Annotated in this window: 55 protein-coding genes, 1 tRNA gene and 1 riboswitch (1 of these 57 running past the window's edge); of the genes, 49 read left to right on the top strand and 7 right to left on the bottom strand. The window is 38.8% G+C overall.

Going from position 1 to position 57,671, the window contains the following annotated elements; all coding sequences use genetic code 11:
• The 21 genes from JZO83_RS05255 to JZO83_RS05160 form a co-directional block, all read left to right on the top strand.
• Positions 1–901, top strand: the 3' portion of a protein-coding gene (locus tag JZO83_RS05255; RefSeq protein WP_206855239.1) for a serine hydrolase domain-containing protein. 119 nt of this gene lie to the left of the window's left edge; only the last 901 of its 1,020 coding nucleotides appear in the window; the start codon falls outside the window, past its left edge; the stop codon is at positions 899–901.
• Positions 902–945: 44 nt separating this feature from the next.
• A complete protein-coding gene (gene manA / locus JZO83_RS05250; protein ID WP_207115148.1) occupies positions 946–1,902 on the top strand; it encodes a mannose-6-phosphate isomerase, class I in 957 nt (318 codons plus the stop codon).
• 226 nt (positions 1,903–2,128) lie between these two features.
• Positions 2,129–3,037 carry a ribokinase gene (rbsK, locus tag JZO83_RS05245; RefSeq protein ID WP_207115147.1) on the top strand — a complete coding sequence of 303 codons (909 nt, stop codon included), beginning with the start codon at positions 2,129–2,131 and terminating at the stop codon, positions 3,035–3,037.
• A 22-nt stretch (positions 3,038–3,059) separates the two neighbouring features.
• Positions 3,060–3,455, top strand: a complete 396-nt coding sequence (gene rbsD / locus JZO83_RS05240) for a D-ribose pyranase (protein WP_206855244.1) — start codon at positions 3,060–3,062, stop codon at positions 3,453–3,455.
• A gap of 17 nt (positions 3,456–3,472) precedes the next feature.
• On the top strand, positions 3,473–4,360 hold the full coding sequence (locus JZO83_RS05235; protein ID WP_206855246.1) for a GRP family sugar transporter: 888 nt from the start codon (positions 3,473–3,475) through the stop codon (positions 4,358–4,360).
• A gap of 367 nt (positions 4,361–4,727) precedes the next feature.
• Positions 4,728–6,389 carry a PTS transporter subunit EIIC gene (locus JZO83_RS05230; RefSeq protein ID WP_207115153.1) on the top strand — a complete coding sequence of 554 codons (1,662 nt, stop codon included), beginning with the start codon at positions 4,728–4,730 and terminating at the stop codon, positions 6,387–6,389.
• A complete protein-coding gene (locus JZO83_RS05225) occupies positions 6,340–8,370 on the top strand; it encodes a PRD domain-containing protein (protein ID WP_207115146.1) in 2,031 nt (676 codons plus the stop codon). Before JZO83_RS05230 ends, JZO83_RS05225 begins: the two co-directional genes overlap by 50 nt.
• Before the next feature lie 13 nt (positions 8,371–8,383).
• On the top strand, positions 8,384–8,827 hold the full coding sequence (locus JZO83_RS05220) for a PTS sugar transporter subunit IIA (RefSeq protein WP_207115145.1): 444 nt from the start codon (positions 8,384–8,386) through the stop codon (positions 8,825–8,827).
• A gap of 215 nt (positions 8,828–9,042) precedes the next feature.
• Positions 9,043–12,153 (top strand): SpaA isopeptide-forming pilin-related protein, encoded by a 3,111-nt coding sequence (locus JZO83_RS05215; protein WP_207115144.1) that lies wholly within the window; start codon positions 9,043–9,045, stop codon positions 12,151–12,153.
• 5 nt (positions 12,154–12,158) lie between these two features.
• Entirely contained in the window at positions 12,159–13,427 is a 1,269-nt protein-coding gene (locus tag JZO83_RS05210) for an immunoglobulin-like domain-containing protein (protein ID WP_242542432.1), read from the top strand.
• A 183-nt stretch (positions 13,428–13,610) separates the two neighbouring features.
• The gene (locus JZO83_RS14375) at positions 13,611–13,796 is read left to right on the top strand and encodes a hypothetical protein (RefSeq protein WP_242542430.1); all 186 of its coding nucleotides are present in this window, start codon (positions 13,611–13,613) and stop codon (positions 13,794–13,796) included.
• A 10-nt stretch (positions 13,797–13,806) separates the two neighbouring features.
• Complete coding sequence (locus JZO83_RS05205) at positions 13,807–14,010, top strand: hypothetical protein (RefSeq protein ID WP_206855256.1); 204 nt, start codon at positions 13,807–13,809, stop codon at positions 14,008–14,010.
• Between the two features lie 14 nt (positions 14,011–14,024).
• On the top strand, positions 14,025–14,858 hold the full coding sequence (locus tag JZO83_RS05200; RefSeq protein ID WP_207115143.1) for a hypothetical protein: 834 nt from the start codon (positions 14,025–14,027) through the stop codon (positions 14,856–14,858).
• 20 nt (positions 14,859–14,878) lie between these two features.
• Positions 14,879–15,262: a PrgI family protein gene (locus tag JZO83_RS05195; protein ID WP_207115142.1), complete on the top strand. Its 384-nt coding sequence runs from the start codon at positions 14,879–14,881 to the stop codon at positions 15,260–15,262.
• Entirely contained in the window at positions 15,198–17,648 is a 2,451-nt protein-coding gene (locus tag JZO83_RS05190; RefSeq protein WP_207115141.1) for a VirB4-like conjugal transfer ATPase, CD1110 family, read from the top strand. The genes JZO83_RS05195 and JZO83_RS05190 overlap by 65 nt, the downstream gene beginning before the upstream one ends.
• On the top strand, positions 17,645–19,570 hold the full coding sequence (locus JZO83_RS05185) for a peptidoglycan amidohydrolase family protein (protein ID WP_207115140.1): 1,926 nt from the start codon (positions 17,645–17,647) through the stop codon (positions 19,568–19,570). Before JZO83_RS05190 ends, JZO83_RS05185 begins: the two co-directional genes overlap by 4 nt.
• Positions 19,567–20,103, top strand: a complete 537-nt coding sequence (locus JZO83_RS05180) for a hypothetical protein (RefSeq protein ID WP_207115139.1) — start codon at positions 19,567–19,569, stop codon at positions 20,101–20,103. Before JZO83_RS05185 ends, JZO83_RS05180 begins: the two co-directional genes overlap by 4 nt.
• A 50-nt stretch (positions 20,104–20,153) precedes the next feature.
• The gene (locus JZO83_RS05175; RefSeq protein WP_207115138.1) at positions 20,154–21,176 is read left to right on the top strand and encodes a hypothetical protein; all 1,023 of its coding nucleotides are present in this window, start codon (positions 20,154–20,156) and stop codon (positions 21,174–21,176) included.
• Positions 21,177–21,417: 241 nt separating this feature from the next.
• Positions 21,418–23,187: a PTS mannitol transporter subunit IICBA gene (locus JZO83_RS05170; RefSeq protein WP_207115137.1), complete on the top strand. Its 1,770-nt coding sequence runs from the start codon at positions 21,418–21,420 to the stop codon at positions 23,185–23,187.
• 13 nt (positions 23,188–23,200) lie between these two features.
• The gene (locus JZO83_RS05165) at positions 23,201–23,638 is read left to right on the top strand and encodes a PTS sugar transporter subunit IIA (RefSeq protein WP_206855271.1); all 438 of its coding nucleotides are present in this window, start codon (positions 23,201–23,203) and stop codon (positions 23,636–23,638) included.
• A 13-nt stretch (positions 23,639–23,651) separates the two neighbouring features.
• The gene (locus JZO83_RS05160; protein WP_206855274.1) at positions 23,652–24,803 is read left to right on the top strand and encodes a mannitol-1-phosphate 5-dehydrogenase; all 1,152 of its coding nucleotides are present in this window, start codon (positions 23,652–23,654) and stop codon (positions 24,801–24,803) included.
• Positions 24,804–24,922: 119 nt separating this feature from the next.
• On the opposite strand, the gene JZO83_RS05155 is transcribed toward JZO83_RS05160, so the two are convergent.
• The 3 genes from JZO83_RS05155 to JZO83_RS05145 form a co-directional block, all read right to left on the bottom strand.
• Positions 24,923–25,624: a type 1 glutamine amidotransferase gene (locus tag JZO83_RS05155; protein WP_206855277.1), complete on the bottom strand. Its 702-nt coding sequence runs from the start codon at positions 25,622–25,624 to the stop codon at positions 24,923–24,925.
• Positions 25,617–26,969 carry a Mur ligase family protein gene (locus tag JZO83_RS05150; protein ID WP_207115136.1) on the bottom strand — a complete coding sequence of 451 codons (1,353 nt, stop codon included), beginning with the start codon at positions 26,967–26,969 and terminating at the stop codon, positions 25,617–25,619. Before JZO83_RS05150 ends, JZO83_RS05155 begins: the two co-directional genes overlap by 8 nt.
• Before the next feature lie 199 nt (positions 26,970–27,168).
• Positions 27,169–28,569, bottom strand: coding sequence for a TrkH family potassium uptake protein (locus tag JZO83_RS05145; protein WP_206855281.1), 1,401 nt, complete (start codon positions 28,567–28,569; stop codon positions 27,169–27,171).
• A gap of 360 nt (positions 28,570–28,929) precedes the next feature.
• Between JZO83_RS05145 and JZO83_RS05140 the strand changes: the two genes are divergently transcribed.
• The 4 genes from JZO83_RS05140 (at position 28,930) to JZO83_RS05125 (ending at position 32,095) form a co-directional block, all read left to right on the top strand.
• Positions 28,930–29,397, top strand: a complete 468-nt coding sequence (locus tag JZO83_RS05140; protein ID WP_206855284.1) for a hypothetical protein — start codon at positions 28,930–28,932, stop codon at positions 29,395–29,397.
• Positions 29,394–30,173, top strand: a complete 780-nt coding sequence (locus JZO83_RS05135; RefSeq protein WP_207115135.1) for a DUF6681 family protein — start codon at positions 29,394–29,396, stop codon at positions 30,171–30,173. Before JZO83_RS05140 ends, JZO83_RS05135 begins: the two co-directional genes overlap by 4 nt.
• A gap of 205 nt (positions 30,174–30,378) precedes the next feature.
• Positions 30,379–30,948, top strand: coding sequence for a signal peptidase I (gene lepB / locus JZO83_RS05130; RefSeq protein WP_206855288.1), 570 nt, complete (start codon positions 30,379–30,381; stop codon positions 30,946–30,948).
• Between the two features lie 193 nt (positions 30,949–31,141).
• Positions 31,142–32,095: a peptidylprolyl isomerase gene (locus JZO83_RS05125; RefSeq protein WP_207115134.1), complete on the top strand. Its 954-nt coding sequence runs from the start codon at positions 31,142–31,144 to the stop codon at positions 32,093–32,095.
• Positions 32,096–32,229: 134 nt separating this feature from the next.
• Here the strand turns inward: JZO83_RS05125 and JZO83_RS05120 are convergent, their stop codons facing one another.
• Positions 32,230–32,829: a class I SAM-dependent methyltransferase gene (locus JZO83_RS05120; protein ID WP_207115133.1), complete on the bottom strand. Its 600-nt coding sequence runs from the start codon at positions 32,827–32,829 to the stop codon at positions 32,230–32,232.
• A gap of 178 nt (positions 32,830–33,007) precedes the next feature.
• Here JZO83_RS05120 and JZO83_RS05115 point away from each other — a divergent pair, with 178 nt between their 5' ends.
• From JZO83_RS05115 to upp, 7 genes are all read left to right on the top strand, one after another.
• The gene (locus tag JZO83_RS05115; RefSeq protein ID WP_207115132.1) at positions 33,008–33,592 is read left to right on the top strand and encodes a thymidine kinase; all 585 of its coding nucleotides are present in this window, start codon (positions 33,008–33,010) and stop codon (positions 33,590–33,592) included.
• A 2-nt stretch (positions 33,593–33,594) separates the two neighbouring features.
• Positions 33,595–34,668, top strand: a complete 1,074-nt coding sequence (prfA, locus tag JZO83_RS05110; protein WP_206855294.1) for a peptide chain release factor 1 — start codon at positions 33,595–33,597, stop codon at positions 34,666–34,668.
• The gene (gene prmC / locus JZO83_RS05105) at positions 34,661–35,497 is read left to right on the top strand and encodes a peptide chain release factor N(5)-glutamine methyltransferase (protein ID WP_207115131.1); all 837 of its coding nucleotides are present in this window, start codon (positions 34,661–34,663) and stop codon (positions 35,495–35,497) included. The genes prfA and prmC overlap by 8 nt, the downstream gene beginning before the upstream one ends.
• A gap of 192 nt (positions 35,498–35,689) precedes the next feature.
• On the top strand, positions 35,690–36,715 hold the full coding sequence (locus JZO83_RS05100; RefSeq protein WP_207115130.1) for an L-threonylcarbamoyladenylate synthase: 1,026 nt from the start codon (positions 35,690–35,692) through the stop codon (positions 36,713–36,715).
• A 187-nt stretch (positions 36,716–36,902) separates the two neighbouring features.
• The gene (gene glyA, locus JZO83_RS05095; RefSeq protein WP_206855301.1) at positions 36,903–38,147 is read left to right on the top strand and encodes a serine hydroxymethyltransferase; all 1,245 of its coding nucleotides are present in this window, start codon (positions 36,903–36,905) and stop codon (positions 38,145–38,147) included.
• 215 nt (positions 38,148–38,362) lie between these two features.
• Positions 38,363–39,304, top strand: coding sequence for an alpha/beta hydrolase (locus JZO83_RS05090; RefSeq protein ID WP_207115129.1), 942 nt, complete (start codon positions 38,363–38,365; stop codon positions 39,302–39,304).
• 217 nt (positions 39,305–39,521) lie between these two features.
• Positions 39,522–40,151, top strand: a complete 630-nt coding sequence (gene upp / locus JZO83_RS05085) for a uracil phosphoribosyltransferase (RefSeq protein ID WP_010736621.1) — start codon at positions 39,522–39,524, stop codon at positions 40,149–40,151.
• 93 nt (positions 40,152–40,244) lie between these two features.
• On the opposite strand, the gene JZO83_RS05080 is transcribed toward upp, so the two are convergent.
• Positions 40,245–40,487, bottom strand: coding sequence for a hypothetical protein (locus JZO83_RS05080; protein WP_206855304.1), 243 nt, complete (start codon positions 40,485–40,487; stop codon positions 40,245–40,247).
• A gap of 120 nt (positions 40,488–40,607) precedes the next feature.
• Here JZO83_RS05080 and JZO83_RS05075 point away from each other — a divergent pair.
• The 10 genes from JZO83_RS05075 (at position 40,608) to JZO83_RS05030 (ending at position 48,204) form a co-directional block, all read left to right on the top strand.
• Positions 40,608–40,680: transfer RNA gene (locus JZO83_RS05075), tRNA-Thr, on the top strand.
• A 376-nt stretch (positions 40,681–41,056) separates the two neighbouring features.
• Positions 41,057–41,190, top strand: a riboswitch (FMN riboswitch).
• A 109-nt stretch (positions 41,191–41,299) separates the two neighbouring features.
• Positions 41,300–42,373: a bifunctional diaminohydroxyphosphoribosylaminopyrimidine deaminase/5-amino-6-(5-phosphoribosylamino)uracil reductase RibD gene (gene ribD / locus JZO83_RS05070; RefSeq protein WP_207115152.1), complete on the top strand. Its 1,074-nt coding sequence runs from the start codon at positions 41,300–41,302 to the stop codon at positions 42,371–42,373.
• Entirely contained in the window at positions 42,358–42,978 is a 621-nt protein-coding gene (locus JZO83_RS05065; RefSeq protein ID WP_207115128.1) for a riboflavin synthase, read from the top strand. Before ribD ends, JZO83_RS05065 begins: the two co-directional genes overlap by 16 nt.
• The gene (gene ribA / locus JZO83_RS05060; RefSeq protein ID WP_207115127.1) at positions 42,975–44,150 is read left to right on the top strand and encodes a GTP cyclohydrolase II; all 1,176 of its coding nucleotides are present in this window, start codon (positions 42,975–42,977) and stop codon (positions 44,148–44,150) included. Before JZO83_RS05065 ends, ribA begins: the two co-directional genes overlap by 4 nt.
• A 15-nt stretch (positions 44,151–44,165) precedes the next feature.
• Complete coding sequence (gene ribE, locus JZO83_RS05055; protein WP_207115126.1) at positions 44,166–44,627, top strand: 6,7-dimethyl-8-ribityllumazine synthase; 462 nt, start codon at positions 44,166–44,168, stop codon at positions 44,625–44,627.
• A gap of 535 nt (positions 44,628–45,162) precedes the next feature.
• Positions 45,163–46,047, top strand: coding sequence for a LysR family transcriptional regulator (locus JZO83_RS05050; protein WP_207115125.1), 885 nt, complete (start codon positions 45,163–45,165; stop codon positions 46,045–46,047).
• Between the two features lie 93 nt (positions 46,048–46,140).
• Positions 46,141–46,614: a flavodoxin gene (locus JZO83_RS05045; protein WP_207115124.1), complete on the top strand. Its 474-nt coding sequence runs from the start codon at positions 46,141–46,143 to the stop codon at positions 46,612–46,614.
• Complete coding sequence (locus tag JZO83_RS05040) at positions 46,589–46,906, top strand: carboxymuconolactone decarboxylase family protein (RefSeq protein ID WP_207115123.1); 318 nt, start codon at positions 46,589–46,591, stop codon at positions 46,904–46,906. Before JZO83_RS05045 ends, JZO83_RS05040 begins: the two co-directional genes overlap by 26 nt.
• Before the next feature lie 16 nt (positions 46,907–46,922).
• A complete protein-coding gene (locus tag JZO83_RS05035; protein ID WP_207115122.1) occupies positions 46,923–47,330 on the top strand; it encodes a cupin domain-containing protein in 408 nt (135 codons plus the stop codon).
• Between the two features lie 13 nt (positions 47,331–47,343).
• Positions 47,344–48,204, top strand: coding sequence for an aldo/keto reductase (locus JZO83_RS05030; protein ID WP_207115121.1), 861 nt, complete (start codon positions 47,344–47,346; stop codon positions 48,202–48,204).
• A gap of 920 nt (positions 48,205–49,124) precedes the next feature.
• Here the strand turns inward: JZO83_RS05030 and JZO83_RS05025 are convergent.
• On the bottom strand, positions 49,125–49,664 hold the full coding sequence (locus JZO83_RS05025) for a hypothetical protein (RefSeq protein WP_207115154.1): 540 nt from the start codon (positions 49,662–49,664) through the stop codon (positions 49,125–49,127).
• A 501-nt stretch (positions 49,665–50,165) separates the two neighbouring features.
• On the opposite strand from JZO83_RS05025, the gene JZO83_RS05020 reads away from it, so the two are divergent.
• The 6 genes from JZO83_RS05020 (at position 50,166) to JZO83_RS14365 (ending at position 55,741) form a co-directional block, all read left to right on the top strand.
• Positions 50,166–50,876, top strand: a complete 711-nt coding sequence (locus JZO83_RS05020; RefSeq protein WP_207115120.1) for a glucosamine-6-phosphate deaminase — start codon at positions 50,166–50,168, stop codon at positions 50,874–50,876.
• Positions 50,877–51,035: 159 nt separating this feature from the next.
• Positions 51,036–51,827 carry a MurR/RpiR family transcriptional regulator gene (locus JZO83_RS05015; protein ID WP_207115119.1) on the top strand — a complete coding sequence of 264 codons (792 nt, stop codon included), beginning with the start codon at positions 51,036–51,038 and terminating at the stop codon, positions 51,825–51,827.
• Between the two features lie 91 nt (positions 51,828–51,918).
• The gene (gene malX, locus JZO83_RS05010; protein WP_207115118.1) at positions 51,919–53,487 is read left to right on the top strand and encodes a maltose/glucose-specific PTS transporter subunit IIBC; all 1,569 of its coding nucleotides are present in this window, start codon (positions 51,919–51,921) and stop codon (positions 53,485–53,487) included.
• A 19-nt stretch (positions 53,488–53,506) separates the two neighbouring features.
• On the top strand, positions 53,507–54,667 hold the full coding sequence (locus JZO83_RS05005; protein ID WP_207115117.1) for a MalY/PatB family protein: 1,161 nt from the start codon (positions 53,507–53,509) through the stop codon (positions 54,665–54,667).
• A 531-nt stretch (positions 54,668–55,198) separates the two neighbouring features.
• Positions 55,199–55,477, top strand: a complete 279-nt coding sequence (locus tag JZO83_RS14370) for a hypothetical protein (RefSeq protein WP_242542426.1) — start codon at positions 55,199–55,201, stop codon at positions 55,475–55,477.
• A 21-nt stretch (positions 55,478–55,498) separates the two neighbouring features.
• Complete coding sequence (locus JZO83_RS14365; protein WP_242542425.1) at positions 55,499–55,741, top strand: hypothetical protein; 243 nt, start codon at positions 55,499–55,501, stop codon at positions 55,739–55,741.
• A 162-nt stretch (positions 55,742–55,903) separates the two neighbouring features.
• On the opposite strand, the gene JZO83_RS04995 is transcribed toward JZO83_RS14365, so the two are convergent.
• Complete coding sequence (locus tag JZO83_RS04995) at positions 55,904–56,857, bottom strand: glycosyltransferase family 2 protein (RefSeq protein WP_207115116.1); 954 nt, start codon at positions 56,855–56,857, stop codon at positions 55,904–55,906.
• A 218-nt stretch (positions 56,858–57,075) separates the two neighbouring features.
• On the opposite strand from JZO83_RS04995, the gene JZO83_RS04990 reads away from it, so the two are divergent.
• Positions 57,076–57,540, top strand: a complete 465-nt coding sequence (locus JZO83_RS04990) for a methylated-DNA--[protein]-cysteine S-methyltransferase (RefSeq protein WP_207115115.1) — start codon at positions 57,076–57,078, stop codon at positions 57,538–57,540.
• The last annotated feature ends 131 nt before the right edge of the window (positions 57,541–57,671 follow it).

Genomic DNA, 57,671 nt, shown 5'->3' with positions numbered 1-57,671 from the left:
AATCATTCCGACAACTAAACCGATGACAGAAGACTTACTCTTTGATGCGGCTTCACTGACAAAAGTGATAGCAACGACAAGTCTTGTCTTGCGATTGCTCGAAGATGGAAAAATCGAATTAGATGAACCGTTGCATACGTATTTGCCAACTTTTGAGAATCAAACGATCACGATTCGTCATTTGTTGACGCATACCTCAGACATCCAAACATTTATTCCGGATCGAGATCGTCTTTCACAATCCGAGTTGATTGCAGCTTACTTAAAACTTCAACCTGGCGATCAATTAGGGATAGACGTCCGTTATACGGATGCAGGCACGATTTTATTAGGCTTGATGTTAGAGGAGATTTTTCAAGAAGATGCAGTCGTGCTTTTTGAAGAACAAGTATTGGCACCATTAGGCATGATGAACAGCTTGTTCTTACCCCGTCCTTCAGAAAAGATCGTTCCGACTGAACAACTCCCTTCTGGTGAGGTGATCCATGGCTTGACACATGATCCAAAAGCGCGAGTATTGGCAGAACATGCGGGAAATGCAGGTCTATTTATTGATCTGGCGGATTGTCAGAAATTCGTCCAAATGTATCTCCGTTATGGCAAACTTGATGCAGGCCATTTTTTAGAGGAAACAACGATCCGTTCGTTATTAGCGGATCATACCCCGACTGGAAAAGGTGGTCGTTCACTAGGATGGGATCTAAAACAAGATAAAAAAGATGGACATCCACTATTGTTCCATACAGGGTATACAGGAACCTTTTTCCTGATCGATCCGATCGACCAAGAAGCGTTCATCTTTTTATCGAATCGCTTGCATCCAAACGATCATCGTGAAGCATATCTTCAATGTCGCGATGAAATCATTGAAATTTATTTAGAAGAGAAAGCGTTACACTGAAAATAATGCTATAATAGCATTGAAAATCGAGAGGAGTTTGACGTATGCAAGAACCATTATTTTTAAAACCTGTTTTTCAAGAAAAAATCTGGGGAGGCAGTCGATTACGTAGTGTTTTTGGCTTTGATATCCCAAACGATAAAATTGGAGAGGATTGGGCGATCAGCGCACATCCTCATGGCGTCAGTGTCGTTGAAAATGGCCCATTCAAAGGTTGGAAATTAGATGATCTATGGAAAGAACATAAAGAATTGTTCGGTCAACCAACGGAACCTGTTTTTCCTTTATTGATCAAGATCCTAGATGCAGAAGATGATCTATCTGTCCAAGTACATCCTGATGACGCTTATGGTATGAAGCATGAAGGCGAGTTAGGAAAAACAGAATGCTGGTACATCATTGATGCGGAACCAGGAGCAGAAATCATTTATGGTCACCATGCAAAAACTCGAGAAGAGCTAGCTGAAATGATCAAAGACGGTCGCTGGGATGATCTGTTGAAAAAAGTTCCTGTCAAAAAAGGTGATTTTTTCTATGTTCCAAGTGGAACGATCCATGCCATCGGTAAAGGGATCATGATCTTAGAAACACAACAAAGCTCAGATACGACTTATCGTGTATACGATTATGATCGTAAAGATGACCAAGGGAACACACGAGAATTACACATCCAACAATCAATCGATGTGACAACCGTGCCAGCACAAGCCCCTGAATTGCAGATCAAAGAGATCCGTCAAGGAAACTCTTCGATCGTGACTTATTTGGAAACAGAATTTTTCAATGTTTACGAATGGGACATCAAAGGAATCACATCCTTCAAAAAACAAGCGCCTTATACATTGATGACAGTGATCGATGGGGCAGGCGAATTGGTCGTAGACAATCAAACATATCCGTTAGAAAAAGGAACAAGTGCGATTTTACCAAGCGATATCACAGAGTGGAAAGTTCAAGGCGAATTGTCGATCATCGCTTCTGAACCAGGAGAAAAAGAATAGGAAAAAAGTTGTGACAGAAGTGTTCAGCTCCGAGAACCCCGAAAATCGATTTTCAAATTTTCGGGGTCCTCGTTTTTTTTATCAATAAACCAAAGACAGTGAATGAAATTTCATTGGAAAAATATCACTTCTTGAAATCACTTACAAAGTATGTTATATTCTTGTCGTAGAGTTAAAACGTTTTAATAAAACGTTTTAAAGATTTTTCCAAAAGGAGAGGGAAACGATGAATACTGTTACAGTTATCGGAAGTATCAATTTAGATCGGACGATTCGTGTGACCTACATGCCAAAACCGGGTGAAACGATCCACACGAAAGAAACTTTTTCAGCTGGCGGAGGTAAAGGAGCGAATCAGGCTGTTGCTGCCAGACGTTCTGATGCAAAAACTTACTTTATTGGTGGCGTTGGAAGAGACGAAGCAGGAAAAACGATGACAGAATTGCTTGAACAAGAAGAAATCGATATAAGTGGTGTAGCGACATTAGACAATCAAGCGACTGGTCAAGCCTATATCATTGTTGATGATCAAGGCGAAAATAGCATCATGATCCATGCTGGTGCAAACAACGCGTTTACCGTAGCACAAGTTCAAGAAAATAAAGAAATCATCCAAAAAAGCGATTTTATTATTGCACAGTTTGAAAGCGCTATAGAACCAACGGTCGAAGCATTTCGGATTGCCCGGGCTAATGGAGTGAAAACGATTTTGAATCCCGCACCTGCTCTAGAAAACGTTCCTGACGAGTTATTAGCAGTGACAGACATGATCATTCCAAATGAAACAGAAACGGAAATCTTAACAGGTATTACCATTACCGATGAAAAGAGTTTGAAAGAGGCGGCACAAGTCTTTCATGGATTAGGAATTGAAGCCGTGATCATTACGATCGGCAGCAAAGGCGCCTACTACGATATTGCTGATGGTGCAAGTGGGATCGTGCCAGCTTTTAAAGTCCATGCGGTGGATACAACGGCTGCCGGTGATACATTTATCGGAGCGATGAGTAGTGTATTAACGAAAGATTTCAGTAACTTAGAAGAAGCTATCCGCTATGGAAATCAAGCCTCTTCTTTAACGGTTCAACGTTTTGGCGCACAACCTTCGATTCCGTATAAACATGAATTAATTTGATTGACGAAAGGATGAAACAACAATGAAGAAAACAAAAGTAATCAATTCAGATATCTCACGAGTGATTGCTCAAATGGGACATTTTGATAAATTAAGCATTGGGGATGCAGGGATGCCTGTACCGATGACGACTGAAAAAATCGATCTGGCAGTCACACAAGGTGTTCCTAGCTTTATGGAAGTTTTACGCAATGTATTATCAGAATTAGCTGTACAGCGCATTTATTTAGCAGAAGAAATCAAAAAAGAGAATCCTGCTATTCTTTCAGAAATCCAAAAAGAAATGCCGGATACACCGATTACTTTTATCCCACATAGTGAAATGAAAGCAGAGTTAAACAATTGTCACGCGTTTATTCGCACAGGTGAAATGACGCCGTATGCGAATATTTTATTAGAAAGTGGCGTCGTATTCTAAAAAAGGAGATGTAACGAATGAATGCAACAGCATTATTGATCGGTTTAGGGCCATTATTAGGGTGGGGGCTTTATCCAACGATTGCTTCGAAAATCGGCGGCCGTCCTGTAAACCAAATTCTAGGATCAACGATAGGAACTTTGATATTTGCACTTATTTTTGCCATGATCAATGGGATGGCATTGCCATCTGGAATGGATCTAGTGTTTTCTATTCTTTCAGGTGTTGGTTGGGCAACTGCTCAAATCATTACCTTCCAATCCTTCACATTGATTGGTTCGTCTCGCGCGATGCCGATCACGACAGCTTTTCAACTACTAGGAGCTTCCTTATGGGGCGTGTTTGCATTAGGAAATTGGCCCGGAACAACAGCTAAAGTGCTTGGTGGCTTAGCATTGGTGTTGATAATTTTAGGCGCATGGATGACTGTTTGGACCGAGAAAAAAACCAAGGAAAACAGCAGTTTATTGAAGAAAGCTGTTTTATTATTAGCAGTCGGCGAAATTGGTTATTGGGCATATTCAGCCGCACCTCAAGCAACATCGATCGATGGAATGCACGCTTTCTTGCCACAAGCAATCGGTATGGTTTTGGTAGCAGTCATCTATACGGCCGTATTAAGTATGAAAGGACACGAAAAATCAGCTTTCACTGAAATTGTTTCTTACAAACAAATTTTTTCTGGCTTCTTTTTCGCTTTTGCCGCTTTGACTTATTTGATCTCAGCACAACCTAATATGAATGGTTTAGCTACTGGCTTTATCTTGTCTCAAACTTCGGTCGTTCTAGCAACATTGACCGGTATCTGGTTCTTAGGACAAAAGAAAACGAAAAAAGAAATGACCGTCACGATCATTGGTTTGGTCCTTATTTTAGTAGCAGCCACAATGACTGTTCTTATTTAAGAAAAAATCAGTGTCATCAAGTAGTGATTATTTTCTAGAATCGAATAAAAGCTTTATTACAATTTAGACAAATACCTCGATAAACGGTGATCAAAAATATACATCTTCGCTAATCACTGCTTATCACCACCTCACAATAGATCCTATTTCAAAGATTGGGCAGTAACAGATGTTACTTGCCCAATTTTTTTTGTGGAAAAAAGATAACAGAAACTGTTAGAATAGAGCTATCTGAAAAAAGCAAAAGCGCAGTCTGCTGAACAAGAAAGGGCAGGTGGTCAACGTGGGGGAGAATTTGAATGCGCTTCCTGCTCATTATGGCTCGAAATTGAAAGGATTTCGCCAGTTATTACATTATTTTAAACAAATGATCATGCCAAATCTTAGTATTTTTATTGCTTGGGGTTTGTTATCGATTCTGACAACGATCACATCAGGGGATTTAAAACAGACACTGGTTCATGTTACTGACTGGTTGATCTATCTGTTACTGCCCATTTTGATCAGTTATTCTGGGGCAAAGCTTTTTGATCAAAAAGCGGCGGTAGCAGGCGGTGTTGCGGTTATTGGGATGGTCGTCGTTTCTGATCTGCCACAAATATTTGGCGCGATGATCATCGGTCTGATTACGGGAGCCATTTTTTATCGGGTGGATCGCTGGTTGGTCCCCAAAGTCAAACCTGGCTATGAGATGTTAGTGAATAACTTGATGATTGGACTAATTGGCGGTGTTGTTTGTCTTTTAGGCATACTAGTGATCCAACCACTTGTGGAAGGAAGCTTATCCTATGTTGGTCGCTTTGTTCATTGGCTTATTGCGCAACATTTATTGCCTGTCGTCAGTTTAGTACTAGAACCGTTAAAAATCTTCTTTTTGAATAATGTCATCAATCATGGGATCTTGACACCTTTAGGGATGGAAATGGCGCAACAGGAAGGACATTCGATTCTATTTTTGATGGAAGCCAATCCTGGTCCTGGAATAGGGATTTTAAGTGCATTTTTATTTGCTGCTGATCGAGAAAAAAGTCTCAAAGCAGGCGGTGCATTGATGATCCAAGCCATTGGAGGAATCCACGAGATTTATTTTCCTTTTGTCTTGATGCAACCCGCTCTTTTTTTTGCAGTCATGGTCGGTGGGGCAACAGGAACGTTTGTGTTCCAACTATTTGACAGTGGTTTGAATGCACCCGTTTCCCCAGGATCATTGGTGATTATTTTAGCAAATACGTCACCTTCACAATTCGCAGGTGTCATTTTGGGGATTGTTCTTAGTGCGCTTGCTACATTTATATGTGCCCTACTATTCATGAAAAAAAGAAAACCTGGGGAGTCAGTCATTCCGGAAAGGAGCCAACCGATGAATCAAGAGCCAATCAATCAAATCATCTTTGCTTGTGATGCTGGGATGGGTTCTAGCGCAATGGGCGCAGCTATTTTGAAGAAAAAGCTGATGGCACAAGGGATAAACATGCCTATTGATTATCGATCGATTTACGATTTAAGGAATCATGAAAAACAATTGGTGATCGTCCAAAAAGCACTTCTCCCCACAGCAAAAGAAAAAGCGAAAGAGAGCCAGCTCATTGCTGTTGAGCATTTTTTAGAAGTTGAATCGTATCTACCATTGATCAAACAACAACTCCATCAAACGATCGCTGAAGAACAGATCAAAGAGAAACGAGAAATCAAAAAACAAGAGGGAATCACAGTTGTTTTTCTGTATCAAGAAAAGCGGCGAGGCTCACAAACGATGGGGATGACGATTTTAATGGATCTAGCAAAAGAATATCAAATCGATCTAACCGTGAAAAAAACAGCTGTTGAAGATTTGGTACCTGAGGAAGAAGCCATCTATCTTGCGAGTGAAAGCTTGGCAAAAGCGTATCAGCTTGAACAATTCGTGGATCATTTGTTGATCATTGATCATTTTGTCAGTACTAAATCGTATCTATCATTAGTAAAGGAAGTGGATAAGGATGTATTTGTCACCAAGAGAAAAACAACTATTGACAGAACTCATCAATAGTCCGACGCCCGTTTCCATCCAAAAAATGGTCAATGTTTTACGTGTCAGCAAACGTACCGTGTATCGTGAATTGGAGCAGCTAGAGCAATCTTTACACGAAGCAGATGCTTCATTGAAAAAAATAGCGCGTGGCTCATTTGCGATTGAAGCAACACCAGAAACAATGGCACAACTGCGTCAACTAGTAAATGAAACAGAGTTGGAATTATCGACAACTGAAAGACAACATGCGATTTTATTGGAAATATTACTCACCAAGGAACCTTTATCTTTAGGTTATTTTTTAGAAAAGTATTTGATTAGTAACACGACTTTTTATGCTGATATCAAGCAACTGGAAACAAGTATGCAACAACTTCCATTAACGATCACGCGCAACCGTGGCTATGAAATCACTGGACCGGAAAAATATCGAAGATTATTGATTGCAAATATCTTAGAGTTGGAAATCAATGCGTATGAAGTGTTTCATTTGCTGCAATTTGAGCAGACAACCAATTTCTTTTTTCAATTCATCACGACAGAGAGTTTACTCCTTGCGCGTCAAGTAGTACGTGAAGAATTGGTTCAGCAAAAGAAAGAGCTAAGTGACCGTAAATTGGAACATTTAGTTTTGATCCTCAGTATCACGATCGATCGTGTCAAACAAAATCAAGTATTAACGAATGAAACCTACACAGGGCTAGTAAATAAAGAGTTATTACGTATTGCAAAAGCTTTATTTTCCAAAATTGCAAAGGAGACCCAACAACTCTATCCAGTAAATGAAATCGTCTTTTTTGCTAGTATGTTAAATGATTTCTCCAATTCGTTTGATCAGAATTTCTTTGAAGAAACCTTTGATACGCAACTCGCTTATCTTGTGAAGCAATTGATCCAAGTCGTGAGTGAAGCAACGAATAATCCATTTTATCAAGATGAAACACTATACAAAATGTTGTTGACGCATTTATCAGGCGTATTTTCTCGAGCAGTCCTTCAAGAAGAGCAGTTGACTAACCCAATCTTAGAAAAAATCATGGTCCAGTATCAAGACATTGCACAAGCAATCCGTCAAGGAATCGAACGGATCTTCCAAGAAAAGAAACTATCTGAAGAAGAAATTGCTTATATGGTTCTTCACTTTGCCAACTCATTGGAAAAAACGCCAAAGGACAGTACGATCAAAATCGCAGGTTTTTCCCCTAGTGGCTTAGCTTCGACAAGCATGCTTGAATTAAAACTAAAAAGATATTTCCCATTTATTCAACACATCCATTTTTATCGAATCGCTGATTTAAAGAAAATCAATTTAGAAGAAGAATATGACCTGGTCATTTCTACTTCGATTTTAAGTGGCTATGACGGGAAATATCTGTTGGTTTCACCATTGCTTCTTGAAGAAGAAATCAAGCAATTAAAAGCAGAATTTGCACGTTTGACCGAACACCGAACGGCAAACGTCCGGTTAGGCGATCAGCCTACGGTTATCGAAGATACGTATGAAGAGACGGTATCGATGATGAGTAAAATCAATCGATTACTCCAGCATTTCTTCATTCAAGAGCTAGACAATCCAGCAACAGTCGAAGCGACTTTAAACAGTATTTTTGACTATTTACCTACAGGATTGGTGCAAGATAAGGACAAAGTTTTTCATCGTTTAATAAAAAGATATCAACAAGCGCCAATTGGATTACCTCATACCAACATGGGACTGTTCCATACGTCTAGTTCTGAGATCACGGCACCATTATTTTGTATCTTTCAATTGAAACAGGTATTAGAAATTGAAGGAATGGATAAAACAAAAGTCGATTTATCAAGAATGCTTGTGATGTTAGCACCGTCCCCGATTGACGAAGCCACAGGGAAATTACTTGGAAAAATCAGCGGTGCATTGATCATGAACGATTTGAATACAGAGATTTTTCGTTCAGGTAATGAAGCAATCATTTATCAGTTATTATCTAAAATTTTGATCGACGAAATTAAAAAATAAAGGGGGGATAGAGATGCTTGAAATTCCAACGGAACACATTTGGCTGAACCAACAGTTTAGTAGTTGGGAAGACGCGCTCCAGACGATTGGCGAGCAGTTACTGGAAAAAGGAGTCATCCAAAAGGAATATATCGATGCGATGATTGCCCGTCAAGAAGCAACAAGTGTCTATATCGGCAATTTTGTGGCACTCCCTCATGGAAAAGTACAAGATGAACAGATTGTTAAAGAAGGTATTTTTTTGTTCCAAGTGCCTGATGGCGTTGATTTCGGGATAAATGGTGAAAAAAAGATCGCAACGATTTTGTTTGCTGTGATCATGAGAGAAAACCAACAATTAACAAGTTTACAAGAACTTGCATTCTTTTGTTCCGATGTCGATCAAGTAATGGCATTGAGTGATGCACAAACAGTAGAGGAAATCCAACAGATTTTAAAACAAGCTGAGGAATTTTGACGTAAAATACGCGACGACCAATCATTTGATTGGTCATTTTTTTTCGATTTTTTTGGGAGAATCTCGCCAAAATCGTAATTATATAGTGAAGGAGGTGCTCCGAAACGAGGTGAGATTTCTTACTTGATTTCAATAAGCAACAGCTGGGTGATTGAATCAACTTTCTCACTTTACAAGATCAAGCGACCACTTTATCAAATGAAAGGAGTTAAAAAATGAGGAGATACTCTAACTTGCTATTCTTGATTTTACCACTCATCATTTTATTTTCTATGATGACTCAAGTAAAAGGCATACCAGTCTCAGCAGAAACGTTGACTGGTGTCCCCGCCTATCAACCAATCACTGCATCTTTCCCCAACTATATGACACGCACGAGCTTACAACCAACCGCACAAGAAGACACTTGGGAAAACTTCAAGAAAGACCACCAACTGATCCAAGGACCGAACGGAAAATTGATCACCATAAGCTCTACGAATTATATCGAAGAGGCGATTCATAAACGCTCGCCAAGATTGCTTGACCCATTTGCCAATGAAAGTGTCGTTGTTGATCCAGCGATCCATATCCCTAATATTGATATCCAGCTATCAAACGGTGGCAGAGAATACGGGTGGTATGGAAAACGAGTGAATGGTGAGATTGCTCTATGTTTGGAGCAGGGTGTGGCTCTCAATATCGGTGAAAATAATGGCTACACTTCAAGTATCCAGAATACAGAATTATTAAAGAAAATCTCTTTGATCAAGTACTATGGCGTCATTGCGACAACTTACACGATGGAAAAAGAGTTGATGACTCAACTACTTGCTTGGGAGCAACAAGGGATCACACCTATCAATATCTCCGGCGTTTTGACCATGAGTGATTATCAAACATTCAAACGAACAGTGATGGAACAAGTGGAACGGTTCTATACCCAACCTAGTTTTCATGGACATATTATGAATATAAAAGTCGGCGAAAGCCAAACATTCACCGATACGTCTGGAGCATTTTCAAATTATGCTTCATCTCCCGTGCAATCAGTCAATGGAGTCACCATTGAAAAGCAAGGGAATCAAGTAACCGTTACTGCGACTAAAGAGGCATCAGAAGCAAGCGAGATCGCATTTGATTATCATATCCCTAGTAGTTATCAAGGCGCGATCGTCGTGTACCAACACCCTTATACACAAAATATGGTGGTAGGCAGAGTGCCACAGCTCACAAGAACTTCCTTTCAGCTTCGCGTACAAAAATATGGCCATGCAGCTATCCGAAAAGTCGATCAACAAACGAAACAACCATTAGCTGGAGCTGTTTTTCGTTTCACGACTTCAGAAGGACAGCAAAAAGAATTGACGACAGATGTCGAGGGAATTGCTATTTGGCATGATTTGTTGGTCGATACGATCGTTACGATCCAAGAAATCAAAGCGCCAGACGGCTATGTTTTAAATCCAGCCCCCCAGACAGTCACTGTAAAAGTGAATGAATTGACCAGTGTCACGTTAGACAATCAGGAACAGACCGCCAATTTGATTGTTATTAAAGAAGACGAAGAAACCGGTGATCTGCCTCAAGGAGGTGCTCAGTTGATTGGAGCAGTTTATAAATTAACGGATGAAGATGGTCGAACCGTGGCTGAATTGACGATGGAAGAGATGGATGGGCAGGCATCAGCTGAGCTCAAAGGATTGAAACTAGGAACCTATCATTTACAAGAAATCATTCCACCAAAAGGCTATAACTTAGATCCGACGATCTACCCGATCCATTTGACTTATGCAGGACAAAATGAAACAGTAGCTATCCATCGAAAAACAGTCACAGACCGTGTCATCAAAGGTCATATTGAAGGGTATAAATTTGGATCAAAACCACTTATTCCTACTTCTATCTTCGAGGCATTACAAGCATTGACAACTAGTCAAACGAACCAGAAACCACCACTTGAAGGCATTGAGCTGACAGCCTCCGCACATGCGACAGGAAAAGAATATGTCCAAATCACTGAAAAAAATGGCTACTTCAAATTTACAGATTTACCCTATGATACGTATACGATTGCCGAAACAAAAGGAACAGATGGCTATTTGATCATCGAACCTTTTGAAGTGACGATCAGTGAGGAAGGTTATACCCATTTCTTTTTGTTAGAAGATGAAATCATCGAATCACGCGTACATCTCATCAAGATTGATCAAGAAACAGGTGAACAAATCCCATATGCAGGTGCACAGTTCAAGATTTTTGATACTTGGGCAAATGAGGGTCAAGGAGCATTTGTATTCATGACCCGTCCGAATGATACAGAAAAAACTGAGATTTTTGAAACCAATCAAAAAGGAGAACTAGTCACAACCGAGAGTCTACCCTGGGGCGTCGATCGCTATGAGCTTCATGAGATCAAAGCACCAGCAGGTTATCTGCCAATAGAAGAACCATTGATTTTCAGTGTAACGGCAGAGCACCATCACGCGTTGATTCGTATAGAAGTTCCGAATCGTTTAGCAAGGCAATCGATTGCGTTGATCAAGCGGGATCGGTTGAATGAATCTCCTTTGGCGCATGTACCATTTGGTTTATATCAGTTAGGAAAAGCAGAAAATGGCGAGCAAACACTTCAATTCATTGAGGAATATTTAACGGATGAAGAAGGCCGAATCGACGTAATAGATTTGCCTTATGGAGAGTATCAATTGATCGAAGGAAAGCCCTTAGAAGGGTACTTACCATTAGAAGAACCGGTTGATTTTTCAGTGACTGTTGAGAAAGATGGGGAGTTGATCGTATTAGAAGCTTATAACGAACGAGAAAAATTAGCCTTAACGAGTTTGTTCACCTCCATTGATGGAACCAAGGAACTTGATCCGACAAAAGACAATCGCTTGAAAGATGTGGTTTGGGTCGAAGGACCAGCCATCGAAATCGGTCATGTATATACCGTAGTGACGCAGTATCGCAAAGTGGACACAGAAGAACTCATCGCCGAAGCAATCTCAACGTATACATCAAAGAGTAAAGAAGATCAGTTTGAAGTGTTTTTTGAACTGAAAGCCAATACGCTAAAAGACAAGGACCAATTGATTGCCACGCATATTTTATACTATGAGCCTGAGCAAGAAAACGAAGTTGCCAGAGAAGATGACTTAACCAATAAGGAACAAACGGTTCACTTCAAAACACCAAAAGAAGAGAAAAAAGAAGAGACTAAAAAGCAGGAAAACACTCGAGAACTACCGAAAACAAACAGCAGTAGCTCTTCGTTTCTTGTAGGGATAGGTACCCTATTTCTAGGAATAGGTGGCGTTGTATTCTATAAACAAAAAAAGGAGTGAAATGAATGGCTAGGAAAAACACACATATGAGGTTCGGATTATTCCTATTGAGTTGTTCAATTGTATTGCTGATCAGCGGCTGCAAACCAAGAGAAACAGAAGTCCCGCAAACGGCTGACTCCACAGTAAGCAGAAAGAATCAAGAAATCAGAGTGAAAGGATCAGAATCAAGTGACCTAAAAAAAGAGGATCACACTGCTCATTTGTTTGAGTTTGCTGCTCAATTGAGGAGGCCAATGAATCAACCCTCTGAAGCCACGATCAGAGATGAAACAAAGCGGCTAAGAATCGCGTATCTTGAAGCAACAACAGTACCTCAGATCGTCGAAAGCACAGTTGTAAGAAGCAACCAAACGCATCAGCCAAGAGAATTCGAGCAAACAATGACTCCTAATATACCTGTTACTCCAGAGGCATTAGATCAGTGGCAAGGGCCTATCGTTCATGTCAATGACCCATTGCACATTTTACCTAGAGGAACAGCGATTGATCCACTTGCATATTTTACTTTCATTCAAGGGAGCGATCCCAATCCGCTGATCCATTATACGCCCATCGATCCGAACCAAACGGGTTATCAAACCATGCAGATTTCAGCAATTGATTCAAAAGGAAACGTGAGTGTTGCGACTGTGACTTTTCTTTTTAATCACTCGCCAATCATTCAACAGGAAAAGAAAAGTCAACACGTAGCGATCGGTTCGAGTATTGATTTATTGGCAGGGGTTTTTGCTTACGATGAAGAAGATGGTGAATTGACCGCAGAAATCCAAGTAGAAACGACACTCCAAACAGAAAAAGAAGGAAGTTATGAAGTCATTTATTCTGTAACAGATCAATTTGGTGCAAGTACCAGTTTGATAACCAATGTGACGATCACGAATGAAGCACCAATGATTGTTGGCCCCAATCAGCTCGTCTTTCCTGTCAATCAGTCATTCTCTTTATTGGATTATTTCTCAGCAAGTGATCAAGAAGATGGCGTGATCAATCTTACTTCGGAAAATATCTTGGCATCTGATTTTGATCCCCAGGTACCGGGAAACTACTCTGTAAGAATCGGAAATGTGATGGATCGTTATGGCAAGCGAGCAATTGAGCGCACCGTCCATATTCATTTGACGAACGAAGCGCCCACAGTCACAAATACGCATATGACGCTCCCTGTTTTTAGTGAATGGAATAAAGAAAGCTATTTGGCAACACTGATTCTGGGAGATCGTGAAGATTCGGTGGATCAACTACAAGTGATGATCGATGTGCCACTTTGGTAGAAAGTCGACACTTCACGATTAGGTATCTATCGTTTTCCTCTTCAGATCCAAGATACACATGGAAAAATCACTCGAACTTTTGGGAGCGTCCACGTAGTCAATGAGCCTCCTGTATTTTCTGGAATTGAGGATAAGAGAATCGTTGTAGGTGAAGAGAAGCTGGATCTACTAGCAGGCATCTCCGTGACCGATCGTGAAGAGTACTTGAGCATAGCAGATGTTGAAGTCATAGAAGAAATCGCTTGGGACACACCTGGAAGCTATCCTGTTTATTTGTCGATCAAAGATTCGTTTACAAAAACGCGAGTGTCTTTTCATGTCATCGTGTTAGAAAAGAATCTAGAAATGCCAGAGATAACAAGCGAATAAGGAGAAACGAATGGAATATTTCAATCAAGCAATGTCACTATTTTCCAATGGAATCATTACCGCAGGCAGTTTACTGACTGTCTGGGGCATCATCCAATTAGGCGTTGCAATCAAGGAACACAATGGTCCAGGTATGCAACATGCCATTTTTCAAATCGTTGGTGGAGCAGTGGTTTTAGCTGCCGGTGCGTGGATCACGAATATTTCGATGTGAAAGGACAGAAGTGAATGGACGGTGCGATAGAATTTCTACTACAAACAATGGCAGAACAATTAAGTTTATCGACGAATCATAAAAACAGTCTGTTGCAAAACCTAGAACATTATTTGCCGGAAATCTATCGTTACAGCGTGACGATCATGGAAAGTGTCGTCAAACCTATCGCGTATTCACTGTTAGGTTTCCTACTATTGATCGAATTCCAGCAACTCACGCATCGCTTATACGGGAAACAGTCAGAATTTGGTGGTCTGGATCTATTCTTACCATTGTTTATCAAAATCGGCTTGACCGTATTGCTTTTACGGCATTTGATGGTTTTTCTCAATGCCATTATGGATGTGGGTATCTTTGTTAGCCAAGGCATCAATCAATTGGAAATCCCAGGTGTTACGGATCAAACAATGGATATTGTCGGTGTGATGGAGCAAATTGCTCAGTTAGGTTTTTTCGAGAAAATGACGTTGTTGATGATCTTACTCGTTCCATTAGTCCTATCGATCATTGTCAGCGTCCTTGCGCAAGTGCTGATCTTTTTACGCTTTTTGGAAATGTATCTTTATTTGAGTATTTCACCTTTACCGATCGTTGCTTTAGTAAACACAGAAATCGGACATGTCGGAAAGAATTTTTTAAAGCTTTTTGGCGCGGCATCTTTACAAGGGGTCTTGCTATTTATCGTGTTGAATATCTATCCGCTTCTAGTGAGTACTGTTTTTTCATTTGATGAGAAGCAAGGAATGATTGCCGTGATCAGCGCAATCGTTGGCAATTGCCTGGCACTATCTATGTGTTTGTTCTATACATTGAAATGGTCTAAAGCGATCATCGTTGCAGCATGAGTGAAGAAAGGCGTGGAAATATGGCAGTAGAAGTAGTAATTAGAAAAGAAATCAAAGAATACCAAGAAAAAATCTTTTTTGGTTTCTCACTAAGGCAGATCATCGTAATCGCTTTAACACTAGTAGTGATTTTGCCGATCGGTCTGCTCAATCATTTTGTTTGGGGATATTCTATCGATGATCTGGGCTTTATATTGATGTTTTTTACCAGTCCGATTCTATCTGTTGGTTGGATCAAAAAAAATCAGTTACCTTTGGAAAAATATCTCTTTGTTCGTTGGCGTCATTTTATCGCAACAAAGCACTATCCTTATCAAAATGCTCGTTTGGAGGAAGAACATGAGGGGATTTCAACGAGGAAAAACAGTAAAACAGAGAAACATCGAAGTGAACAAGGGAACTAAGAAATCTTCATTAGCCAAATTATTACACAAGCAAAAGAAAAAAAGAGGAAAAAAAGAGCGGAAATCAGCACCTCCCAAACATGCACAGGGGAAGATCCGTTATGAAAAAATGTATGAAAGTGGGATTTGTGAACTTCCTTCTGGCTACTACTCCAAAAGTATCCAGTTTTCTGATGTCAATTATCAAATTGCACCGAAAGAAGAACAACAAGCTATTTTTCAAAGGTATTGTGCCTTGCTAGATAGCTGTGATGAGCGAACGCACCTAACGATCACCTTGCGAAAGAAGCGCATCGAACAAAAGGACCTGGAAAAGCAATTGTTTTATGAAGAAACAGGGGAAAGACAGGATATCTATCGACAGGAATTGAATGAAATGCTTCGGCAAACAATGACAGAAGGCGGCAGGAATTTTAGTAAACAGAATATAGTAACATTCAGCACACAAGCCACTGATTATGCTCAAGCCAAACGTTCGCTTGAGCGCATCGAACAACAACTCAGCAATAGCCTGTCAGAAATCGAGTCGAGTAGTCAACCTCTTTCTGGAAAAGAACGGTTGCAGCTTCTCCATGAATTGATCAAGCCCAATGAATTATTCCAATTCAATTATATAGATTTGGTTTATAGCCGTTTATCCACAAAAGCAGTTGTGACGCCATCAAGTTTTAACTTTAAAGCAAAAGACTATTTCGAACTCGGTTCAAATTACGCCCAAGTACTTTATTTGAAAGAGTATCCCACTAAGCTGTCTGATAAGCTGATTTTAGAATTGATGGATATTGGTGAAGAGCTATGTTTATCGATCCACATTGATCCAGTGGATTCCGAAAAAGCGAATCAACTGATCCAAATAAAAAAAGCGTACATGGAAGGAGATAAAACGGCTGCGGAAAGAAGAGCAACACAAAAAGGGTATGATCCTTATTCGAGCATTCCCTATGAATTGACCAATAGTATCAAGGAAGCTGAAGCTTTATTAGATGACTTAGTCAAAACAGGACAGAAATTATATTTTGTCACCTTCTTAGTTTATTTTCGCGCTCAGTCAAAAGAACAACTTGCTGATATTGCGGAACAAGTACAACATATCGGACGTAAAAATCGTTGCACTTTCAATGCGTTGGACTATCTACAAGATGAAGGGTTCAATTCAGTTTTACCTTTAGGCAAGAATTGGATCGAGCAGCAACGAACGCTGACGACAGAAAGTACAGCAATCTTTATCCCTTTTTCCGCACAAGATCTCGACCATAGCGATGGGAAATACTATGGGCAAAATCAAACAACCAAGAATAGTGTCAGAATCAATCGTAAATTGCTAAACACGCCGAGTGGCATGATTTTAGGTAGTTCTGGTTCAGGGAAAGGTGTAGCCAAAAAATATGAAGTAATCACGACGTTACTTAAAAATCCAGAAGATGAGGTCATTTCGATTGATCCGGAAGACGAAGATACGGTCATCGGTAATGATTTTGATGCTCAAATCATCAATATCGCCCCAAATACAGATACATTCATCAACTTATTAGATAGTTCAGAAGACTTAAAGGGAGAGGCTGATCCGATCAAATTGAAAGCTGATTTTTTGTTGACTGCTTGTGAAGCATTGATTGGTGGCCCCACTGGGTTAAATTCAGCACAACGTTCAATCATCGATCGAGTCACTCGCTTGACGTATTTCAATTTCCAACCAACCTTAGAAAAGACAGCGCCGACACTCGCGGAAGATTGGTTTCCACTTTTAAAAGAACAACCAGAAGCAGAAGCGCAAACACTAGCGTTAGATCTAGAGTTGTACATCGAAGGTTCACTGTCGATTTTCTCTCAAACAACTAACGTTTCTTTGAATAAACGTTTTGTGATCTACAATACGAAACAACTAGGAAGCCAATTGAAAACATTTGGGATGATGGTTGTTTTGGAACAAGTATGGAATCGAGTTGTTCGTAATCGTGACCGAGGCATCACTACTTGGATCTATATCGATGAAATGCAGCTACTGCTAAATGATCCTTACTGTGAAAATTATTTTTTTGAACTCTGGAGTCGAATCCGAAAATGGGGAGCGATCGCTACCGGGATTACTCAAAATGTTGAAACATTATTATTGTCAGATAAAGCCCGCCGGATGTTAAGTAATACGGAATTTATCATCATGCTCAAACAAGCAAAAAGTGACCTAGATGAGCTGTCTACTTTATTCAGTCTTTCTTATCAGCAACAAAAACAATTGATCAATCCAATTAAAGGAGCCGGACTGATACGTGCGGGGAATGCGATCGTTCCTTTCTCAAATACTGTGGACGCAACAACAAAACTTTATGAATTGATCACCACCGACCCTGTTGAACGCCATAAATTGCGACAGGAAGTATCGCCATGACTCAATCTAAGATAACGACAGAAGCGGACAAGAGAGAAAGAAATCAACGAAGGAATATCAGTCATTTTCTGCGTAGAAAAATTGGCGATCCTATAAGAGGGATGAGTGGTTCCCATCAAAAAAAAGCTGACTTTTCTTTGGTGGAAAATAAAAGCCTACGCATCAATAAAGTCACTCCGTATATATTTATTGGTGCAAGTAGCCTAATATTTTTTCTTTTCTTCAGCATGATCGGGTTTGTTTCGTCTGCCACCGTCAAAACTAATGAGTTTGAATTGACACATGTCTGGAAATACTTAACCGAATTAGACGCTGAATTGACATTGGAATTAAAAACAACAGAGAAACCGATTTTAGTGAATGATCGAGTGGTAACTTCAAATGAAGTTGTGATAAGAACTGATATAGATGAGGTGTTAGTATATTTAGATTTGGCTTATGGGGATTACCGATTGGACACACCAGATGGACTCAAAGAAACGATCAAAGAGCTACATCAACAGTTGTGGCAAATAGATAGCAAGGAGGAACAAGTGAAAGTAATGTCACGACCATTGTCTCAAGTGATCACTTGGACGCCAGAGTGGCAAGAAAGACGGCAGTTGTTAGCGGAAATTGGTCTTTATGCCAGTTTGACTGAATTGAGTAATCCATTGAAAGAGGAAGATTCAGTGCGTATAACACAACGTTTTGGGTATTACGCAACGGATCGGGAAAAGCGACTATTTGAGGGAATAGTTATCCAGACAGAACCAAACGAGATCTTAGTCGCTGCCATTGGAGGAGATATTACAAGAGATCAAGAGAATGTAACAATCACAACAAATCACCAGAAAATTACTTATCACGATGTCGTCATTACAGCAAGTGAGGGACAAACTGTTTCGAAAGGTGAAGAGATCGGTCGCGTGAAACAAGATGAATTGCACTTGTCTTATCATAAAAAAGGTGACACAGTCAATCCTGCGTTTTATTTCCCCAACGTAATCGATAACGATCAGGGGCTGTTCGATTCAAGTGGCATAGGGACTACCTTCAATGAACAGAAATTTCGAGAAGTGATTTTGCTTCATTGTCATGCATTTAGCGATCAGGCAGAGACGATCATCCAAGCAGCTAAAGACAATGAGATTTCACCAATCGTTTTAGCTGCGATCATGATCCACGAAACTGCTTGGGGGACGAGTGAAGGGATTCGTGAAAAGAACAATCCAGGGGGCTTGATGCGAGAAAATGAGTTGCTTTCCTATCACACACTTGAGGAAGGGATCGCGGCCACTGCCCGAACGCTGAATCAATTGATCGTCGTTCAAAGACTGCTGACAGTAGAGCAACTTGGAAGTGTCTACTGTCCTGTAGGTGCAAGCAATGATCCACTTGGCTTAAACCAATATTGGGTACCAACGATCAAAGAATTATTTGTCCAACTAGGCGGCAGTAAAGATATGAGCTTACTCTGGCAAGCAGATCACACGCTTGGTCAACAGGTGTTGGCGCAAGCAAGAACATTGTATCGTAAAAATGTTCAATACTCGCAAGGATTTGAACGCGGAACCTTTCCTTATCATGATTGCTCCTCTTTTGTTTTCTGGGCGATGAGAGGCGTAGGTCTGCCTGTTCAACTTGGGAGCACTGAGACATTATATTCTTTAGAAGGAACGCTCCTAATGCCAATCAGTCGTGAAGATGTAAGAGCGGGTGATTTGTTTGTTTGGGGAAAGAAAGGACACTCTTTAGGCAGTTATGGTCATACAGGCATATTTTTGGATGAAGGAGGCAAAACGATCCTTCATTGTACTCCTGCTACTTCTCGCGGCTATGGTCAAGAAGGAGATATCGTCATCACACCATTTGAAGGATATGCGGGTGACTTCCAATTGGCTCCTGTTTATTTCTATCGATTGATGGGAGAAATCAAATGAACCTAACATCCAGTTTTCGTTCTCTTGTTCTTGTTATTTTACTGATAGGGGGGATTACTTTTAGCATTGGCTGGTCTGTCGGTTCTCGTTCACAAGAAAAAAGGCAAGAATCTGAACAGAAAGCCGGCCAACTTTCAGAAGCACAAGTGAAAGAATTTTTGCAAGCATATTATACGTTTGAAACAGTCGGTGAGAATTACACCACATACGTTGATTTTCTATCGAATAACATGCAGGAAAAGGCAAAAGCAGAACAGCTTAAAAAAGCGCATATCCCGCAACGTTTTGGATTTAGTCGATGGCTGACGAGCGAGCATTATTTCAAAAAAACAAATGATGAAGTGATCGAAGTTCTGTGTCTGGTTGATTTTACGACCTCTTTATTGAATGAAGAAGGGGATGTTGTAAAAAAAGAGATCCGCCATCGTGTGGGCGTAAAACTAACGTATCTTTATGAGACTGACGATCATCGCTTTTTATTAGATGATCTTGAGCAGTTGGTTTTGTTTCAAGATGACGTGACAGTTGGATGATGGACACGATGTACGATGGAAGAAACAAAATGAATAAGGGAGGGCAGCGTATGGCGAAAGAAACTGCAATCATCGACCAGATTCATCACTTACAAGTAGAAGAAACCCAGTTAGATTTGTTTCAGGCTTTGGAATATTTAGAAACTGAAAACCGCCGGGTCTTGATGGCAAACATACAAGGACATTGTCGCCTACGTATTTATGATCGTAAGGGAGTACTTTTGCTGGAGAAGATTCTACAATTTCCATTAACTGAGGAGATTGAAGAAGTATTAGATTCAGACTGGGAGAAAGTCAAAGAAACAAATAAAACAGAAAAGAAGATGCTTTTCACTGATCCAAGCAATAGGTGGAAAAAGTATCAGTTATCACGAATTGATTGGAAAAAGATCATCCAGCGATTACTTCTCAGTGGAGTAATCGTTTTTGTTGTTATACGAGGTGCCAGCATGTTTGTCGGACAAAGTGCAAATAACGAACCAAAAGTAACTGAGGACTCTCAGAACATTTCATGGCAGTCACTAGTCGAAGCAGGAGCATATGACGAAGCTGCTGAAAAATATCCGGATCAGTATCAACAATTGCTCGATCATTTAGTGGAACAACAGGAATTTTCTTGGGTTGAGAAGCTGAACGAGCAAAGACCAACAGGAAATGCGACGTTCGATCTAGCTTTTTATCAGAAAGATTGGGAAACAGTGATTGTGACCCACGTGGAACAATTAACAGAACAACGCCAAGTCAAGTTGGCAATTGCCTATTTGGAACTTGAACAAATCGAAGAAGCAGTTGTGTTGAATCGCCATATAAACCAGCCAGAGATTACTTTGACAATCGATCAGTTTTATTTGCAAGAAAGTCTTGATTGGTTGAAAGAAAAAGAAATAGACAAGGCGAAAGAGCTGTCTCAAAATATCCAGACGGAAGAATTGAAAGCGGTGATGGCGGCTTATATCGAGCAAGCAGCCATTATCTTAGATTTTATTCGCTTCTATGAGGATTCTTCTGATCGTTCTGACAGTGTAAAACTTTGGGAAGAGCGATTGGCTCGTTTGGGGGAATCAGTAGAATGAGAAGAATGCCCGACAGCACAACAATGCTACAGCCTGTTGGATGAGGTTTTTACAATATACCCAAAGATAGAAAAAGAGCTATTGTTTCTATGTCTTTAAGAAATGTCAAATATCTTGCATCACCACAGTCCTTTTCAATCCTCCATATTTTGGCACAAATGATCGTGCCAAAGTCCGACTATTTATCTCGTTCGTAAGCGGATACAATTTGGTTAAAGAAAGAGAAAAAGGAGCGGTTGAAGTGGAAAAGACGATGCCAAAAAATAAAATTTCATTCAAAGCAAAAGTACAAAAGTTAGGAAGTACCTTATCCAGTATGGTGATGCCAAACATTGGAGCATTGATTGCCTGGGGTGTCCTTACGGCATTATTTATTCCAGATGGCTATTTACCAAATGAAGCATTTGCTTCGATGGTAGGCCCGATGTTGACCTATCTGATCCCGCTATTGATCGGCTATACCGGAGGGAAAGTCATCGGTGGTGATCGTGGTTCAGTCGTAGGAGCCATCGCAACGATGGGTGTGATTGTCGGAACAGATATCCCGATGATGCTTGGTGCGATGATCATGGGTCCATTAGGTGGCTATGCCATCAAGAAATTCGATCAAATTTTTCAAAAGCATATCAAATCAGGGTTTGAAATGTTGGTCAATAACTTCTCTGCAGGATTGATCGGTTTTGCGCTAGCATTGCTTGGCTTTTCTGCCATTGGTCCAGTGGTCGATACATTGACGCAAGCGATGGCAACAGGCGTTGAAGCAATTTTAAATGCAAATTTGATTCCATTGACAAGTATTTTTATCGAGCCAGCTAAAATTCTATTTTTGAATAATGCGATCAATCACGGTATTTTGACACCTTTAGGCACAGAACAAGTAGCTTCCGCAGGACAATCGATCCTTTTCTTATTGGAATCAAACCCTGGACCTGGGCTAGGTGTATTGTTAGCTTTCACAATGTTCGGTAAAGGGGCAGCAAAATCTTCTGCACCTGGCGCAATCATCATCCACTTCTTAGGTGGGATCCATGAGATTTACTTCCCATACGTGATGATGAAACCGTTATTATTCTTATCAGTGATTTTCGGTGGGATGACAGGCAGTTTCGTTTTCCAATTGATGGATGCTGGATTACGCGCACCGGCTTCACCGGGTTCGATCATTGCAATTTTAGCAATGGCACCGCTAAGTGCATACCTACCAGTTATTCTAGGGATCGTCGCTGCAACAGCTGTTTCTTTCGGGATCTCTGCGGTCATTCTAAAAGCTGATGCAAAAGAAACCAGTGAAGACTTTGAAAAATCAGTTGAAGCGACTCGCCAAGCAAAACAGCAAGCCAAAGGAACTGGAACAGCAACTCAAGGACAACCCGCGCTTTCAGCAGTCAAAAAAATCATTTTCGCCTGTGATGCTGGTATGGGATCAAGTGCAATGGGCGCTTCCTTATTAAGAAAAAAAGTACAAGAGCATCACTTACCTCAAACAGTGACCAATCAAGCAATCAGTCAACTGTCTGATGAAGCAGACGTATTGATCGTCACACAAGTCGAGTTACAGGAACGGGCAAAACAAAAAGCGCCAAATGCTCATTTCGTTGCAGTTGAAAACTTTTTGAATTCACCAAAATATGATGAAATCATTCAAGCTTTAGGGAGTAAAGAAGAACAACAAGTCACGGAACAAGCCGCGCCTTCACCGGAAGATCTAGATTTAGCTGAACTTAAAAACGTCAAAGAGATTTTACTTGTTCATGATGATCGCTCCGGTTCTGCCACAATGGGACTATCATTACTAAAAGATATCTTGAAGAAAAACCAATTAGAGATTCCTTTGAAAAAAATCAATATCGATGATTTGACGGAACATCCGAACACGTTGATCGTATCAAAAGAATCGTTATCTGAGGAAGCACGTTCAGTGGCTCCGCATTCGCTTCATTTTTCTGTCGCAACAATGGTCAGCCCGCAAAAATATGAAACGATTGCTCATTATTTGAAAAAAGTAGCTTAGAGGAGGAAGTAAAATGTCTGAATTAGCATTTGATATGATCGAGTTGAATAAGTCTTTTGCAACAAAAGAAGAGGCAATCAGATACTGTGGTAGAAAATTAGTCGAAGCAGGTTGTGTCGAGGAACCTTATATTGACGCGATGGTGGAACGTGATGCAATGTTGTCTGTTTATATGGGGAATTTCATTGCGATCCCTCATGGAACAGATGAAGCTAAAACCTTTGTCAAAAAATCAGGGATTTGTGTGATCCAAGTACCAGATGGCGTCAATTTCGGGACAGAGCAAGAAGAAAAAATCGCGACCGTTCTGTTTGGGATCGCCGGAGTAGGAGAAGAGCATTTACAGTTGGTCCAACAAATCGCTCTATACTGTAGCGATATGGATAATGTCGTCCAACTGGCAGATGCGTTGAGTAAAGAAGAAGTCACACAAAATCTAGCAATTGCCTAAGGAGAGAAGAAGAATGAGAGCAGTACACTTTGGGGCCGGTAATATCGGCAGAGGATTTATAGGTGAGATTTTAGCAGAAAATGGCTTTGAGATCACATTTGTTGATGTCAATCAACCACTCATTGATGCTTTGAACAAACAAGGACGTTATAAGATCGAATTAGCCGATGAATCTAAAGAGCAGATCATCGTTGAACAGGTTCGAGGATTGAACAACCAAAAAGAGCCTGAACAAGTAATCAAAGAAATTGCGCAAGCAGATCTTGTCACTACAGCAATTGGTCCAAATATTTTACCATTCATTGCAGAGTTGATCGCAAAAGGTATCGAACAAAGAGAACAAGTGGGCAATGAGCAACCCCTAGACATCATCGCTTGTGAAAACATGATTGGCGGCTCACAGCACCTAAAAACGGAAGTATATAAGTACCTAACTGATAGTGGATTTGCGGATAAATGGATTGGTTTCCCAAATGCAGCAGTGGATCGTATCGTACCGATGCAACACCATGAAGATCCTTTATTCGTGCAAGTGGAACCGTTCAAAGAATGGGTCATTGATGACACTCAAAGAAAAAATAAAGAGATTTCGTTAGATGGCGTACTATACGTCAAAGACTTGGAACCTTACATTGAACGTAAACTATTCAGTGTAAATACAGGACATGCGACAGTGGCTTATACCGGTGCCTTATTAGGATATGCCACGATCGACGAGGCAATGCAAGATTCACTAGTTGTTGCTCAACTAAAATCAGTACTTCAAGAAACAGGAAGTCTACTTGAGGCAAAATGGGGCTTTGATAACAAACAACACGAAGCATATATTGAGAAGATCATCCAACGCTTCCAAAATAAATATATCTCAGATGCGATCACTCGTGTTGCACGAACACCTTTACGTAAATTAGGGTATCAAGAACGCTTTACTCGTCCCGTTCGTGAGTTACAAGAATACAATTTGACTTGTCCGCATTTGACAGCTACGATGGGCATCATTTTTAACTACTATGATCCAGAAGATGAGCAAAGTCGTCAGCTACAAGAGATGAAAGTCCAAGAGAACATGGAGCAGTTGATCCAAGAAGTCACAGGTATCCATGATCCAACGACCATCAGTAACATCAAGCAAAACGTGATGCGTTATGCGAAACAAGTCGCTTGATGATCAAGAAGATCGATAGGCGATAAAAGTAGACAGTGAAGAAACCTCCCAAAATATCTGAGATATTTTGGGAGGTTTTTAGCTGTTTTATTTTTTCCAGTTGATCATTCAGCACCTAATCATTTGATCGGGGCTGCGGCAACGGTTGGTAGATCAAGTTCTTTTCCATAACGATTCTCTAACGCTAAGCGAACCAGACGTTCTGCTAAATGCTCATTGCGGGCTAAGATCGGACCATGGAAATAGGAGCCGAAAACGTTGCGGTAAATGACACCTTCTGATTGATCTTCGCCATTATTGCCTTGACCTTTGACGATTTTTCCAAGTGGGCGTTCGCCTTCACCAAGAAATGTTCGACCATTATGATTTTCAAATCCATAATAAGTTTCGTTGAATTCTTCGTTGTGGATCACGATGTCACCGATAAAGCGATTATTCTCTTGGCTCAACGTATAATGATCCAACGCACTGATTCCTTGGATTTTTTCGCCGTTTGCGCCCATATAATAATGGCCAAGAAGTTGATAACCGCCACAAATGGCAAGGATCACACCATCATTTTCAATATAGTTGATCAATGATTCTTTCTTTTCTTGAATATCTTTTGAGATGATCATTTGCTCAAAGTCTTGACCACCCCCAAAGAACACTAAATCATATTTGTCTGCCTCAAAGGGTTCATGGATGCTGACGATCTCGGTGTGAGAAGTGACGCCCATTTTTTTGGCGATATATTGGAGCATCAATAGATTCCCGTTGTCGCCGTAAGTATTCATCAGATTCCCATAGAGATGGGCAATACGTAATTCATAGTTAGCCACGATTCATGCCTCCTTTGATAAAGCCTTGACTCGCTAATTCTTTTCGTAATTGTAAAACGGCTGTATATGTCGCTAAGATGTAGACATGGTCTGTCGGTAGTTGTTTGATTTTTTCAATGACTTCCGTCAATTCTTTTGATTGTGTCAATCTGTCTTCTGCGATACCAGCTACTTTCAAACGTAGTGCCATATCGGTGTGGCGATCACCACCAGCAATCACAGCAGGAATCTCCATCTCTGCAAAACGTTCGAATTCACCGTCCCAGATCCAGCTCACATCGATCCCATCTGCGTAGTTCGCATTTAGTAGGGCGACTAATGAGAATGGATAAGGCGCATGTCCCATCATATCGATGACTTGGTTGATCCCTACAGGATTTTTGACAAGGACTAATGTGCAAGATTTGCCGCCGATCTGGATCACTTCTTGACGACCAAATACTTTTTCATCGTAGCCTAAGCCTTGTCTGATTTTTTCTGGAACGACCCCATAATATTCAGCAACCGCTGTAGCCGCTAAAGCATTATAGACATTGTACATCCCACCAACTTCGATGCCATATTCGTTGCCGTCGATGACGAAATCAGCTGATTTATTGTCCATGCGTTTCATTTCTGTCAAACGATAATCCAGTTCTGGACGTTTGAAATCACAATTTGGACAGTAGTATTTACCTAAGTTTGCATAAGTGATCATTTTGTAATGCAAGATATGATGACATTTTGGACATAACACGCCATCTGTATTGTAGTGCGCCATCTGTTCGCGGTCTTCTTCGTGATCAAATCCATAATATTTTCTAGGATTGACTGTCTCAACTGAATTGAAGATCGGTGAATCGCCATTACTGATGATCGTCGCCTCTGGTGATTTTGCCGCACCATCAACGATCATTTTATAAGTAGTATAGATTTCACCGTAACGATCCATTTGGTCACGGAAAATGTTTGTGAACAAGAATAGCTCAGGTTTGATGTATTCAGTCACTCTACTTAGACTGGCTTCATCGATCTCTAATACTGCAAATTTCTTTTTCCCTTTTCCAGCTTTTGCTTGTAAAAAAGTTGAAACGATTCCTTGGACCATATTTGCACCAGTAGGATTCGTCAAGACTTCATCAAATTGTTGTCGTAAAATATTGACCGTCAAAGCGGTTGTCAACGTTTTGCCGTTTGTTCCGGTTACGACAACAACTTGATAGTCTTTTGCTAATGTATCTAAAATGTGAGGATCGATCGATAAAGCAAGTTTACCGGGTAAGCTTGATCCTCCCTTGAAGAATGTTTTTAGTCCCCATTGTGCGGTTTTACCAACTGCAATCGCAAACTGACTGCGTATTCCCATTATGTAACCTCCAAAACGTCATAATTACTAATAAATTCAACTAATCATACCATATGTTGAAAAAAAGGTTAAATTGCTTTGTCTTATTTTACAAAACTTTATATTGTTAGCAAAACAAAAAAGAAAGAAGCGAGAAAACGAATAATCATCGCTTCCTTGCTTCTTACCATCGTTTTTTCCGGACGAATCATAGGTTTGCTTAACCGATAATGATTTTCTCGGTCGGATATTCATAACCTAAATCTCGTGTTTCTTTTGGTACAAATAACATTAGTGTGTACAACATACCGATACGCCCAATGAACATCAAAGCACCGATCGTGATTTTACCGAGTGGCGATAGATCACCGGTGATACCTAGTGAAAGTCCAGTTGTTCCAAAAGCAGAAGTGACCTCCACGATAATCGAGATGAGCGGTTGCTTCTCCGTAGCGGAGAGAAAGAGGATACAGAAAAAGCACATCCCTAAGGAAAGCATAAAGACGACCACTGATTTTCGGACATCATCTTCATCGATTCGGCGACCAAAAATATTGATATTGTCTTCACTTTTCAAAAACGAGTAAAGATACAAACCAATGATCGCTACCGTCGTCGTTCGGATACCCCCGCCGACAGAACTCGGACTACAACCAATAAACATCAATAAAGAAAAGACGATCAATGTAGTGATTTGGAAGTCACCGAGATCATGGATCTGTAAACCGGCATTTCGAGTTGTCATGGAATAAAACATGGAATTGATCCACTGGACACTCGGATGCAAATCTTGGAACAGATGATTTTTTTCAAGTAAATAAATCAAGACAGTCCCACTTACGAATAAGATGACAAAAGCCAACACCGCAAGCTTCGTAAATAAGGAAAACCGAAAAGGAATCTTCGCTTTTGTTTTTCGATACAAAAGCCATTCTCTAAATTCCATCAATACTGGAAAACCGATCCCACCAATAAAAATCAGAAACATGATCATAAATAAAAAAGGGTAGTCATGTTCAAAGGGTTTGATCGAATCGCCAGTGATGTCAAAACCGGAATTGGTGACTGCAGAAATGGCTTGATAAAATCCATGGAAAACAGCCTCATGCCAATGATCAAAATAACCTCGCAGATAAAAATAGACTGAGAACAAGGCACCAAATAGTAACTGGAACCAAAGCAGTATGACAAAAGTGATCCGAATCAAACGAACGATACCAGACAAGCGTGGTTGGTTCATATCTGTCATGATCAATTGTCTCTGACGTAACGTGATCCGACGTTTAGAAAAGATAATAAATGCTGTTGAGATCATCATGATCCCGAGACCGCCTACCTGAAACAAGACCTCAAGTAAAATAATACCGTTATTGTTAAAAATCGCATGGATGTCAAATGTTGAAAGCCCCGTTACACTGATCGTACTGATCGCCATAAAAAGCATATCGATAAATGGAACGTGACTATCTGGGTTTCGAAAAAATGGGACGTAAAACAAGCCCAAAGAAATCAATGTCATTAAAATATAATAAAATACGATGATTTGGATAGAAGAAAAGTGACTAGAAGCGTATCTTTCGCTCCGCCTTCGCCATTTTCGAAAAAAAAGATTCAATTGCACAAATTCGATCCTCCTTGTTAAGTGTTTCTTCCAGTATACCGACATTAAAATAAATACACAAAGAAATAATAAAACTAAAATTTACCAGAATGTTAGTTATTGGAAAAGTCGCTTGTAATGAAGAGGATTTTGCTAGAAAACTTCGAAGGCAATCAGTGATATAATGAGAGTTATCAACAAATAAAAAGTGGTCTAATCACTTTTAAAAAGCTCAGCGAGTAAATCTACACAAAAGTTTCATGAAAAAATAAGAAAAAAATAAGAAATTTATGGTAAAACTAAAGAAGAACTGTGAGAAAAAATAAACTTTTGCCAGAAAATCAGGACTTTAAGGGCAACAAGAAAAAAGGATGAGAGAATATGCGGAAAGTAGCACCTATATTAAAGCCGATCGCTGTATTGACGATTTCGACGATTGTTGCTACCACGACAGGCATCGTTAATAGTTCTAGCTATCGTGCGCCAAGCCGTTCGACGACAGAGACTACCACGACTTCCACAAATGAAGGAGTAGGACAAACGACTGATACGGTGGAAACAACACCGACGACGGTCGAACAAGAAACAACTAATTCAACATATAATCAACACTCAATACCGGAAAGTTCGGTCAACGAGGGTGATTCAAGCTATACAACCGACTCGATACCTCAAAGCCAAGAAGAAAATGATATCGATTCACAGACGACACCAAGTGAAACAACACCAAGTAGCACAACGCCAAGCTCTTCTACACCAAGTGAAGGCAACATGAATGAAAATAATACACCTACAGAAAATTCAGCTGAAACACAGATGTATAATCAACAGGCAGGTGACGAAGAATGACGTTTATATTAGATATCATCAATGGGATACACAAGTTTTTAGGCTATTTAGATATCAGTCCTAAATATTTGAACCGAGGCTATACTGTATTAAGTGTGATTCCAACCGTCTATCTTTTACGAATTGTTTACGGGTTATGGCAAAAGCAAAACTATTTGCAATTCTTTTTATATGGATTAGGCTTTTTAGCACTTTTATACTTCACCGTTTTAAATGTGTTTTATTACTTTTTTGATAAAAACTCAAAAGCCGATGTGACCCAAGTGATCGTGAAGTATCTACCCGATGAAGCGTTCAATATCGAAGGGGAAACCGTTCGTGGGAATAACGGAAGCATCGACAAAGTCAACACGGAAAAAGCAAATGTTCTATTTGATGAAGACTACCAATTGAAGTTAGCAGAGAATATGCACTATTTGATTGAAAAAGGGGAAATCAGTGTCAATGAACTTGGACGGATGGACGGATTTTTGATCGATAGAAATACACTTTATCCGTATTATTACGTGAAAAAAGTCTCTGACAAAACCTATCAGTTAAGTATCGGTCGTAATTATTCCAGCATGGAAAAAGTCGGAACGATCAAGGTCGACTCTCCAGAAGATCATATTGAGCCAGTTGGCTTGTTCATTGCGGGTGGTGATTTCGTCAAAGATGGTCTTAGATACCACGAGCCTTATCGTTTGAAGTTGATCATCAAGAAAAATCAACCACAAGAACAAGAAGGTGAAGTCACTTATAGTCGAAGCCAACGAAGAAAAAAAGCTAAGATATAGTTTGGGATTCGCCCCATGAACGTTTATTCAGCTCTTGTACGGAGAATACAGGGTAAAGCACACTGCTTTCACAATACTAGGCTCATTATCGATACATGAGCTGATACTTATTCTTTCTTTTAATTGATAAAAACTGTAAAATAGAGAATAGTTAACAAGTAAATAAAAATAACATATGAATCTTTGATTAAATAGGAGGTACAGAGTGAAAAACTTTTTGAAAAATTGGGGCATCCTCATCGTTGTGTTAGCAGCCATCATCTTGGCAAGAGTCTATGTCTTTACACCAGTCACAGTCAGTGGTCACTCAATGGATCCCACATTACATGACGGACAACGTTTGATTTCATCAAAAATTTCAGATCTTGATCGTTGGGATATCATTACAACAAAAGAACCTGGGGACGAAGAACGGATGATCGTGAAACGAATCATTGGTATGCCAGGCGATACGGTAAAAATGGAAAATGATCAGCTATACATCAATGGGGAAAAGCAAGATGAACCTTATTTAGATGAGTACAAAAAAGAATTTTCAGAAGATAAACTGCAAGATGAATATTCGTATAATTCAGCCTTTCAATCTCAAGCTGAAAATTCTGAAACATTCACTAGTGATTTCGAATTCACTGTTCCTGAAGGACAATACTTGGTACTTGGGGACAATCGCTTGATTTCAAAAGATAGCCGTATGTTTGGGTTAGTCGATGAAGACTTGATCCAAGGAAAAGTCGTTTTCCGTTATTGGCCATTGAATAGAATCAACATTATTTAAAAAAATTTAGAAGAGCGTGGAACGAACGACTAGGGCATTGATAACCCTCAGATGTTTGTCCACGCTCTTTTTAGTATGCACACTGATTTTAAAATTTCGATAAGATTGACTCATCTTCAAATTTTGTTCAAAAATTACATATAAAGTAATAAAAGAATCAATGTAATTATAAATAGTTAATAGGAGTGACCGCATGAAAAAATTTATTTCAGTATTAGCCGTATCATCAGGATTAGTTTTATTTTCTGCATGTACACCAAATTCGACAAATCAAGCCGCAGTGACCTATAAAGGGGGTACGATCTCAGAACAAGAATTGGTCGACCAATTGAAAAAAATAAATGGTGCAGAAACAGCCGTCCAAAATTTGATCATTTTCCAAATTTTTGAAGAAAATTATGGCGACAAAGTTTCAGCTGAAGATGTGGAAAAAGAATACAACGATAGTAAAGAAGCACTCGGTGATTCCTTTGATTCTCAATTGAAATTAGCCGGATATACGACTGAAACTTATAAAGAAGAAATAAAAAAAGGATTAGCTTATAAAGCAGGTCTACGAGCAAATGTCGATTTGACTGATGAAGATCTTAAAACAGCCTGGGAATCCTTCCACCCAGAAGTAGAGGCGCAATTGATCAAAGTAACGAGTGAAGATGACGCCAAGGAAATCAAAAAATCACTTGATGATGGTGGCGACTTTGCGAAAATAGCGAAAGAAAAATCGACGGATGAAGCGACAAAAGAAAATGGTGGCACCATCACCTTTGATTCGCAGTCCACAAGTGTGCCGACGGAAGTCAAACAAGCGGCATTCAAGCTTAAAAATGAGGAAGTGTCTGATGTCATCACCGCAGTCAATTCCTCTACGAATGCAACGGAATATTATCTAGTGAAAATGGTCAAGCAACAAGAAAAAGGCAATGATATGTCGAAATATAAAGAAGAACTAGAAAAAATAGCAACAGAGACAAAAATAGCAGATCCAACATTCGTACAAGAAGTTGTGCGTAATGAATTGAAAAAAGCAAATGTTAAAATCAAGGATGAAGATTTCAAAAATGTATTAAGCGGGTTAATGACAGAACCATCAACAAGCGGAAATTCAACCGATGCGTCCACAGATTCTTCAACAGAATCGTCAGACTAGTTGATCCTCGCGATGACAACATTCAACTTAGGAATGTATATATAAATACGCAAAAAGCCGAAAATATAAGAAATTATTTTCGGCTTTTTGAGTATTGTTTAGATATTTCGATTTTTCCTCTGAATAAAAAATCCCTATTCTTTGTTAGCTATTGCTAAAAACAAAGAAGCATCTTGTTTCATAAACAGTTTTTTTCCGTGATGGAATGTTTGGATAGAAATTGAGTTGAATCCAGCGAGTTTTAATTGTTCGCTCAACTCCTCATGGTCAAAGCCATTATGGACTTTTGGATGTTGGATGTTTTCGTTCTTATCGAAGTCAACGATATAAAGTTTTCCACTTGGCTGAAGCATGTGAAAAAGCTGTTTTAAAATGACATTCGTTTCTGGAATATGCAACAAGACTAAAGATAGTAGAAGGATATCGGCTTTCTCTTCCGGTAACTCCATTGTGGCATCCACTTCGACCGTTCGCACATTTGCTTGATTTGTCTCTTTGATTTTTTTGTCAGCCATTGCCAACATTCCTGCGGCTGAATCAATGATGATCAGTTCTTTAAAACATGAGGCAAGAGGTAACGTGACGAGACCAGTTCCTCCACCGTAATCGATCAATTTCTGGTCATGAGTCTGTTCAGAAAATTCTTTTTCAATCGCTGAACGAATCGTGGCTGCTAATTGGATTCGTTCGGGGGTATCATAGTGGTTCGCCATTTGGTGGAATATTTCGGACATAAGTGTCCTCCTTTATTTTTCATTCGATTATACCAAAAGAATCGCGTCTGAGTTCTTTTTCTATAATATAAATTTGGCTATTTCTTCCATAGAAAATCCCTTTCAAAAATTCTCACTGTAAAAATGATTTAAAATCAAGTATAATACCATAGGAACAAACTGGAAGGTGAATGAGGACATGGCACAACTATTTTTTAAGTATGGCGCAATGAACAGCGGCAAGACAATCGAGATTTTAAAAGTTGCACATAATTATGAGGAACAAAATAAACCGGTTGTTTTGATGACCAGCGGAATCGATACGAGAGATGGCGTTGGCGTAGTTTCAAGCAGAATCGGCCTGAAACGTGAAGCAATCCCTATTTTTGAAACGACCGATGTATTTAAAGTCATCCAACAGATGGAACATCCACCATACTGTGTGTTGATCGATGAAGCGCAGTTCTTAACAAAAGGACATGTCTTAGCATTCACGAGAATCGTTGATGAACTAAATATTCCGGTGATGGCATTCGGATTAAAAAATGATTTTAGAAATGAATTATTTGAAGGATCGAAGTATTTATTGCTTTATGCAGACAAAATTGAAGAAATGAAAACGATCTGCTGGTTCTGCCATAAAAAAGCAATGATGAATTTACACTATATAGACGGAACACCGGTATACGAAGGCGACCAAGTCCAAATCGGCGGAAATGAAGCCTACTATCCAGTATGTCGGAAACACTATTTTCATCCATTGATGATCACAGAAGGAGATTAAGCATGTACGATCAATTACAATCAATCGAAGACCGTTACGAAGAGCTTGGGGAACTACTGAGTGACCCAGAAGTGATTTCAGATACGAAACGTTTCATGCAGCTGTCAAAAGAAGAAGCAAACACACGTGAAACGGTTGAAGTCTATCGTCGTTACAAAGAAGTTGTTCAAGGTATCAAAGATACGGAAGAACTACTTGGTGAAAAGTTAGACGACGAAATGGCAGAAATGGCTAAAGAAGAATTAGCTGATTTGAAAAAAGAAAAAGAAGAGCTAGAAGAAAAAATCAAGATTTTATTATTACCAAAAGATCCAAACGATGATAAAAACATCATCATGGAGATTCGAGGAGCTGCTGGAGGAGACGAAGCTGCACTATTTGCTGGCGATCTATTCTCGATGTATCAACGATATGCGGAAGGACAAGGCTGGAAAACAGAAGTTTTAGAAGCAAGTGTTACAGGGATCGGTGGCTACAAAGAAGTCATCATGATGATCTCAGGTGAGAATGTTTACTCGAAATTAAAATATGAAAGTGGCGCACATCGTGTCCAACGCGTACCTTCAACAGAATCTCAAGGACGGATCCATACATCAACAGCGACAGTCGTGGTCATGCCTGAAGCAGAAGAAGTAGAAATCGAATTGGCGGACAAAGATATCCGTATCGATATTTACCATGCTTCTGGAGCTGGTGGACAGCACGTCAACAAAACAGCATCTGCGGTACGTTTGACACACTTGCCAACAGGGATCGTGGTAGCGATGCAAGATGAACGTTCACAATTGAAAAACCGTGAGAAAGCGATGAAAGTCTTACGTGCGCGCGTCTATGATAAAATCCAACAAGAAGCGCAAAGCGAATATGATGCGAATCGTAAATCTGCGGTAGGAACTGGCGATCGTTCAGAGCGTATCCGTACCTATAATTTCCCGCAAAATCGTGTGACAGACCATCGTATTGGTTTGACGATCCAAAAATTAGATCAGATTTTAGCTGGAAAACTAGATGAGATCGTTGACGCATTGATCGTGTATGATCAAACATCTAAGTTGGAAGAGATGCAAAATGGATAAAACCTATCGAGAAGTCCTCACACGGGCTTCTTCTTTTTTAGAAGAACAAGGCGTGGAAGGCTATAATATCCAATTTGTCTTTCTCGAAAGAAAGCAGTGGACAAAGCTTGATTGGCTCATGCGGATGAATGAACCAATCACAACCGAGGATCAAGCTATGATCGATGCAGATATGAAACGACTAGCGCAACATTATCCGCCTCACTATTTATTAGGTTATGCTGAATTTTTCGATCACCGCTTGAAAGTCACGGAAGCAACCTTGATCCCTCGACCAGAAACGGAAGAATTAGTTGCACTTTGTTTAGCTGAAACAAGTGAAAAAACATTAAATGTAGTAGATATCGGTACAGGGACAGGAGCAATCGCAATCAGTTTAAAAGCCGCAAGAAAGAACTGGCACGTCTCAGCCATTGACTTATCTTTAGAAGCACTAGCTGTAGCGAAGGAAAATGCAGAAAATGAACAAACGACCATCGATTTTTATCATGGCAATACGTTAGAACCTGTCATGGATCAAACCTTTGATGTCATCATTTCAAATCCCCCATACATCAGTCACTCGGAATGGGCAGTGATGGATGAAAGCGTGCGAACCTTTGAACCCAAGATGGCATTATTTGCTGAAGAAGAAGGTTTAGCGATCTATCAAAAAATCGCACAGGAAGCTGCACAAGTCTTAGCCAGTGATGGACAACTATTTTTAGAGATCGGTTTCCAACAAGGAGAAGCAGTCAAAGAAATCATGCAACAAGCCTTTCCTACAAAAAAAGTACGGATCAAAAAAGATCTGTCAGGCAATGATCGCATGATTTTTGTCACTGATTGATTTGTGGATGAAAAAATTTTTTTCTGTTTTTTTATAATAAAAAAACACTGATTTGATAAGGATGAAAACGAATATTTTAGTTATCAACATACTTATCCACTATTGACAAACTAGTTATCAACAATTTGTGTATAACTAGAAGAAGAAATGGGATAAAACAAGGATTTTGAAAAAAGAGGATGTGGATAGACTGTGGAAACAAGAAAATATGATGAAACACAACTGAATGAAGCTGCCAAGGAATTAGCAGCAGGAAATCTAGTCGCTTTTCCAACGGAAACTGTCTATGGACTAGGCGCTAATGCTCTTTTACCAGAAGCGGTCAAGCAAGTATTTACAGTGAAAGGTCGGCCACAAGACAACCCATTGATCGTCCATGTGGCTTCGTTTGAACAAGTAAAAGAGTTTGTGGACAACTTTCACCCACTAACAGAGCAAATTGTGAAAAACTTCTGGCCAGGACCACTGACTTTGATCTTTCAAATCAAAAAAGGGGGTTTACCGGGGATTGTCACAGGAGGGTTATCCACAGCTGCATTTCGTATGCCAGATAACAAAAAAACATTAGAATTGATCCAATTAGCAGGTGTACCACTTGTAGGTCCAAGTGCCAATACTTCAGGGAAACCAAGTCCGACCACAGCAGACCATGTCTTTCATGATCTAAACGGAAAAATCACAGGAATCATTGACGACGGGGCAACAAGAATCGGTGTGGAATCGACAGTGATCGATTTAAGTGATCCATCTGCACCACCAATGATCTTACGACCAGGAGCGATCACGAAAGAACAGCTAGAAGCAGTAGTCAAGAGTCCAGTCGCAACAGATCGGCATTTAGTAAAAGAATCAGAAACGCCAAAATCTCCTGGAATGAAATACAAACATTACTCACCAGATACACGAGTATTGATGGTCGAAGAAGAGGATTGGTCAGAGGCGATTGCCTGGACAAAAGAACAAGGATTACGTACAGGAGTTTTAGCTGGACCGATGATTGCTGAGAAAGTCCGTAAAGATGTCGCAGCAATTTACATGTATTACGATGATTCAGTAGAAGCTGCCACAAAAGGACTATTTGCAGGATTACGTGGCTTGGACGATGAGCGATTAGCACTTGATTTGATTTTAGTGCAAGTCGCACCTGAAGAAGGTCTAGGAATTGCGTATATGAATCGGCTGAAAAAAGCCGCAGGACAAAATTATTTTAAAAAATGATCCAGAAGTGATTGCTGCAAAATCATTCTATGATACAATCTAGGAAACAAACTAAAATTGCTATTTGAGAATTAATGTTCGTATTCTTAACTAGTAAGCACAGGTTAGCATCAAAAAAAGTCAAATATACTGAACATTCATTTGAAATTTAGAGATGTTGACACATAATGAAAAGGAGTTGTTGTTTGTGGTAGACTACAAAACGTTTGACCCTGATCTATGGGCGGCAATCGCAAAAGAAGAGGAAAGACAAGAATATAATCTGGAACTGATCGCTTCTGAAAACTTTGTCTCTGAAGCTGTGATGGCGGCACAAGGAAGTATTTTGACGAATAAGTACGCAGAAGGTTATCCAGGTCGTCGCTATTATGGTGGCTGTGAATTTGTGGATATCGTTGAGAATCTGGCAATCGATCGCGCAAAAGAATTATTTGATGCGAAATTTGTCAACGTCCAACCACATTCTGGCTCACAAGCCAATACAGCGGCATACCTTGCTCTAGTTGAACCAGGAGATACGATCCTCGGAATGGATCTTTCAGCTGGTGGACATTTGACACATGGTTCTCCTGTCAATTTTAGCGGAAAAACCTATAACTTCGTGGCTTATGGCGTAGATCCAACAACAGAAGTCATTGACTACAACGTTGTACGTATCTTAGCTAGAAAACACCAACCCAAGCTGATCGTAGCAGGAGCAAGTGCATATGGCCGAACGATCGATTTTGAAAAGTTCAGAGAAATCGCCGATGAAGTCGGAGCAAAATTGATGGTCGATATGGCACATATTGCAGGTCTAGTGGCAGCTGGCGTGCATCCAAGCCCGATCCCTTACGCAGATATCACAACAACGACTACACATAAAACATTACGAGGACCTCGTGGCGGGATGATTTTGACTAACGATGAAGAATTAGCGAAAAAAATCAATAGTGCCGTTTTCCCAGGAATCCAAGGTGGACCTTTGGAACATGTGATTGCCGGAAAAGCAGCCGCATTCAAAGAAGCATTGACTCCCGATTTTAAAGAATACAGCGAACAAATCATTGCTAATGCAAAAGCGATGGCAAAAGTATTCAATCAATCGATCGGTACACGCGTGATCTCAGGTGCTACAGATAACCATTTGATTTTGATCGATGTACGTGACTTAGAATTGAACGGAAAAGAAGCAGAAGCTATTTTGGATAGTGTCCATATCACTGTCAATAAAAACTCGATTCCGTTTGAAACACTTAGCCCATTCAAAACAAGTGGTATCCGTATCGGAACACCAGCCATCACTACTCGTGGCTTCCGTGAAGAAGATGCAGCAAAAGTTGCTGAGTTGATCGTCAAAGCCCTACAAGCAAAAGATGACGAAGCTCAATTAGCAGAAGTCCGTACAAGCGTACGTGAATTAACAGAGAAATTCCCTTTATATAAAAAATAAATCGTATCAAACAATAAAGATGTTAGAAATCAGAAAAGGTGAGTCGATCAAACATGCAGATGTTCGATTGGCTCACCTTTTTTTCTGTCTTATGCCTTGGTGTTGATCGCTTCTTTCACAACCTCTTCAATCTGATTTTTTGACTTTTGTTTGGTTGCTCTCTAGTATATGAGGTGTAATTTTATTTGTTGCATTCAATTTAGGGAGGAATCCGTATGACTGATCGAATTTCATTAGAAAAAGAAGCAATTGAGTTTAGTGATGCTAATGCACCGCACCCGCGAATCTATGAGTTACCTCCAGAAGAAGGACGTGATCTTCTAGAAGAAGTTCAAGGCTCCTCTGTGGAAAAATTACCTGTGGATATCGAAGATTTGAAAATCGATACCAATGAATGGGGACAAATCAATGTGCGCTTTATCCGTCCTGAAGGAAATGTTGAAAAATTACCTGTCATATTTTATATACACGGCGCTGGTTGGGTATTTGGCAGTGCCAAGACACATGATAAATTGATTCGAGAATTGGCTGTTCGAACGAACTCGATCGTGGTTTTTCCTGAGTACAGTCGATCACCAGAAGCAAAATATCCGATTGCCATTGAACAAAACTACGCTATTTTACAAAAACTTGCGGAGCTCGCTGAGTCGAAAGGCTTGGATCTTGAGAACCTGACAGTCGCAGGCGATTCCGTTGGTGGGAATATGGCAACAGTAATGACGATTCTTGCAAAGCAACGTCAAGGATTACCAATCAAAAAACAATTATTATACTATCCAGTAACTGATGCGAATTTTGATACCGATTCTTATAACGAATTTGCAGAAAATTATTTCTTAACAAAAGAAGGAATGCAATGGTTCTGGGATCAATATACGACAGACGAAGAGAAACGAGCAGAAATCACAGCCTCTCCTTTACGTGCAAGTAAAGAAGAACTAACAGGGCTACCACCTGCAATGATCTTGACAGGAGAAGCAGACGTGTTAAGAGATGAAGGAGAAGCATATGCTAGAAAACTTCGTGAAGCAGGTGTTGATGTGACACAAGCACGTTTCCAAGGTATCATCCATGATTTTGTCATGGTGAATGCGATGGATCAAACAAATGCGACACGAGCAGCGATGACTCTTTCGACAGAATGGCTAAAAAAATAGTTGTTTTTTTGTCATCTTTATCCAGTAATAAAATAAAAAAATAACAAAAAACGTCTGATTTTCAGGCGTTTCTGTTATTTATTGGTGATTTTTAAAAGAACACGCCTTTGTTTTTTTATTTCTTCGATTTTCTTTAGAAAAATGACGGGTAATACTAGTCAAGCCAGTGATTTTGTTTTACAATTAAAAAGAAACGAGAGAAAAAGGAGACAAAAAAATGGGCAAATTTCAAGTAATCGACCATCCATTGATCCAACACAAATTAACGATTATTCGCGACAAAAATTGTGGTACAAAAGTTTTCCGTGAGGTTGTTGATGAAATCGCTATGCTGATGGCATATGAAGTATCACGTGATATGCCACTTGAAGATATCGTCATCGAAACACCAATCACAGAAACAACACAAAAAACATTGTCTGGTAAAAAAGTAGCCATTATCCCAATCTTGCGCGCAGGTATTGGAATGGTTGACGGAATCTTAGAATTGATCCCAGCGGCTAAAGTCGGTCATATCGGATTATACAGAGACGAAGAAACATTGGCACCTCATGAATATTTTGTTAAATTGCCAGAAGATATTGATGCACGCCAATTATTCGTAGTTGACCCAATGTTAGCGACAGGTGGCTCAGCGATCATGGCAATCGATGCCTTGAAAGCACGCGGCGCTTCAAACATCAAATTTGTGTGCCTTGTTGCAGCTCCAGAAGGTGTTAAAGCCTTGCAAGAAGCACATCCAGATATTGATATCTATACTGCTTCATTAGATGAAAAATTAAACGACAAAGGTTACATCGTTCCTGGTTTAGGCGATGCTGGCGACCGTTTGTTTGGCACTAAATAAGAGAAATCAATGACAAGAAAAATCTGGGATTCCTCCCAGATTTTTTTGTCATTTATATAATAAAAACCATCCAATTGCTGGATGGTTGAAAAACTAAATCTTATGCATATCTTTGTAATTGATAATGATGACACCTTTACTTTGGGTCATCAAATCGGCATTCTCGTTCGTTTCATCAATTGCAACAACAGCAGAATTTTTCAATTGCTTGGAAATCGTTCCGGTTTGCGTTTTTCCATGAAGCATAAAGGTAACATGTGTATCAGTGGTAAATTTTTCTCCAAATTCTGACGGTTCGACCTTTGTCTCAAATTTTCCAAAAGTTGCCATTTTCATAAAACCTGCCTTTCATTTATAATTATAGCACATTTGTTGAAAAAAATCATGAAAGCAGAAAAAACTTCCAGATTACTCTTTACATTTTCTAACATAACGACTATAATTTCATTTGGAAACGCCAGCTTAGCTCAGTTGGTAGAGCAACGCACTCGTAACGCGTAGGTCGTAGGTTCGATCCCTATAGCTGGCATACGATAAAAGCAGTCATATCAAGGTTTTTACGCCTTTGATTTGACTGCTTTTTGTTTTTGTCGAAAAGGGAATGACTAAAAATGCCTACTTGCAATAATTTTATTCCAATTGTTCATTTTGATTGATTAATGAGACAGGAAAAGAAACAACTCTCAAAATTTTTACCTGTTCTTCTTGATTATTTAAAACGAACCTTAATCATAGGTCGGAAAATTTTTTTAATGTTTTATTAGTGCCCATTTTATAGACATATTACGGTATTCTATTCACACAATTCACACCAATTAAATGTTGACATCCGACCTACATTTAAATTTTATGTTTTTTTTAGGTTGACACATATGAGCTTTAAGAATATACTCTAAACGAATTGAATATTTCTTCGGGGCAGGGTGTAATTCCCGACCGACGGTGACGAGTTTACTCGAAGTCCGTGAACTACATTTTTGTGGTTGAGCCAGTGAAAATCTGGCACCGACAGTTAAAGTCTGGATGGGAGAAGAAAAATCGACTGAAGATCGGTTTTATTTGTATTAAAATCGATTATCTTTAGGTTTATTTAGTTATGCCCTGTGATTAATTTCACAGGGCATTTTTTGTTGAAAGGGGGAATTGATATGCACCAGTCTTTCATGTTAGCTGCAATTGAAGAGGCAAGAAAAGGAAAGGGAAAGACCTTTACCAATCCATTAGTTGGAGCGGCGATTGTCAAAGAAGGAAAGCTAATCTCACTAGGTGCGCATTTACATTATGGCGAAACTCACGCTGAAATAAATGCTATGCAAAATTGTAGTTCCCCCGAAGAACTGTTTGATTCAACTTTATATGTTACTTTAGAACCTTGTAACCACCAAGGAAAGCAGCCACCTTGTACGCAAGCCATTGTTCAGTCTGGTATTACAACGGTAGTCATAGGCCAACTTGATCCAAATCCTTTAGTAGCAGGAAAAGGCAGAAAATTTTTACAAAAGCATGGAATCAAAGTAATTGTAGGAGTAGAAGAAGAGAAATGTAGAGCACTGAATCCTTTTTATAACCATTTTTTTGAAATGGATCGTCCTTACATCACATTAAAACAAGCCGTTACACTAGATGGGAAAATTTCTATAAAGAAAGATTCTCGATACTCAATAACAGGTCAAGAGGCAATCTCAAGAGTACGCAAAGAGCGAGGAGAATATCAAGGAATCGTGGTGGGGAGCGAAACTGTTCTAGTTGATAACCCTCGTTTATTACCTGATGCCGCAACGATCTTCCCACCAGTACGCATTGTTTTGGATCGTAGAGGACGTATCATTAAAAGTCCTAAACTCGATCTTTTTCAAACGAGAACAAGTCCGGTCTGGATATTTACGGAAAATTCTAGGCTAAAGGAACGATTTCCCCATGTAACCATTTTTTATACACCTAAGTTTTCTTTTGCATTCTTTATTGAGATCATGAGAAAGAAAGGTGTTCAGTCGTTATATATTGAAGGTGGAGCGAAAATCCATGATGCTTTTTTAGCAGAAAATCTCTGGGATGAAGTCATCAGTTATATTGCACCCAAACTTTTTGGTGGAAAAAGTCCGATGTCCTTTCATAGTGAACGTTTAGATTCTAAAGACCAACAATTGGAATTTTTGGAAGTTGAACAGCTTGGAGAAGACATTCGAGTTAGGGGGAAACGAAAGCGATGTTCACAGGATTAATCATTGAACAAGGAATAGTCAAAGAAATTAGACGAAACCAACAAATGATCCAACTCACTTTTCAAGCTTCCAACAGTGTCCTACGTGATTATAAAATTGGTGATAGTATGGCAGTCAATGGGGTATGTTTAACGGCTATTGAGGTCTCAAGTACTGTTTTTAAAGCTGAAATAATGCCTGAAACCTTTAAACGTACCACTATCTCCACCATAAAAGTTGGAGATAGGGTAAATTTAGAACGAGCAGTTTCCATAACGCAACGCTTTGAAGGTCATTTTGTTGCAGGACATATTGATACTGTTACAAGGTTGATCAAGAAAGTAGAGAATCAAAACGCATTAGTTTTGACATTCGCGTATCCAACCAAATATGCAGGCGAGATCATTCCACAAGGATCAATTGCAATTAATGGAGTAAGTTTAACAGTTACGAATACAACAACAGCAAGCTTTTCAGTTAGTCTGATTCCACATTCCAAATCTTTGACAAATCTGGGGAATTTAGGTGTAGGACATCTTGTGAACATAGAAACGGATATCGTTGGAAAATATGTAAAGGCACAGAGTAATAAATTTGAGATGTACAAGGAGAAGGACTTACTATGAGTAATATTAATGAAGCAATAAATACTTTGAAAAAGGGTGGACTAATCATTGTAGCTGATGATGAAGATAGAGAATCAGAAGGGGATTTGGTTGGTTTAGCCGAATATGTGACACCAGAGTCGGTTAATTTCATGACCAAATTTGGTCGAGGATTAATCTGTGCACCAATATCTAAGAACATTGCGCACCACTTATCTTTAGGAGAAATGACAACTCATAATACTGATGCGTTTGGTACAGCTTTTACGATTAGTGTGGATCATAAACATACGGAGACTGGTATTTCAGCATTTGATCGAGCTACTTCCATTAAAGCATTGGCTGATCCTCACTCGAAATCAAATGATTTTCTTAGACCGGGACATATTTTTCCTTTGATTAGTGTAGAGGGTGGAACGCTTGTACGTCGAGGACACACCGAGGCTGCAATTGATTTAGCCAAATTAGCGAATAGTCTAGAGGCCGCTTATATTTGTGAGATCCTGAAAGAAGACGGGACCATGGCAAGGATGAAAGATCTGACACGTTTATCTGAAGAATGGCAATTACCCTTGATCACTATTGATGAGTTGGTCAATTTTTTAGAAGAAAGTAGTCATATAACAGTAAATTTACCGACAGATTATGGTGATTTCAAATTGACTATTTATGAAGATGGAGACAAACTGGAGCATTTATTGCTAACAAAAGGAGATATTCAAAATAATCAGTCGCCTACATTGGTCCGTGTTCATTCAGAATGTTTAACCGGTGATGTCTTTGGTTCTCATCGTTGCGATTGTGGTGAACAGTTGCATGAAGCAATGAGAATGATTGCAAAAGAGGGGACTGGAGCTATTCTTTATCTTCGTCAAGAAGGTCGTGGAATTGGGTTGAAAAATAAGTTAAAAGCTTATCAATTGCAGGAACAAGGATTTGATACGTATGAAGCAAATATTGAATTGGGCTTTGCTCCAGATGAACGGGATTATCATTTTGCAGCAGATATATTAAAAACAATTGGTGCAACTTCTGTTCGGTTACTAACAAACAATCCCGATAAAGTAACAGAATTACAACAAAGTGGAATTACGATTGTAGAAAGAGTGCCAATTGAAACCACTCCGCAAAAGGAAAACCAAGCCTATTTAAAAACAAAAAAAGATAAGTTCAATCATTACTTATCAGTATAAAAAAGGAGTAAAGACATGACGATTTATGAGGGAAATTATTCGACAAAGGATCTTCGAATAGGAATAGTAGTCGCGCGATTTAATGAATTTATCAATCAAAAATTGTTACAAGGCGCATTGGACAATTTAAAAAGACATGGTGTGAAAGAAGAGCAAATCGATATTTATTGGGTACCGGGAGCTTTTGAAATCCCCTTTATTACTAAAAAACTCAGCAAAAAGGAGAGTTATGATGGATTGATCACGTTGGGGACAGTTATCAGAGGTGCAACTACTCATTACGAATTAGTTTCCAATGAGGTAGCCAAAGGGGTCGCACATATTAACTTAGAGTCCAATATTCCAGTGATGTTCGGTGTATTAACCACAGAAACTATTGAGCAAGCAATTGAAAGAGCAGGCACGAAGGCAGGAAATAAAGGTAGTGAAGCTGCTCAAGGGTTAATTGAGATGATTTCTCTATCACACCAAATTTAAGAACTATTATTTTTTAAATATAATGATTTTACTGTGGATATACTAACCTTCAGTTTACTGAGTATATTAAAAGCAGTTGTTAGTATTAAAAATACCTGGCAAGAATTGTCTTGACAGGTATTTTTAATAAGTAAAATTGTTACGTAGGTAATAATGGTTTCTGTCCAATTTTTTCTTCAAAAAAATCACATCTAGATTTTTCAATGATCTGCTAGTGTCTATTTAGGCTACATCAAAATAGACGAATTGTTTTATGGGTATCAAAAGAAAAGTGATATACATTATAGGAAAGAATTATTCATAACTTGTATAAGAACTAATAAAAAAATTATTATGTATTGGTATTCTATTTTTAGGATACAATTACAGTGTCGATATTAAATATTGTCATACGTTAAATATAGCATTAAAAAATAAAAAAAGAGTATCTTGTTTTTGTACGTGATATGAAACAAATCATAAATTCGCTAACTAGTTAGTGATGCTCTGAAAAAGAAAGAAATCAGAGAAAAGTATATGTAAAGGAAGAAATGTATTGGAACTTAGATTACTGAAATACTTTTTGGCAATTGCCAATGAAGGAACCATATCTCAAGCGGCAAAAGACTTAAACATTACTCAGCCGACATTAAGTAGACAATTGAAGGAATTGGAAGAAGAGTTAGAAGTCACTCTATTTACTCGCAGTGGTAGAAAAATGATTTTGACGGAAGCCGGTTTCCTTCTGAAAAACCGAGCAGAAGAGATACTCTCATTGACAGCACAAACAGAAGAAGAATTTAGAAACCACAAAAATGAATTATTGAGTGGTAAATTACTGATTGGTTGCGTAGAAGCTGATAACTCTGACACTTTGGCTATGATGCTGGAAGAATTTATCAGTGATTATCCTCAAGTGTCTTTTCATTTATACAGTGGAACAAGTGACGATATTAGCGAAAAGCTAGATAAAGGATTATTAGATCTTGCAATTTTATTAGAACCAATAAATACTGCAAAGTACTTCTCTTTGCAACTACCACGTGCCGAACGTTGGGGCTTACTTGTGTCAAAAAATTTATTTATCGCACAAAAAGACAAGATAACCCCAGATGATCTTTCTGGAGTACCATTATTGATTTCTCAACGAGCAGAGGTTCAGAAGATGCTAGCCGAATGGATGTGTGAACCACTTGAAGAATTAACAATTGCGGGCACCTTTAATCTTATTTTTAATACATTTTCTCTGGTTGAAAACCAGGTGGGAGCTGCACTTACAATTGAAGGGGCAGTCCTTGATCGTATGACAGAAAGTACTCGATTTATTTTATTGGAACCGGAAATTAAAACAAATTGTGTGTTGGTATGGAGGAAGAATCGTGTGATTTCACCTTTAGTCAAACAATTTATCGACACCTTTAACCATGCTTTTAAGGCATAGCTGATTTTATAATAGGTATTGGATATATGGATAAATAGGCTGTAACATAACTTGTATAAGAGATATGTTACAGCCTTTTTAGGGAGTGATAAGTTGCCAATTGTTGTTTATTTTTCTCATAGAGGAGAGCATTTAATCAATGGGAAGATTCAATCTATTCAAGTAGGAAATACCGAAACAGTCGCTTATAAAATCAGCCGTCAGCTGGAATGTCCGTGTGTAGAAATTGTCCCCGTTACAGCCTATCCACAAAAATATACCGATTTTTTAGGATACCCAAATTGGTTAGGAACATTGCCGAAGCCTATTGTGTCTTTTTTACAAGAAACAGATTTGGCTAATAAGTTGATCTATCCTTTTTGTACCCATGAAGGAAGTGGCTTTGGGCGAAGTTTACTTGATTTAAAAATACTTGCTCCCGCCAGTACGATTAAAACTGGATTGCCGATCAGAGGCTCACGAGTACTTCGGTCAGATAAAGCGATTGAAAATTGGCTCATTCAATTTTATGAATCAAATAATAGACAGGAGGATTTAAAGCATGCAAAAACAAACAGCTGGACATGATATTTTAGGTGAATTTGCACCCAAATTTGCAGAGTTAAATGATGAAGTATTATTTGGTGAAATATGGGCTCGGGAAAAAGAAATGGCACCCCATCAACGTAGCTTGATCACTATCTCAGCGTTAATAGCTGGTGGTAATTTTGAGCAACTACCAGCTCATATGAAAATAGGAAGAGACAATGGTATTACAAAAGAAGAAATTTCCGAGATGATTACACATTTGTCTTTTTATGTTGGATGGCCCAAAGCATGGTCAGCGTTTAATTTAGCAAAAGAAATTTATAACGATTAGAGAAGAGGAGACAAGAATGATCAAAAATGAAGAAATAAAAAATGACAGTATTTTTCCAATCGGTAAAAAAAACGATGAATATGCGCAATATTTTATAGGCCAAAGTTATTTGGAAATGTTAGTGGCTGATTCAGAAATCTCAGTGAATGTCGGCAATGTGACATTTGAACCAGGTTGTCGTAATAATTGGCATATTCATCATGATGGTTATCAATTATTGTTGGTCACCGGTGGCGAAGGTTGGTACCAAGAGTTTGGTAAAGAAGCACAACATTTGAAATCAGGTGACGTAATCGTTATAAAAGACGGAGTTAAACATTGGCATGGGGCTACTAAAGATAGTTGGTTTACACATATTGCGATCACAGCTGGTAGCTCTGAATGGTTAGAAGAAGTAACAGATGAGGTCTATAATAATTTATAAGGAGTGATACGAAATGTTACAAGAGTACTATACACTTTTCAATGGGAATAAAATCCCTAAATTGGGATTGGGTACTTGGTTTATTGAAGATCAAGAAGCTGATAAAGCAGTAAAAGATGCCATGAAAGTTGGTTATCGTTTGATTGATACTGCGCAAGCTTATGGAAATGAAGTGGGTGTCGGTAAAGGAATCCGTGAAAGCAATATAGCTCGTGAAGAAATCTTTGTGACGTCCAAAATAGCTGCGGAAGAAAAAAGCTATGATAGTGCAGCAAAATCAATTGATGAAACTCTTGAAAAAATGGGGTTGGATTATCTTGATTTAATGATCATTCATAGCCCACAACCGTGGAAAGAATTTCGTGGAGCAAATCGCTATTTCAAAGAAAATATTGAAGTGTGGCGAGCGTTAGAAGATGCTTACGATGAGGGGAAAGTTAGAGCAATCGGCGTATCTAATTTTTTAGAAGATGACTTGCAAAATATTTTAGATAATAGCAGAATCAAACCTATGGTCAATCAAATTTTAGTTCATATCAGCAATACACCGTCCTCATTAATTGAATTTTGCCAACACAATGATATTTTAGTGGAAGCCTATTCTCCAATTGCTCATGGAGAAGCATTGAAAAATCCAGCGATTCAGAAAATAGCAGAAAAATACCACGTCTCAGTTCCACAATTGTGTATTCGCTATGATCTTCAACTTGGAACTGTTGTTTTACCAAAAACGGCTAATCTTGCACATATGAAGATGAATGCGGAGATTGATTTTGTGATAAGCGAAGAAGATATGGAAAAATTAAAACATATCGAGCAGATTCAAGATTATGGTGACTCTAGTTTTTTCCCGGTTTTCGGAGGGGAAATTTAAAAACTATTTTAGACTGAAAAAGACCTAGGTTCTGCCTTTATCAATCTTCGGCAGAATCTAGGTCTTTTATCAAGTTATATAAATCTTCAATCTCTAATGTTACTATAAATGCTTCTGAAAAAGCTATCAGGCTCTTCATGAATTTCTCACAAGTATCCCATGATATCATATAATACAAAATAAAAAATCCTTGCCAACGCTCTTCATTTGATTCTTACTCGGTAATATAACTGCTAAAATGATGTCCATACTAGTAATAGTATTTGTCCTAATTACATATCCTGAACTTAATTTTTGCCTAAACTATTTCTACAGACTCAAATTAGTTATGAAGAGGGAGATAATCACTAGTCTTCTATTGTTATTGATGATTCATTTCATTATCCTTAGGAAGTGTAGCATCAATTCCTTTTACAACTGATGATATAAAAGAATTATCCTCCAAAGCAAATAGACCGGCGTTCAAGCTACTTGCTATTTTTATAGGCCTAAAAATGTCTAAATTATTTGATGAAAAGTAAATATAAAAAAATATATGTGATAAAGTAGTTGTTTTATCAAAGTTAAGATTTATAAATATAGAGGTTAGTTAATCGTAATGCGTAGGTTGTAGGTTCGATCTCTACAGTTGGTATACTAAATAAACACCGTCCTATCAAAGATTATTTCGAGATATTGACAGTATTTTTTACTTTTTTTAGGTTTGTGGGCAGAGATTTTTGAAAACGAAAAGTTCATTCATTAGATTCAATGAATGTTTTTTCTTTTTACTGTAGTTTCTGCAATTTTATTGGTGCTTTTGAGTTGAATTGTTTAGCTGCTTTTTCTTCAATATTCATGATTGAATCGATTCTATTTAGTACAATAGGTGTGACAAAATAAGTCTATTGTTTATTTATATTTGAACGGAGGGTCGAAAATTATTTTTTATTGCTAGTTTCAAATATATTTCCACAATCAGTACAATGCCATTGATTATTTCCTTTCTTCCCAGCAAATCCAGCTAGAGTCCCAATGCCACCCGTTAAAACAGCCCCGCCGATTGCCTTACCTACAGAAAAATTTTTTCGATTATTTTGCATAAAATTTAGGTTCATTGATTGGCAGTTTGGACATGTAACAACCTGATTTGATCTAGTGCTTATTGTCGAGGGAACAGCGCCGAGATCATTAGGCTTTTGAACAACTTCAATATCTAAGAGATTAAGAAAATCCCAAACCGAATCTGTTTGTTTTTTTGTAAATTTGAAAACATTTTTTGTAGTTAATTTTGCTGAGTCGTAATCTTCGCCATTTAGCGAAAAATAGACTGTTCCCCATTCATTTTTTGAAAAATTAAAAGGACGGAAATATACACAAACTATGTCTTCTTTAGTAATATCAAAGTTTCCTATGCTCACTACTGATCCGTCAAACTTAACTGTTTTTTTAGGTATAAAACCAAATTTTTGATTAAACATACATATTACCCTCACTTCTTAATGATGTATTTTAATTAGCATAAACGTGTTGTAAATCCTAGCAAATTTTCTAAACGATTCTCTTTATTTGATAAAAAAACTATTTCAGATTACTTAGAATCGTTTTCTTTTTACGCCGTAAATTTTGACAGTTATATTATTTTATTGATTGATGATTAGTTTTTTACCTTACTATTCCCTATAATCGTAGCAAAATCCATCAGTTATGTAAAAAAAATAGATAAGAAATGGTTGTTATTTTTTTGAGATATTTCAATTAAAATGTTATGTATATTTTTGTTTTGAAAAGTAGTTTTAAATAAATTTTTGAAAGAAAACAATCTATTACAAATGCATTGGAGCAAGATGATACAGATGTTATAACAACAAATAATTGTTTTTTATTCTTTAAAAATTCTATTTAACAGAAAACGCTACCAAAAACGCCCTCAGACTGTTAAACTTTAACTAAATGATTGATTGAAAGGAAGTGTGACAGCAATGGATTTAGTGATTGCAAAAGATTATGAAACACTTAGTGAAGTAACAGCAGGGATCGTCTTAGAGAAGATGTTGAAGCATAGAAGAGTGAACTTGTCTTTGACAACAGGAAATTCGCCTAAGATGGCTTATGAGATTTTGGTTGATAAGCTTAGTAAATTACAGATGGATACATCTATGATCCATTATTATAATTTTGATGAAGTGGCGCTGAAGGATAAGCAGTATGGATTGACTATGTCAGGACTAAAAAAAGCTCTTTATGATCCGATCGGAGTTGCTGCTGAGAATATTCACGAATTGACTATTGAGAATTATCAGGAGATTGACAAAAAAATTGCTCAAGTAGGTGGCTTGGATTTAGTTTTGATGGGGCTTGGTGAGGATGGTCATTTTTGCGGGAATATGCCAGGATACACGGATTTTAGCAAGGAAACATACAGTATTCCAGTCATTCCTGGAGATCAGATGTACGAATCGTTGCAAGAACATCTGGGAGAAGAACCTGGGGATTACTTCGTGACATTTGGACCAAAGACGGTCATGGCAGCGAAACAGTTAGTATTGATCGTTAATGGGGAACATAAAGCAGAGATTATTAAACAAGTCATTGAAGGACCAGTAACAGAGGAAATTCCTGCATCCATTTTGATGACTCATCCAAATATCACAGTGATTTTAGATGAAGCAGCAGCAAAATCATTAAAATAATAGACAAGAATCCACGAAAATCTTTTTTAGATTTCGTGGATTTTTTATTTCTAGAACGTTTATTTTGAACACTCGTTTTTTATTGGTTTCTTGGGTACAATAATAAGAAAACAGAACCTATAGTGAATAGGCGAGAGACTGCCGGAATGGGAGAAAACGATGAACCAATTTTATAAGAGGATCCAATATAAATTTTCTGAATTGAATCAAGTGGAAAAAAATATCTTAGATTATTGTTTACATCAATCAAAAAAAGTTTCCTCAATGACAGCCGAAGAATTAGCGACCGAGACATTTACGAGTCAATCGACTATTACGCGGATGGCAAAAAAACTTGGCTTCAAAGGCTTTCAAGAATTTAAATTCGCACTAAAAAGTTATCGATCTTTAGAAGAAACGAGTGATCCAACTGATTCATCAAATGAATTCAAGCCGTTGATCAATGAGATTCTTCGCCAGTTTACGGAGACTTTAGATAAAATCGAGCCAAAACAAATCGATCAGGCAAGCAACATGATTAGACAAGCACAACGCATTGAACTGTTTGCCTTAGGACAAAGCATACCTGTCGCTGTTTCGCTTAATCGAAAATTGCATTTTCTTGGTAAAAATGTGGGGCATTCAACCGATTGGGACGAGTTGCGGGCAGTGAGTAAACAGCTAGGAAAAGAAGATCTTGCGATTTTTATTAGTCATAGTGGTGAAACATTAGGAATGCTCGATTATGCCAAACGATTAAAGGAGCGAAAGGTTCCGTTACTTTCCTTTATTGGTCAACCCACAAGTTCATTAGAAGAATTATCGACGGTCGCGTTTATTGCGGAAATGTTGACGATCTATCATCAAAATATTGATTTAAGTCCAAGAGTTTCATTGGACATTTTATTAGATATTTTGATGATCCACTATGCGAAACAAGTGGCCTCGCAGAATGAAGATTCTAATTTATGAATGCTTATTCTACATGTACAGGAACTATTGCAACCGCTTTTGTCATCGCTTACATTTTAAGGGTAAGAAATAGAGTAAGGGGGTCAAAGGAATGCAAAAAGGAAAGAAAGCAAGTTGGATGGAGATTTTTCAAGGGTTAGGAAAAACGTTTATGTTGCCCGTCGCACTGTTAGCCTTCATGGGATTGTTCCTCGGAATCGGGAGTGCTTTTTCCGCTGAATCAGCAATCACTGCTTTTCCATTTTTAGGTGCTGGTTGGTTACAGGTGATCTTTCGGTTTATGTCCACGATCGGCGGGTTTGCGTTTAGCTATTTACCTGTGATGTTTGCGATGGCGATACCATTAGGCTTAGCACGTAAAGAAAAAGGTGTGGCTGCTTTTTCAGGTTTTGTCGGGTATGTAGTGATGCAATTATCGATCAATTTTTATTTGCAAGAAACGAATCAATTGGCAGCGAGTGAACAATTACGTGAAGCAGGTCAAGAAATGGTTTTTGGCATCCAAACTTTATCCATGGGTGTATTGGGTGGGATCATTGTCGGGCTGATCGTTTATCAGCTGCATACGCGATTCTACCAATTTCAATTACCAGATAGTTTTGCCTTTTTCTCAGGAACACGTTTCGTGCCTATCATTACCTCAGTAACTTTAGCAATCGTTGGTGTGTTGATTCCAATGGTTTGGCCAATTTTTGCCATGTTGATCACTGGGATCGGAAATTTGATCCAACGTTCTGGGGCTTTTGGACCATTCTTATTCGGTTCAGGAGAACGGCTATTGTTGCCATTTGGTTTACATCATATTTTAGTATCGATGATCCGATTTACAGAAGCTGGCGGAAGTCAGGTCATTAACGGACAAGAAGTCTTTGGCGCACTAAATATTTTTTATAATGAATTGCAACAAGGACTGACGATCTCGCCTAGTGCCACTGCTTTTCTTTCACAAGGGAAAATGCCAACATTTATGTTTGGGCTTCCCGCCGCGGCTCTTGCGATGTATCAAACGGCAAGGCCAGAGAATCGTTCGAAAATCAAAGGCTTGCTGATTTCAGGTGTGATCGCTACCTTTGTAACAGGGATCACCGAACCGATCGAATTCTTATTTCTATTTATCAGTCCGCTTCTATGGGGCTTCCACGTATTGATGACTGGTGCCGGGTTTATGGTCATGAGTCTATTAGGGGTAACGATTGGTAATACCGATGGTGGCATCTTAGACTTTATTATTTTCGGAGTTATGCAAGGCTCTTACACCAAATGGTGGCTGGTTTTACTTGTGGGGGCTTGTTGGTTTGGGATTTATTATTTTACGTTCAAAACAGTGATTTTACGCAAAAACTTGAAAACACCAGGACGTGAAGAAGCGACTGCTGAGACAGAATATACGGAAGAAGAAGTCTCCTACAAAGGAAAAAGCATAGTTGATGCACATGGGATCTTGGCTGCTTTAGGCGGTGCTGAGAATATTACTTCTTTAGATAATTGTATTACGCGTCTACGGTTAGTGGTGAATGACGGATCGATCGTTGACGATGACCGACTGAAAAAATTAGGCGCATTAGGTGTGGTCCACTTGGATGATACGAATGTGCAAGTCATTATAGGAACAAAAGTGACGACCGTAAGAAATCAATTGGATGATATCTTGTCGTTCTAAGGTCAGGAGAGTGTAGAAGATGTCATTCAATGAACAGATCGATCGGAAAGGGACGTATTGTACGCAGTGGGATTATATTGAAGATCGCTTCGGTAAAAATGATCTCTTGCCGTTTACGATTTCTGATACCGATTTTAAAGTACCAACAGGCGTTGAAGTTGCGCTCCTAGAAAGGTTACAACATCCAATTTTTGGTTATACTCGTTGGAATCACTCAGATTTCAAAGCAGCAGTTGCTCATTGGTACAAAGAGCATTTTGGACACCAGATCGACGAAGACTGGTTGGTGTATAGTCCTTCCGTTATCTATAGTATCAAACAATTGATTTGCTTATTAAGTGAATCTGGCGAAGGCGTCATTATACAGACACCGGCTTATGATGCCTTTTATAAACTGATTGCTGGAAATGATCGTAAGCTAGTAATGAATGAATTGATCTATCAAAATGGCACCTACCAATTGGATTTTGAAAATTTGTCCCAGTTACTTGAGCGACCTGAGAATAAAATTTTGTTGTTGTGTAGTCCCCATAATCCAACAGGTAGAGTGTGGACAAAAAAGGAATTAGTGAACATCATCGAGCTTGCCAAAAAAAACGAGGTATTCATCATTTCGGATGAGATCCACATGGACATTCTAAGAAAAGGACAACAGCATCGACCATTGACAGAATTCATCCAAAAAAATGTCGCAGTCGTCACATCAGGAAGTAAAACCTTTAATTTTCCTGGGTTGATTTTTTCTTACGGATTGATCCCAGATCCATCTTTACGTCAACGATTTTTGCATCAGATGAAAGAAGCTGATGGACTCAGCTCAACGAGTATTTTTGGATTAGTTGCGACGATTTCAGCATATGAAAAGGAAGGCAGTTGGGTCACTGAACTCAATCAGTACATTGATGACAATATTGCTTTTGTCACTACGTACCTCAAACAACATCATCCAGAAATCATCGTGACAAAAAGCGAAGCCACCTACTTGATGTGGCTCGATTGTTCGCAAGTACCATTCAATATGGAACAGCTTCAACAACGCATGATCGAACGTGGAAAGGTAGCAATCATGTCTGGCGAAGTGTATGGAGAAACCAGTCGTAATTTTTTACGATTGAATGTGGGATGTCCACGGAAGAAATTGGAAGAAGGATTGCGGCGATTGACAGAGAGTTTAGGATAAAAGGTGAACTGCAATCGATAGGGAGTTACAAGTCAAAATCACTTTCTTTATAAATACGAGATAAAAGGCAAAAATAGGAACATATATTTTTGCCTTTTGTCATGCATGATTCTAAATTCTTGTTTCATATCACATGTACATAAAAGTAGATAACTTGAGCAGAAATGAATAGAAAGTATGTAAATATTAAATAACTAATATTACATATTTATATTTATGTAAATGTACATAATAAGAAGATGGCGCCCATTTTTATGCTCTATTATTTTGGTGAAGAGAGTTTCTGAAATCAAGGATAAAAAATTGGCAGTGAATTAATTGAAGGGAAGTAGTCAAAGGGATTAGTAAAAATTTAGCACACGTTCTAACTTGTAAAGCATGAATCGATAAAGCAATTAGAGAAGTTTTCAAAATAGTGTTGTACGTAGAACTGATTTTACAAAATTGGATTATATCAATTAACTATTTGAATAGGCTATTAATAATTTAACTACTTTACTGTTTGAAACGAAAGGAGAATAATCAAATAGAATGAAGAAGCGAATAATATCCACTCTACTATTTCTATTACTAATGGTCGGTTGCAGTAGCGAAACAAATACAAAACAATCTGAAATGAGTGACAACATTCCAGAAACAAAAGAAAGCTCTCAACCACAGGAAATAGCTGATTCAGAAGATCTAACATTCGAGGAATACAAAAAAGCTTTTCCTGTCTCTGGACAAGTCGATGAAGCATATCAGAAATTAAAAATAAAAAGTGATATCTCCCATGATCAGTTACAAGATCTCTTGATCAAGTATTCCTAGAAACTGGAGGGTGGAGGTATCTTGATCTTCAATGAATTAGGTGAAGTACAGCGAATCAATCTGTCTGGGCTGATAGAGTATGCTGGAATATATTCAGTTAATCAAGATAACTTCTATTTAGAACCAAATCCAGCAAGTGTGAACTATGCAAATGTGATCAAAGATCATAAGTACAGGATCGAAGCAGATAAATTGTTTTTATTCAGTGAGGAAGTGAAAGAGCATCAAGTGACTATGTATCCTATGAAAAAAATAATCGCATAAACAAGTATTTTTGTACTAAAACTATTTACAAGTCATGAATAAGCGATTTTAAAGTATTTGCTTCTTTATATTAATAGATTAGACGTATATAAATATGCCAAAATTTAAAGAGGAGAGTAAAAAAAGCTACCCTCTAATTTAAAGGATAGCCTTCTTCATTAATTACTTGTCTGTTTGCTCACCAAGTTGGTGGGCTTTTTGTTTTTCAGTTTCCCGTACGATATAGACCGGACGTTTTTTTGTTTCAAGGAAGATTTTCCCGATGTATTTCCCGATGATACCAAGGCAAAGTAGTTGGATCCCGCCGATGAATAAAACGATCGAGACGAGTGAAGGCCAACCGGATGTTGGATCGCCAAATAATAATGCTCGTAGAATAATAAAGAGGATAGCGATTCCTGAACCGATACATGACAATGCGCCAACAAATGAGGCAATCGTCAATGGAGTGTCAGAAAAATTGACGATGCCGTCGATTGAATAATTGAATAATTTCCAAAAAGACCAAGAAGTTTCGCCGGCTACTCGTTCACGATTTTCAAATGAGAGATATTCCGTTTTAAAGCCTACCCAACTGAATAGTCCTTTTGAAAAGCGATTGTATTCAGCTAATTCTAAGACGGCATCCACCATTTGGCGAGTCATCATGCGGTAATCTCTTGCCCCATCGACCATCTCTGTGTCACTGATGCGATTGATCAGTTGGTAAAATTTTTTCGCAAAGAAACTACGGATTGCTGGTTCACCTTCTCGAGTGGAACGGCGTGTACCGATACAATCGATATCGGAGTGGATGACTTTATCGATCATTACTGGTAACAATTCCGGAGGATCTTGTAAATCGACGTCCATGACAGTGACTAGATCTCCTGTGGAAGCTTGAAGTCCGGCATATAGTGCGGCTTCTTTTCCAAAGTTTCGTGAAAAAGCGACAAAACGAACGGATTCATGTGCGTTTGCTAATTCTTTAATGGCTGCCAATGTACCGTCGCTTGACCCATCATCGATGAACAAGTACTCGAATTCATAGTCGCCACGAAATTTTTCGACTTCATCAAAAAAAAGTGGGACAGTTTTTTCTTCATTAAAACAAGGGATGACAATTGATATTTTCATATTTTCGTTCCTTTCAAGCATGTTTTTCTCATATATCTTATATAAACAAAAGTATGCTTAAATAACAAAGATAATAGATGTTATAAGTGCCTTATTCAGTGTACCATCTCTGTGGCATTAAATAAACTTTTAGGTTGCTTTTTTTTTACGAATCATAGATGATTAGGGAAATAACCGATGAGGAGGAACGCCCAACTTATGAGGATGGGCGGACAGAGATGAGAATCGAAACTATGATCGGCCCTTTGTGGCTGGATGCAGATCAAAAAGGATTAACTGCTGTCTCTTTTGAATGGATTCCCGAAAATGAAGAAGCAGATGCTGAAATCCTATCTTTAGCAAAACAACAGCTTGAAGAATATTTTTCAGGTGAAAGACAAGTGTTCACTTTACCTTTATCTTTCAAGAGAGGGACAGCTTTTCAACAAAAGGTTTGGCGAGTTCTCACAACGATTCCTTATGGACAAAGTCGAACGTATAAACAAGTAGCAGAAGCCATCGGCCAACCAAAAGCGGCTCGTGCCATTGGGCAAGCCAATCGTTTGAATCCTCTTCCAGTCGTCATTCCTTGTCACCGAGTGATCGGACAAAATGGTCAATTGACTGGGTATATGGGAAAAGCTGAGAACGGGTTAGTGATCAAACGGCAACTATTAGTACTGGAAAATGTATTACTTCATTGATTGTGACGGAAACGTATAACTAAAAAACATCAACACGCTGAACTTATTTTACTTCAGCGTGTTGATGTTTTTTCGTCTTATAGTTTGATCAACCAAATAAAGAATAACGCCATGATCGTTTGCAAGAGTCC

This window comes from Enterococcus sp. DIV1298c (genome assembly GCF_017316315.1).
Taxonomy (GTDB): domain Bacteria; phylum Bacillota; class Bacilli; order Lactobacillales; family Enterococcaceae; genus Enterococcus_B; species Enterococcus_B mangumiae.
This window is presented reverse-complemented; position numbering and strand designations above follow the sequence as displayed.

What these genes read in the sequence shown, in the direction of transcription:
- JZO83_RS04990 (WP_207115115.1), top strand. Translation starts at nt 57,076, where the DNA reads ATGAGAATCGAAACTATGATCGGCCCTTTGTGGCTGGATGCAGATCAA.
- JZO83_RS05035 (WP_207115122.1), top strand. Translation starts at nt 46,923, where the DNA reads ATGATCAAAAATGAAGAAATAAAAAATGACAGTATTTTTCCAATCGGT.
- malX (WP_207115118.1), top strand. Translation starts at nt 51,919, where the DNA reads ATGCAAAAAGGAAAGAAAGCAAGTTGGATGGAGATTTTTCAAGGGTTA.
- JZO83_RS05150 (WP_207115136.1), bottom strand. Translation starts at nt 26,969, where the DNA reads ATGGGAATACGCAGTCAGTTTGCGATTGCAGTTGGTAAAACCGCACAA.
- JZO83_RS05025 (WP_207115154.1), bottom strand. Translation starts at nt 49,664, where the DNA reads ATGTTTAATCAAAAATTTGGTTTTATACCTAAAAAAACAGTTAAGTTT.
- JZO83_RS05195 (WP_207115142.1), top strand. Translation starts at nt 14,879, where the DNA reads ATGGCAGTAGAAGTAGTAATTAGAAAAGAAATCAAAGAATACCAAGAA.
- ribE (WP_207115126.1), top strand. Translation starts at nt 44,166, where the DNA reads ATGACGATTTATGAGGGAAATTATTCGACAAAGGATCTTCGAATAGGA.
- rbsD (WP_206855244.1), top strand. Translation starts at nt 3,060, where the DNA reads ATGAAGAAAACAAAAGTAATCAATTCAGATATCTCACGAGTGATTGCT.
- rbsK (WP_207115147.1), top strand. Translation starts at nt 2,129, where the DNA reads ATGAATACTGTTACAGTTATCGGAAGTATCAATTTAGATCGGACGATT.
- JZO83_RS05230 (WP_207115153.1), top strand. Translation starts at nt 4,728, where the DNA reads ATGATCATGCCAAATCTTAGTATTTTTATTGCTTGGGGTTTGTTATCG.
- ribA (WP_207115127.1), top strand. Translation starts at nt 42,975, where the DNA reads ATGAGTAATATTAATGAAGCAATAAATACTTTGAAAAAGGGTGGACTA.
- JZO83_RS05180 (WP_207115139.1), top strand. Translation starts at nt 19,567, where the DNA reads ATGAACCTAACATCCAGTTTTCGTTCTCTTGTTCTTGTTATTTTACTG.
- JZO83_RS05165 (WP_206855271.1), top strand. Translation starts at nt 23,201, where the DNA reads ATGTCTGAATTAGCATTTGATATGATCGAGTTGAATAAGTCTTTTGCA.
- JZO83_RS05185 (WP_207115140.1), top strand. Translation starts at nt 17,645, where the DNA reads ATGACTCAATCTAAGATAACGACAGAAGCGGACAAGAGAGAAAGAAAT.
- JZO83_RS05160 (WP_206855274.1), top strand. Translation starts at nt 23,652, where the DNA reads ATGAGAGCAGTACACTTTGGGGCCGGTAATATCGGCAGAGGATTTATA.
- JZO83_RS05120 (WP_207115133.1), bottom strand. Translation starts at nt 32,829, where the DNA reads ATGTCCGAAATATTCCACCAAATGGCGAACCACTATGATACCCCCGAA.
- JZO83_RS05175 (WP_207115138.1), top strand. Translation starts at nt 20,154, where the DNA reads ATGGCGAAAGAAACTGCAATCATCGACCAGATTCATCACTTACAAGTA.
- JZO83_RS05030 (WP_207115121.1), top strand. Translation starts at nt 47,344, where the DNA reads ATGTTACAAGAGTACTATACACTTTTCAATGGGAATAAAATCCCTAAA.
- prfA (WP_206855294.1), top strand. Translation starts at nt 33,595, where the DNA reads ATGTACGATCAATTACAATCAATCGAAGACCGTTACGAAGAGCTTGGG.
- JZO83_RS05115 (WP_207115132.1), top strand. Translation starts at nt 33,008, where the DNA reads ATGGCACAACTATTTTTTAAGTATGGCGCAATGAACAGCGGCAAGACA.
- JZO83_RS05215 (WP_207115144.1), top strand. Translation starts at nt 9,043, where the DNA reads ATGAGGAGATACTCTAACTTGCTATTCTTGATTTTACCACTCATCATT.
- JZO83_RS14370 (WP_242542426.1), top strand. Translation starts at nt 55,199, where the DNA reads ATGAAGAAGCGAATAATATCCACTCTACTATTTCTATTACTAATGGTC.
- JZO83_RS05040 (WP_207115123.1), top strand. Translation starts at nt 46,589, where the DNA reads ATGCAAAAACAAACAGCTGGACATGATATTTTAGGTGAATTTGCACCC.
- JZO83_RS05125 (WP_207115134.1), top strand. Translation starts at nt 31,142, where the DNA reads ATGAAAAAATTTATTTCAGTATTAGCCGTATCATCAGGATTAGTTTTA.
- JZO83_RS05200 (WP_207115143.1), top strand. Translation starts at nt 14,025, where the DNA reads ATGGACGGTGCGATAGAATTTCTACTACAAACAATGGCAGAACAATTA.
- JZO83_RS05135 (WP_207115135.1), top strand. Translation starts at nt 29,394, where the DNA reads ATGACGTTTATATTAGATATCATCAATGGGATACACAAGTTTTTAGGC.
- manA (WP_207115148.1), top strand. Translation starts at nt 946, where the DNA reads ATGCAAGAACCATTATTTTTAAAACCTGTTTTTCAAGAAAAAATCTGG.
- JZO83_RS04995 (WP_207115116.1), bottom strand. Translation starts at nt 56,857, where the DNA reads ATGAAAATATCAATTGTCATCCCTTGTTTTAATGAAGAAAAAACTGTC.
- JZO83_RS05210 (WP_242542432.1), top strand. Translation starts at nt 12,159, where the DNA reads ATGGCTAGGAAAAACACACATATGAGGTTCGGATTATTCCTATTGAGT.
- upp (WP_010736621.1), top strand. Translation starts at nt 39,522, where the DNA reads ATGGGCAAATTTCAAGTAATCGACCATCCATTGATCCAACACAAATTA.
- JZO83_RS05005 (WP_207115117.1), top strand. Translation starts at nt 53,507, where the DNA reads ATGTCATTCAATGAACAGATCGATCGGAAAGGGACGTATTGTACGCAG.
- JZO83_RS05190 (WP_207115141.1), top strand. Translation starts at nt 15,198, where the DNA reads ATGAGGGGATTTCAACGAGGAAAAACAGTAAAACAGAGAAACATCGAA.
- JZO83_RS05140 (WP_206855284.1), top strand. Translation starts at nt 28,930, where the DNA reads ATGCGGAAAGTAGCACCTATATTAAAGCCGATCGCTGTATTGACGATT.
- JZO83_RS05235 (WP_206855246.1), top strand. Translation starts at nt 3,473, where the DNA reads ATGAATGCAACAGCATTATTGATCGGTTTAGGGCCATTATTAGGGTGG.
- JZO83_RS05015 (WP_207115119.1), top strand. Translation starts at nt 51,036, where the DNA reads ATGAACCAATTTTATAAGAGGATCCAATATAAATTTTCTGAATTGAAT.
- JZO83_RS05065 (WP_207115128.1), top strand. Translation starts at nt 42,358, where the DNA reads ATGTTCACAGGATTAATCATTGAACAAGGAATAGTCAAAGAAATTAGA.
- ribD (WP_207115152.1), top strand. Translation starts at nt 41,300, where the DNA reads ATGCACCAGTCTTTCATGTTAGCTGCAATTGAAGAGGCAAGAAAAGGA.
- JZO83_RS05220 (WP_207115145.1), top strand. Translation starts at nt 8,384, where the DNA reads ATGCTTGAAATTCCAACGGAACACATTTGGCTGAACCAACAGTTTAGT.
- JZO83_RS05020 (WP_207115120.1), top strand. Translation starts at nt 50,166, where the DNA reads ATGGATTTAGTGATTGCAAAAGATTATGAAACACTTAGTGAAGTAACA.
- JZO83_RS05080 (WP_206855304.1), bottom strand. Translation starts at nt 40,487, where the DNA reads ATGAAAATGGCAACTTTTGGAAAATTTGAGACAAAGGTCGAACCGTCA.
- JZO83_RS05225 (WP_207115146.1), top strand. Translation starts at nt 6,340, where the DNA reads ATGTATTTGTCACCAAGAGAAAAACAACTATTGACAGAACTCATCAAT.
- prmC (WP_207115131.1), top strand. Translation starts at nt 34,661, where the DNA reads ATGGATAAAACCTATCGAGAAGTCCTCACACGGGCTTCTTCTTTTTTA.
- JZO83_RS05205 (WP_206855256.1), top strand. Translation starts at nt 13,807, where the DNA reads ATGGAATATTTCAATCAAGCAATGTCACTATTTTCCAATGGAATCATT.
- JZO83_RS05090 (WP_207115129.1), top strand. Translation starts at nt 38,363, where the DNA reads ATGACTGATCGAATTTCATTAGAAAAAGAAGCAATTGAGTTTAGTGAT.